This is a genomic window from Butyrivibrio sp. YAB3001, from assembly GCF_900112195.1.
Classification (GTDB): domain Bacteria; phylum Bacillota; class Clostridia; order Lachnospirales; family Lachnospiraceae; genus Butyrivibrio.
This window is the reverse complement of the sequence record NZ_FOKR01000007.1, coordinates 1-55,418: the sequence shown is the minus strand read 5'-3', so window position 1 is coordinate 55,418 and position 55,418 is coordinate 1. Positions and strand designations below refer to the sequence as shown.

Here is a 55,418-nt window from a genome sequence, read left to right as displayed (position 1 = left end):
AGCTATGAATGCAAGGTGGCACCGCGGATAAGATTATTATTCGTCCTTGACAGAAGAAATTCTGTCAGGGACGTTTTTTCGTTTTGAAAAGAGTTCCGCTAATGATGCACATTTGAATGACATTCTGATTTATAACCGGGAGGAAGAAAAGAGCATGAATCTAATACCAAGTCTTGAAGAAGTAAAGAAATATGCTGGTGAGGGCAAATATGATATTATGCCTGTCAGCATTATTGAACTGTCTGATTTTATTACTCCGATCGAAGCAATGAGGAAGCTTAAGAAAGTATCAAATCACTGCTATATGCTTGAATCAGCGCAGGCAAATGAGAAGTGGGGAAGATACACATTTCTTGGCTATGATCCGCTGCTTGAGATAACATGCATAAACGGGCATTTGAAGATTGGGGAAGAGGAAATTGAGACAAATGATCCTTCCGGTCATATCAGAGAATTGATGTCTAGGCATAAAAGCCCAAGAATAAGCGAGTTGCCAACATTTACCGGAGGACTTGTGGGATATTTTTCATACGATTACCTTGGATATAGTGAGCCGTCGGTAAGAGTAGAGACACAGGACATTGAGCAGTTTAAAGATGTTGATATTATGCTCTTTGACAAGGTGATTGCATTTGACAATGTTTGCCAGAAGATTTTTTTCATAAAAAACATAAGACTTGACAATCCGGAAGAAAACTATAAAAAGGCAGCTGAGGAACTTGCTATCATGAAAGTACTGCTACAAAGTGGTTTGAAGGCACAAGAGCCACAGAGCAGGATTCTTGGCGAGATAAAGCCTTTGTTTGACAAAAAAGAATATACAGAAATGGTTCAGAAGGCTAAAAACTATATAAAAGAGGGCGACATATTCCAGATTGTTTTATCTAACTGTCTCAGCGCAGATTATGAGGGCAGTTTGTTTGATACCTATAGGCAGCTAAGGACCATCAATCCGTCCCCGTACATGTTTTATTTTTCAGGAACAGATGTGGAGCTGGCAGGGGCATCTCCTGAAACGCTGGTGAAGCTTGAAGACGGTGTTCTTCACACCTTCCCACTTGCGGGAACAAGGAAAAGAGGTGCTGACGCCGAAGAAGATGAGGCTTTGGAAAAAGAACTTTTAGCAGATGAAAAAGAACTTGCAGAACACAATATGCTCGTTGATCTTGGAAGAAACGATCTTGGAAAAATTAGCGAATTTGGCTCAGTGGTCGTAGAAAAACTGCACTCAATAGAGAGATATTCGCATGTTATGCATATTGGATCAACGGTCAGAGGTCAGATTAGGGAAGATAAAGACGCGCTTGATGCGATTGAAGCAGTTCTTCCAGCAGGTACCTTGTCAGGTGCGCCAAAAATCAGGGCGTGTCAGCTTATAGGCGAGCTTGAGAATAATAAAAGAGGTGTTTATGGCGGCGCAGTAGGCTATATTGACTTTGCCGGAAATATGGATACCTGCATTGCAATACGACTTGTCTATAAAAAGAACGGTAAGGTTTTTGTAAGAAGCGGAGCGGGAATTGTGGCAGATTCTGATCCTGAGAAGGAATATCAGGAGTGCATCAACAAAGCGAAGGCATCCCTTAAAGCTTTGGAAGCAGCGATGGAATAATAAAAAATACATAAACGAGAGGAGTCGTTATGATACTTTTGATTGATAATTATGATAGCTTTTCCTATAATTTGTATCAGATGTTAGGTGAGATAAACCCTGATATCAAGGTAATCCGTAACAATGAACTGACAGTTGAAGAAATAAGAAATCTGCATCCTGAGAAAATTGTTATTTCTCCCGGTCCCGGAAGGCCTGAGAATGCAGGAGTAATTGTTGATGTGATAAAAAAACTTTCAGGAGAAATGCCAATTTTAGGCGTTTGCCTTGGTCATCAGGCGATATGCATGGCTTTTGGCGGAGTAATAACCTATGCCAAAGAACTCATGCACGGAAAACAGTCAGATGTTGATTTTGACATAACATGCGATATCTTTAAAGGGCTTGAAAGAAGAGGGAAAGTAGCCAGGTATCATTCACTTGCGCTTGATGCCGATACTAAACCGGAATGCCTTGATATTATATCTTCTACTGATGAAGGTGAGATAATGGCAGTGAAGCACAAGGATTATCCGGTATATGGACTTCAGTTCCACCCTGAGTCAATAATGACACCTGACGGAAGAACGATGTTAAAGAACTTTATTCTTGCTAAGGCGTGAGTTATAAATTTCAAATCATGCATTCATGGATATGAAATACAAGAATGCATGAAAATAGGCCATTTGGAGGTTACTGCGTCGATGCTGCACGAAAGCCGCAGAAAATGTGCGTTTCTGTGATTTCATTTAAGAACATATAATTATTATAGTTTTATGAAAAAGGAGCAATAGATGATAATCAAAAACGGACTTGTCTTTGGAACCGATTGCAGGTTTCATAGGCAAAATGTGGAAATAAGCGATGGAATAATAACTGATATCTCAGAAGCGGATATCAGCGGCAGCGAGGAATATGATGCTACAGACTGCTATGTTATTCCGGGCCTTGTGGATATTCATCTTCATGCGGCTTTTGGATATGATTTTTGCGATGCAAAGGACAAATCCATCGAGAGCATTGCTCAGTATGAACTTAAAAATGGAATTACTGCAATCTGTCCCACATCCATGACCTTTCCTGAGGATAAGCTTTCAGAGATATTCAGGACAATAGCGGATTTTGGGACCAATACGAGTATGGCAGAAATCGTTGGAATAAATATGGAGGGCCCCTTTATCTCTGAAAAGAAAAAGGGCGCTCAGAATGAGAAGTATATTCAAAGCCCTGACACAGAAATGTTTAGAAGGCTTCAGAAGGTAGCAAGAGACCTTATAAAAATATTGTGCATAGCGCCGGAAATGCCATGTTCCATGGAGGTTATCAGAGAACTTAAGGATGAAGTATGCATTTCACTTGCGCATTCTGATGCTGATTATGATACAGCAATTGAGGCTTTTGAGAACGGTGCATGTCATGTAACACATCTTTTTAACGCAATGAACCCTTTTACCCACAGAAATCCCGGTATAATCGGTGCAGCCTGTGATAAGGAAAATGTTTTTGTTGAACTAATATGTGACGGTGTGCACATTGCTCCTGCAGCCATAAGAGCAACATTTAAGATGTTCGGTGATGACAGGATAGTTATGATCAGTGATTCTATGATGGCTACTGGTCTGAGTGATGGGAAGTACGAGCTTGGAGGACAGGAAGTAATTGTCAACGGCAACAGAGCAACATTGGCAGATGGTACAATTGCAGGTTCTGTGACCAATCTCATGGACTGTGTCAGAAATGTTGTTAGAAATGTAGGAATACCTCTTGAAACCGCTGTCAAATGCGCAACCATCAATCCTTCGAAGTCAATCGGTATTTTTGACAGATATGGCAGCATAGAGGTGGGAAAAGCAGGCAATATCGTAATCTTGGATAAAAATCTTGAGATAAGACATGTAATAAAAGCATAAGTAAAGTACTACCAAAGATTACTAACTCTTTTATAATTCATCAAAATAGTTTACTAAATTTTTCATAAAGATATAAGCCCATGTTTTCGCAAAACTTAAACGTTTTAGTGGAAAATGGGCATTTTTTTGCTTATATTTCCTTAAAACTAATTTACATTTTTCTATAGATATGTTAATATGCACATATGAAAGCGGTTGCATATAGGGTTTAAATACCATAATGCACAAATAAAAGGAGGAAGCTTATGAAGGGTAATAAGATTTTGGCCAAAAAAGTTTTGGGCATTGGCCTCTCATCTGCTATGGTGGTTGCTTCACTTGCTGGTTGTGGAAATACAGCATCTGATAATGGCACACAGGCAGGAAATGACACACAGACTTCACAGACAGAGAAAGAGCAGACAGCTGATACTGCTTCTTCTACAGAAACAGAGAAGACTGAGAAGACAGAGGCTAGTGGAGAACCGGTAGTTATTAAATACGGTACACACTGGGTTGCAGGACTTGATCCTAACCATGTGGACGAGGTTACAGGCGAGTACACAATGGCTGAGTCAGAGAGACAGGCATCACTTGCAGGTCTTCAGGCTATCAAGGATGAGTTAAATGTAGAATTTGAATTTGTAGAATACAGCCAGGATACAAGAGTAGAGCTAATGACAAGCGTTCTTGCCGGAGATCCTGTTTGTGATATTGCTAATATCTGGGGCGGTGCAGAAGGAACAATCCTTGCACAGAACGTATTGCAGGAACTTGATGATTATGCAGATGTTTTTGCAGATGATGAAACAAGCTGGATGTACTATGACAAGTTATATGGACACAATTATCTCCTTAGTTTCACAGAGCGTTTCATCCCAAGATGGCCTCTTATCTACAATGCATCAATGATCGAAGCTGTAGATACACTTAAGGATGAGAACGGCAAGACAGTATATCCTACAGACCTTTGGAAGAAGGGCGAATGGACATGGGATACATTTAAGGATTATCTTTCAAAGATAAATGCATTCTATGCTAACAAGGCTCCATCAGAGGACGGAAACATCTACTCAACAGTTCAGGCATACGAGACAGACCACAGATTTGCAGGACTTTCAGCAATGTATTCAAATGGTGCAGCAATCTACGGATCAGACGGACTTGGAGTTGATACACAGGAAGCTGAAGATGCTCTTGCTTATGTAAAGACACTTATGGATGAAGGCTACATGAGCGATTGCGGATACTATGATGACAATTACACACCTGAATGGTGCAGATCACAGGCTGATTTCTCAAGAGGTGGCACAGTATTTACGGATTGCCCTGACTGGCTTATCAATTCAGCTGGTTCAGCACTTGCAGACAGAGACGAGTCAATGGGTATTGTTCCTTGGCCAAGAGCTGACAGACTTAGCGCAGACAGCGAAGAGTACAAGCAGGTTATTACACTTGGCGATTCAGTTGGTATCCTTAAGGGAATCGATGCTGAGAAGACAAGACTTGCTCTTCAGGCTTACAGATTATACTGGCTTACATATTTCAAGACTCTTGGTGGTGTAGACAACCTTGCAGATTACACATCAGCTATGGCTGCTTCACAGGCTGCAGGATTTGGATTTGATATTTACAACGAGACATATGGTCAGGACGTTCTTGATGCATTTACATACATCTCACAGAACCTTGGAAATGACTATTCAGATCTTCTTAACTTAAGAGTGGCTTGGGATGACATCTTCGGTAAGAGCTTATGCGGAATCGATGGATTCTCAGACAACTACGCAGTAGCTGTTGAAGCTAACAAGTCTGATTTCACAAACCAGATCAGCAACATGGAATCACTTCTTTCTTCAAATGAAGTACATGATAACCAGGCTCCTTCAGTAGAAGCTAAGAACATCATCATTCCTGTTGGAACAGATATCAAGTCAGTTGACCTCAAGGAATACTTCACAGCAAAAGACTCTGTAGATGGCGAACTTGATGTTACTGCAGGTGAGATCACATATTCAGATGATCTTGATACAGCTACAGTTGGCGTATATGAGAAGGCTGTAAAGGTTGCTGTTAAGGATTCTTCAGATAACGAAGGAAGCGCTAAGGCAAAGGTTATCGTATATAACGATGCTAACAAGGAAGCTCCTACAGTAGAGCTTAAGGCAGATCCAGAGAGCGTTGCACTTGATACAGATACATCTTCAATTGATTGGAAGAACTATATTGAGAGCGCTACAGATGCTGATGGTCTTGATGTTTCCGAAAACATTACAGCTGACCTTTCAACACTTGATGCAACAACACCGGGCGATTACACTGTAAAACTTACTGTAACTGATTATGCTGGCAACACAGCTGAGAAGGAAGTAAAGGTAACAGTAAAATAATTAAAAATAAAAGGGGCTTCCCTTAATGGGAAGCCCTGAATTTCAGGTAAAGTAGATGAATAATAAATTAACAGGAATCAACTCAGCAAAAAAATACATAAAACCTTGTTTGATAATACTGATTGTTATTCTGCTTGTGCTGCCGTTTATTTTCGGTAAGGAAAAAAGAGAAGTGACAAGAGCTTTTTCCTCAACAACAGAGAATAAACTGAGCGCTTACGAGAGCAGTTATGAGTCATATCTTGAAGAAAATGGATTTGATGGAAAGCTGGCTTCTTCGGTTATTGAAGTGGATATGAATAATTACAAGACGGAAGGCGAGCTCAGCGCATCAAAAGGAGAGACAGGAATCATAACAGAGGGCGATGGCGCTATAAGTTTTGATTTTACGGCATCAGAAGCAGGATTTTATAATCTTGAGTTAAGATACCTGGCAATACCTGGAACAACTTCCGATATTCAGAGAAGTCTTTTGATAGATGGGAAAATTCCTTACGATGATTGCAGTCAGATAGTTATAAGAAGATGGTGGCAGGACGATGAAATCCAGACTAAAGCCGGAAACGAGCTTAGACCAAATTCTTACGAAGTATTTGCCGGTCAGGACTGGTACGTAGAGGATGCAGACAGAAGATTTGGCGAACCGCTTATGTTCTATCTGGAAAAGGGAAAGCATACAATCTCTTTTAACACAATAAAAGAACCATTAGAGTTTATCGGACTTACATTTAAAGCACAGAATGAACTTCCAGAGTATTCTAATATAGTTACTGATCTTAAAAACAGCTACTCAGTTTATGATGGAAATGCAATAACAATGCAGGCTGAGAGAAAAGATAATACTGTAACACAGATTGCTAAGAGTTCCACTTCTATATCGGTTCAGAAGAATCATTCAGATTCATTGGTAAATCCCTATCATGCATATTACAGCAGATACAATACTATAGGAGCTTCAAGCTGGGAAAACCCTGGAGATGCTATCAGCTGGACAGTAAATGTCCCGGAGGAAGGTCTGTATGAGCTTGCATTTAAGGGAAGACAGAGTACAAATCGAGGCGTTACAAGTTACAGAAGGTTGTATGTAAATGGATCCGTTCCTTATAAAGAAGTAAATGCTGTTGGATTTGATTACAACTCTGATATGACTCAGTATGTTATCTCAGATGCTAACGGGGAAGCAATTCTTTTCCACTTAAACGCAGGTGAGAACACCATTGCTCTTGAAAATGTCATGGGACCGTTTGGCGGCATAGTTACTGAGGTTGAAGAAAGCCTTAAGGTTTTAAACAGCACATACTTGAGCGTTATTCAGCTCACGGGACAGTCACCAAGCAGATATATTGATTATCAGATTGGTTCAAAGATTCCCGGATTTAAGGAAAATATGGCAAGTGAGAGCGAGAGACTATTTAACATCGTTGACGAGATAGTTTCTATCACCGGTGAGAAAGGTGAAAACACAGCTCTTTTGCAGAAAATGGCGATTGAAGCCAAGGGCTTATCAGAAGATCCTGAGAAGGTAATTGAGGAGCTTCCACAGCTCAAGAATAATATTTCTGCTGTGGGTACATGGATAGTTAAGGTTTCTGCGATGCCGCTTGAACTTGATGAAATAACCATTACTAATCCTGAAAAACAAAATGCACTGCCAAATACTGCAGATTCTTTCCTTGCAGGTGTATCAAACGGCATATTAAGATTTTTTGCTTCATTTGTTATAGATACTAGTTCTGTTGGTGAATCAACAGGTGTTACAGAACCACTCACAGTATGGGTTGCTTCATATGGTAAGGAGCAGGCGCAGATAATCCAGACTTTGGTTGATAACACATTTAGTCCCAAGACTGATATACCTGTGAGAATCCAGCTAATTCCTGCGGATGTAGTTTTAAGAGCAGCTCTTGCAGGAACAGGTCCTGATGTGGTTGTTGGTCTTTCTCAGTCCACTCTTCAGGATTTTGCGATGAGAAATGCAACCGTTGATCTGTCAAAGCTTGAAGGATTCAGTGAAGTATCATCAGTATTTGCTGACAGTTGCCTTGAAACAGCATCATTTAATGACGGAGTTTATGGACTTCCTGAGACAGCAAACTTCCTGATGATGTTCTATAGAAAAGATATTTTGGATAGCCTTGAACTTTCAGTTCCTACAACATGGACTGAGTTCATTGAGATGTTGCCAGTTCTTCAGCAGAACAACTATGGTGCATATGTTCCGAATGCTTATTTGAACGATGGCAGCGGAAACCTGAATTTCTATCTTTCACTGGTAAGACAGTATGGCGGTGATCCATATGAAGGAGAAGGAAATGATTACGGAATAAAGTCTGGACTTAGTTCAACAGCGGCTATGGAAGCTTTTAAGGATTATACAGATCTTTATACTAACTATGGTCTTGATAAGCAGATGGATTTCTCCAACAGATTCAGAACAGGTGAGATACCTATTGGCCTTGCTAACTATACTACTTTCTGTCAGCTTGAGATCTTTGCCCCTGAAATAAAGGGAAGCTGGGACTTTGCAGTTGTTCCCGGAACAGCAAAGAGCGATGGAACAGTAGATAATCAGGTACTTGTCGATACAGTCGACACTGTTATCATGAGACAGACAGATACACTTGACGAGGCCTGGGAGTTCCTTAAATGGTGGATGAGCAGCGAAACTCAGTTGCAGTACTGCCAGACAGTTGAATCAGTTATGGGTACAGCAGCAAGAGTGGCAACAGCTAACCTTGAAGTTTTGGAGCAGCTTCCATGGAGCAATGCCGAGCTTAGACAGTTAAACGCACAGCTTGAGCATTCATCAGGAATAAGAGCAGTACCCGGATACTACATGACCAACAGAATGATCTCATATGCTTATTCAGATGTTGTGTCAAATAACAGTAACCCAAGAGAGAGTCTGTATCTAAATGTTGAAACAATAAATAAAGAACTGACCCGTAAAAGGAGTGCATATGTCCCAGAATGATAAATCCTACAGGGAGCCGTTTTCGGTGGTTTGGAAAAAGAATAAGTACAAGTATTTTATGATACTTCCATTTGGACTTATATTTGTTCTTTTTACCGTTTTACCTGTAATTATAGCGATAGCCTTGAGCTTTACAGATTTTGACATGGTTTCAACACCGACATTCATAGGGCTGTCCAATTATATAAGCTTATTTGTAGAAGATGATATCTTCCTTATAGCAGTTAAAAATACTTTGTTTTTTGCCATAGTAACAGGCCCTATAAGTTACATAATGTGTTTTATTTTTGCTTGGCTTGTAAATGAGCTTCCAAGAATACCGAGGGCATTTATGACACTGGTATTCTATGCACCGTCAATATCCGGTAATGCGTATCTTATATGGAAGATTCTTTTCTCATCAGATACCTATGGATGGGCAAATGCTTGGCTCTTAAAACTTGGAATAACAACAGACGCTGTACAGTGGCTTGCAACAGCCGGCTATATTATGCCAATCCTGGTAATTGTCCAGTTGTGGTTGTCACTTGGCGTTAGCTTTTTGACTTTCATAGCAGGTCTTCAGACTGTTGATAAAGCACTTTATGAAGCAGCTGCTGTAGAGGGAATCAGAAACAGATGGCAGGAGCTTTGGTTCATAACCTTCCCATCTATGAAACCTCAGCTTTTGTTTGGCGCTGTTATGCAGATAACAAGCTCACTTTCAGTATCACAGCTTTCTATCGACCTGGTAGGTTTCCCATCAGTAGATTATGCAGGACATACAATTCTTACACATCTTCATGATTACGGAAATATCAGATATCAGATGGGATATGCATGTACAATAGCAGTTGTTTTGTTTTTGATGATGATGCTCATCAATATAATAATCCAGAAATTACTTAGGAAAATTGGAGAGTAAGCCATGAAATCATCCGGCAAGTTTAGGAACGGAAAAGTAGCTAAGGCACTTAGTAAAAGAAAGATAAAAAGACAGAACAGAAGTCTTGGGGGGGATGTTTTTCTCACAATTCTTCTGGCTGCATTTGGTCTGTTTAGCTTATTTCCGCTTTGGTACATTGTGGTTAGTGCTTTTAAGCCTTTCAGTGAGATTTTTATTTTCCCGCCAAGGCTTACAGTAGATAATCCTACATTAAATAACTTTTTTGACCTGAAAAATATTATTGAGGGCTTTGATGTTCCCCTTTCAAGATATGTTTTTAACACATTGTTCATAACATTCCTTGGAACAGGAGGAACAGTTCTTCTCGGTTCTATGGCAGCATTTCCACTTGCTAAATATGTTTTTCCGGGATCTAAGGTAATGAATCAGGTAATAGTATATGCCCTCATGTTCTCATCAACGGTTACAGCTATTCCAAACTACCTTATCATGAGCAAACTGGGACTTATAAATACCTATTGGGCAGTAATTCTTCCTGCGGTTGGCGGCACTCTTGGACTTTTCCTTATGAGAAACTTTATGGTCCAGATTCCTGATGCGCTGCTTGAATCAGCCAAGATTGACGGAGCTAATGAGTTTCAGATTTATTTTAAGATCGTAATGCCTCTTTGTAAGCCTGCATGGATAACACTCATTATTTTATCCTTCCAGCAAATGTGGGGCACAACGGGCGGTGTGTTCATCTATTCTGAAGAACTTAAACCACTTAGTTACGTACTTTCACAGCTTGTTAGCGGCGGTATTTCTCGTACAGGTGTAGCTTCTGCGGTATCACTGATAATAGTAAGCGTTCCTGTCACAGTATTTGTCATTTCACAGAGTAATGTCCTTGAGACAATGGCTACAACAGGTATCAAGGAATAAAGCAGAGGGATTATTTAAATGATTCGACATAAAAATATTTTCAGGAAAATAAAATACAGTCTTGGTGCGCTGGCAAGTGTTTCAATGCTTACGCTGTCAACTTTGGGAGTACAGGCATCAGATGGAACAAGCTATGTCTACGATGGATATATCTACGATACAAATGTAAATGTAGTTGATTCCCCGGCAGCCTTTTCCCTTGAAAAAGTGATAAACAGTGAATCAACAGGCGGAATTACTTTTCAGGGTATAGACGATGTCTGCACCAGCGCAGATGGAAGGATATTCTTAAGTGATAAGAAATCAGGAAGAGTTAATGTTTTTGACTCTGAGGGTAATTACTTACAATCAATCAAGACTATCTGGACAAAAGAAGGCACCATCAAGCTTGATGAATCAGGTAATCAGATCACTTTAAAAGGACCTGAAGGATGCTATGCGCATGATAAAACGGGTGAGTTATATGTGGCAGATGCCCAGGCAGGCTGCGTTATAGTCCTTGACCTTGAGGATTATACATATCTTAGAACCATAACCAAACCTACAAATATGACAGGTTCTACAGAGTTTAAGCCTTCAAAAGTGGCTGTGGATGAGGCAGACAGAATCTTTATTGTTGTGCAGTCCAGCTATGAGGGAATAATCGAGCTTGCAAATGATGGCTCTTTTATCGGATATTACGGAGTTAATGTTCCTTCCGTTAATCTTATCGATTACTTCTGGAAATCACTTGCAACTGATGAACAGAAGGCTCAGATGGGCAAGACACTGGCACCTGCATTTAACAATGTTGCGATTGACGGGGAAGGCTTTGTAATGGCCGTAACTTACGATTCAGCTGCAACAGATATGATCTTCCGACTTAATTCCAAGGGAGAAAATGTAGTCAGAGAAGAGGGAAACACCTATTTAAAGGGTGACGTCAGAGCTATAGAAAATCCCAGTCAGTTTGTTGATCTTGCAGTGACTGATTACGGCGTTTTTGCAGCCCTTGACCAGCAAAGAGGAAGAATCTTCATATATGACTTTGACGGTGAACAGTTAATTGCTTTTGGCTCTCTTGGAAATCTGAAGGGCGAGTTCAAGACTCCCACAGGAATAAGCTGGCTTGGCCAAAAGCTTGTTGTTACTGATTCCACACTTGAATGCGCTTATATCCTTGCTCCTACTTCTTTTGGTAAAGCAATGTTAAGCGGAAGTGAAGAGTACTACCGTGGAAATTGGGATGCAGCTCTTGGATATTTCGAGCAGGCAGTTAAATACAATGCCAATTATGAGGTTGGCTATGTCGGAATCGGCAAGAACTACCTTATGAAGGATGAATATGAAAAGGCACTTTATTACTTCAAACTAGGTGGGGCAAGAAAGTATTATTCCAAGGCTTATTACGGATACAGAGGCTTGTGGCTCAGAGCACACTTTAGAATTATAGCAGTGATCTTTGTGGTACTGATAGGTCTTTTGATCTGGTCTGAGATTAAATATAACAGAGCCCATAAGGTTAAGGCGTAAGGAGATAAGGAAATGAAAGAAAAATTACAATATATGTTTTTTTCTATGACGCATCCTTTTGATGGCTTTTATGAGATAAGATTCAGAGATAAAGGAAGTCTGGTACTTGCCTGGCTGGTACTGATCATATATGGAGTCATGAAGTGCGCAAGGGAACAATATACAGGTTTCATCCTGAATCTCAATGACCTTCGTTCCCTGAACAGTGTATCGGTATTTATGTCAAGCGTGGTCATAGTAATATTATTTTGCATTAGCAACTGGTCAGTGACGACACTATTTGGTGGAAAAGGAAATATGCGAGGCATTTTCACAATTGTCTGCTACAGCCTTATCCCGCTGATCATATCAGATCTTGTGGTTACTTTACTTAGTAACTTTATCATTCTGGATGAGTCGATGCTTTTGTACATGCTTGAAGGAATTGGAATTGTATGGTTTGTATTCCTTATTGTTTCAGGGCTGTGTGTGGCTCATGAGTACGGTCTTTTCCAGAATCTGGCATCAATTTTTGTTACATTCATTGCGGCAATACTGATCGTATTTCTGGTAGTTCTTTTCCTGACATTAGAGGAAAAAATGTTTACATTTATAGTTGATGTGGCAAAAGAGATAACAAGATCGCATTAAAAATAGACTACGGAGCTAATTGTAAATTATGAAAAAGAAAGTAATAATCGGGATTTTGGCTGTGCTTGCACTAGGTGTTGCCATTTACGCAGGCATTCCGGCAATAGCCCTTAAGAAAGAAAACATAAACAGAAATGTGGAGACGGTGCACGCAGATGAGACACAGACTCAGGTTGATATAACCGGAAGTGAGTTTGTGGCTGCTGAGGGCGAGGATGTAAAACTGTACTTTAATCCACAGACTATGGGACTTAGAGTAAGCAATGCCAAGGATGGCACAGAATGGCTTTCATATATTAAGGGAAGCTCTTCAAGCGCCGATAAAGCTCTTTTGAATATTAGCTTCCTTGGTGAAGATAATGCTCTTTATACATGGGATTCCGATACCTATTGCACAGCACTTCAGAGCTATGAAGTGTATAAGATTGACAATGGTATCAAGATTCATATGGACTTAAATCAGGGAGAGTCAAATGTCTTTTATGCATATCTTCCTAAGAAGATGAGCATTGAACGCTTTGAAAATGTCTTCAAGAAAGGTCTTGAGGATGCTAAGAGCGCTGGTACTATTTCTGAAGACGAGTACAACAGATATAACACTACACTTGGACTTGTTTATAAAAAGAGTATCACAGAAGAGTGCTATGCTGTGACTTATACAGGAAATCCTCCTACATCAGCTACAAAGCAGATGATAGCCGTTGCAAATATTGTGGGCTATAACGAGGAAATGCTCACTGAAGATGCTGATACTTTCGGTTTTACTCTTGCTGACAGACAGATTCCTGAGTTTAACTTAAATCTTTACCTTACTCTTGAAGGTGATGAGCTTGTTGCAGAAGTTCCTACTTCAGAGATCGTTACAGGCAATGATTATTTCAAGATGCAGAACATTGAGGTCCTTCCAAATATGGGCGCATCAACTGTTTCTCAGCTTGAAGATGGTTATTTCCTTATTCCTGACGGATGCGGCGCACTTATGGCTGTAAATGGCTATGTTTCAGGTGTTCCTAACTATAAAAGAGCTTTTTACGATAATGATTATTTTTCCGATTACTACTACATGGAAGAATATGGCGAAAAGCTCGGTATGCCTGTTTTTGGTGTGATCTATGGCGCTCTTGATAAAGAAAAGCAGAGTTTTCTGGCAATCATTGAAGAAGGCGCCCAGACTGCAATCATGAATACAGAGCTTGCAAGTACAGGCGAAGACGGAGCAACCAACAATAAGGCTTTTGCTTCATTTGATACTTCACAGTACATGAGAGTAAAGGTTTACGGTCCATATAGCGATAATTCTGCCAATTATCTGGTTTCTACAGATGTGATGAATGTGAACCTTAAGATAAGATACCAGTTCTTTGGTAAGAAGCAGGGATATTATGATATGGCTTCTTCCTATAGAGATTATCTTGCTGATAAATGGGGAAGAGAATTAAGCTACAGAGATTCTGCAGCGGTGCACCTTGACGTCTACGGCGCACTCGATGTTACAGACCATGTACTTGGAATTCCTTATAACAAGACCATTTCCATGACTAAGTATTCTGAACTTGAGGCTATGTTAAAAGAGCTTGAGGGCAAGAATATGTCAGTATCCTACGGGGGAGCTTTAAATGGCGGTGCAAACAATGATCTTAACGATAAGTGCAGCCTTGTATCAGTAAACGGCTCTAAGAAGGAATTTAACAGTCTTAAGGCATATGCTGAGAATAATGGAATTGACTTAAGTCTTAGCGTTTCTCCTGAGAGAATCTATGACAAGAGCCTTTCTTACAGAGCAAATAAGCATAGCGTAAGAGATTACGGAAATCTTGTGGCTACAATCTCAGGATACGATACAGCAAGAGGACTCCTTAGCGGAAGCGTTAATGCACAGGCTACATATTATGAACTTGTTTCACCTAAATATCTAAGTGACGTAGTAAATGGTTTCCTTAAAAAGAGCGGAAATGTTGGTGATCTTTACCTTGGAACCATGGGAAATCAGTATTATGCAGATTACAAGAACTCAGCAATGATAAGCCCATATGACGGAGAAAAGGTTTTACTTGAGAATTTTGAAGCTCTTTCTGAGAACCACGGACTTGTAATAAGTGATCCTTTCTTTGTTTATGCCGGCTACGGAAAAATGCTTACTGATATTTCAAGAGAAAATAGCGGCTATACAACATTTACCTACTCAGTTCCATTTAAGGAGCTGGTTCTTAATGGTCTTGTTGATTACACCTCTAAGCAGGTAAATATGTCTTCCAAGGAAGAGAACTACTTTGTTTTACAGGCCGCAGAGCTTGGCGCTATTCCTAAGTATACCCTTACTTACAAGAGTGAGGATCTGCTCAAGAATTCTGATTATACAAAGCTTTATGCAGTTAAGTTTGATAACCAGAAGGAAAGCATTGATAGAGTATATTCTGAATGCGAAGAGATTTTATCCAGGGTTGGCACAACACATATTACAGGACACAAGGTTCTTGCTGAAAATGTGTATGAGACAACTTATGAAACAGGCGTTGTTGTTAAAACCAATTACAATCTTTACGATGTGACATTGGAAGATGGAACAAAGATTGGCGCATTGGACTATTGTTTCGAGGGGGTTAACTAAGATGAAAAAACTTAAGATGACCAGAAACATGCGCAGAAATATATACGGATTTATATTTTTGTCTCCATTTTTCATTGGTTTTATAATGTTTTTCCTGATTCCGATCGTCAGGACGTTCTTTTACTCATTCCAGAGCGTTTCTGTCGGTTCAAACGGAGGAATGGAATTTACCTATAATGGTTTAAAAAACTATTTTGACCTGTTTAAAACTGAGGTTACAACAGATTCAAAGACATTGACAGAGCTTTTTGCCAATCAGAACATGGACATGCTTACAGCAGTGCCGCTTATCACAGTATTCAGTTTATTTATGGCACTTCTTGCCAACAAGCAGTTCAAGGGAAGAGCGATAGTAAGAATGATCTTCTTTTTACCGATTATCTTAGGTCTTTCGCTTGTTACAGATATGCTTGCCATGACAACTGGTTCTGAGCTTACAGAAACAGGCGGAGGTCTTTTTTCAGAGAGTTTCGTGTCAGTTCTTCTGTTTAACTATACCGGAATACCGCTCAGAATTTTGAATCCTATCATGGGCTATGTTGATAACATTTTTGATCTTATAAGCCATGCAGGTGTTCAGACACTTATATATCTGACAGCGCTGCAGTCAATCTCACCTAGTTTGTACGAGGTTGCAAGGATTGAAGGCGCAACAGCATATGAGACTTTCTGGAAGGTTACAATTCCTTCAATCATGCATATCATCATGTTCGTGGTTGTTTATACTATCGTTGAGCTTTTCCTGGAATCTCAGATAGCAAAAGAAGTTTACAGCTTTGCTTTTGAGCAGAACAAGATTGGAATTGGTTCAGCACTCTCGGTTGTTTATATTTTGAACGTTTTATTGGTGCTTGCAGTTGTGGCGCTGATTTTAGGGAAGGTGGTAAAACGTTATGAGTAATACCTATTTTATTTCACAAAAGGTAAAAAAGATATTGATGAATGTCTTTATCATATTGCTGATAGCGGGCTTGTGTTTTTCAATTCTTTATCCACTGATCAAACTGGTGCCAACAATTTTCTCATCGATTGAAGACTTGGGAAATCCAAATGTTATCTGGCTTCCACAGAAGTTTTCTGTGACAAGTTTTAAGGCTGCGGCAAGATTTGTAATGCCTGCCGGCATCTTTACACTTTTAAAAACAGTTTTGTACGCTGCGGGAATCATGGTGCTTCAGGTTTTCTTCTCAGCAATGGTTGGTTACGCCATGGCGAGAGTAAAATTTGTATTCAGTAAAGTGGCATATTTCCTTGTGATATTGGTATTCCTTGTTCCAAGACAGTCACTTCTTCTTGCACAGTACATTTTCTTTAAGCATTTTGACTTCCTTGGCATAATGAATATCTTCACAAAAGCCGGAGAAGTTGACCTTATAGACAATCCTATCACACTGGTGCTTTTGGCAATTTTTGGATTTGGTGTAAATCAGAGTCTTTTCATATTCCTCTTTGCCCAGTTCTTTAGAAATATTCCAAAAGAACTTGAAGAGGCTGCAGGAATGGATGGCTGCGGATTTTTCAGGACCTATTTCAGGATCATGGTTCCTAATGCAATGCCAATAATATCAACTGTTTCGATATTGTCATTTGTATGGAATTATTCTGATGTTTACTATACTAACTACTTTAGTTCAAATGCAGGTCTTATGAGCACTCTTTTGTCCAAGACATTTGTCAGTGCCAATAAGACATATGTACTGAATGCGGTTCAGGCATGGTTTGGTATACCTACAGTTAACGATTTTGCTTTTGATGCAGTTAAACAGGCGGGGGTTCTAGTTTATCTGATACCGTTACTTATTGTATACCTTATCGGACAGAGAAGGCTTGTTCAAAATATGGAGAATTCCGGATTGGTAGGATAATCTATGGATGAAAAAGGTAAGCTGACTATATATGATATAGCCAAAATGGCGGGGGTTTCCAGCACTACTGTTTCAAGAGCCATGAATGGCTCAGGGTATGTGGCCAAGGAAAAAAAGGACAGAATACTGAAAGTCATAGAGGAAAGCGGTTTTAAGCCCAATGCGTTTGCAAAGGGCTTAACGACAAGAAGAAGTGGCACTATCGGAATGCTGGTTCCTGATGTCATTAACCCTTTTTATGCGACTATGTTCACCATGCTTGAGAGAGAAGCGCTAAAGCATGATTACAACGTAATTCTCTGTAACTATTACAATGATAATTCCTCTTCGGTAAAGCAGATAGCTCTTTTGGAGCAAAAGCAGGTTGACGTTTTACTTCATGTGGGCGGACCTACAGACCTGTACGAGATACCGCAGGATCTGCTGGAAGTCCTTGAAAAGGTTGGAAAAAGCATTCCAATTATCACAAATGGCAATTCAGTGGATGGAAGATTTATTTCTGTCCAGGTAAATGATGATAGCGCGCTTGATTCAATGCTTGTTGAGGCTTACGCGAAGGGTTATCGCAAGTTTGCGATTGTCGGCGGAGATAAAAAATATATCCCAACCTTTAATAAATGGAAGCAGTTTGAGGTTACTCTGCGCAGACTAAATGTGCCTGCTGAAAATCGAAAGATTCTTGAATATGACAACTTTGACAGTTATGGCGGTGAAAAGTGTGTTGAACTGCTGATAGATGAGTATGGTATGGATATTCCAACTTTTATCGTGGGAATAAATGAATCAGTTGCCATCGGAGTCGAGAAAGGCCTTATAAAGCGTGGTTATAAGGTTCCTGAAGATGTTTCCGTGGTGGGATTTGATAATACGTATCTGTCAGAGATGATGTCACCAAGCCTCTCCAGTATTGGCTGCGATTATGACGAGTACGCCAAATATGTCATAAGCATCATACTTGACGTAATTGAGAGTGGTGCCGGAGGTAAGCATGATTCTCAGCTCTATGTTAACAGCAAGTATGTAAAGAGAGAATCGACAGCGATATAAAAGATATACAATCCCCAATGACATTCTTTAGATGCTTTTGGGGATTTTTATATGAAATGAATGTATAATTTTGTTGTGACAATAAATATTCATTAGGAAAGTGAGGTATTTTGATGGAGAGAGTTGAGAAGTTTTTAAAAGAAGCAGGCACTTATTACCTTGCAACCGTTGATGGGGATCAGCCAAAGGTACGTCCTTTCGGAACTGCTCATATTTTCGAAGGAAAATTGTATATTCAGACCGGAAAGGTAAAAGATGTATCCAAACAGATCCATGCTAATCCTAAGGTTGAAATCTGCGCATTTAAGGGTGGAGAATGGCTCCGCGTTGCAGGAACTCTTGTAGAGGATGACAGACTGGAAGCTAAGCAGTCCATGCTTGATGCTTATCCTTCTCTTCAGGGAATGTATAAGGCTGATGACGGAAATACTGAAGTATTCTACATTAAGGACGCTACAGCTACATTCAGTTCTTTTACACATGAACCTGAAGTGGAGAAGTTCTGAGTAGAGAATAATTAAATGATGTAAAGATAAAAAGTGATTCTATAGAATGTGATTCAAGAATCCTGACATCATTAAATTAGTGATTAGTGTAAGATTATATATAGTTTTTTTAATGGGTATTTTAATTAGTATATTAGTATTTCTATGACAGAAAACGAGTAAGATAGCTGTATATGACAGCATCCTACTCGTTTTTTAATATGTCATTTGAATAGTTTTGCTACAGTAATGAATAATTTAGCGCTTCATCAGAAATCAACTTCTGTATCATAGTAGCAGCACTTGAGAAGCTTTTCCATTTCTTCCTGACTAGGCTGACGAGGATTGGAACCTGTACATGCATCAAGAATAGCATTAGCTGCTATATCGTGAAGCCTTTCAAGGAAAATATCCTCGGGAACAAATCCAACTTCAGCTGGAAGTCCATCAGCGCCGTAATGATTGATACTGTGAGGAATATTGAGGTCATCGTTCATCTTGCGCAGATATTCAATGAGAAGTTTAACCTTTTCATCATCATTTGAGCCACCAAGGTGCATGTAATCAGCGATAACGCCATAACGCTGTTTTGCTACAGGATCTTTTGCGTTGAAAGCTACAACCTTTGGCAGGTACATAGCATTTGCAGCACCATGGATGATGTGTGCTCCAAGATCAGCGAAAACAGCACCAGTCTTGTGAGCCATTGAGTGTACAATACCAAGAAGAGCGTTTGAGAATGCCATTCCTGCAAGACACTGAGCGTTGTGCATTGCATCTCTAGCGTCCATATCTTCATTGTAGGATTTAACAAGATTATCCATGATCATCTCTATTGCATGGATTGCAAGAGGATCGGTATAATCGCAGTTAGCTGTTGAAACATACGCCTCTACAGCGTGTGTCATAGCATCCATACCTGTATGAGCTACGAGCTTCTTAGGCATTGTGTGTGCAAGCTCAGGGTCAACAATCGCAACATCAGGTGTGATCTCGAAATCTGCGATAGGATACTTAATACCCTTCTGATAATTAGTGATAATTGAGAAAGCTGTTACCTCAGTAGCTGTGCCGGATGTAGAAGAAATAGCACAGAATTTAGCCTTTGTGCGGAGTTTCGGAAGACCAAATACCTTGCACATATCTTCAAAAGTAGTATCAGGATATTCATACTTGATCCACATAGCCTTAGCTGCGTCTATAGGTGAACCGCCACCGATAGCAACAATCCAGTCAGGCTGGAATTTCTGCATAGCTTCTGCACCCTTCATTACAGTCTCAACTGATGGGTCAGGCTCGATGCCTTCAAACAGTTCAACTTCCATTCCTGCTTCCTTAAGATAATCTTCAACCTTCTGCAGGAATCCTCCCCTTTTCATTGATCCGCCGCCAGTGCAGATCATTGCCCTTTTTCCTTCAAAAGTTTTAAGAGCTTCCAAAGCGCCCTTTCCATGATAGATGTCTCTGGGCAGAGTAAAACGTGCCATACCTAAATACCTCCTATAAAATAATATCTGTTAAAAAAATAACGTAACCACCTGTATATTATTATATAGGCATATTTCACATAAATCAAATCTTGATTTTTTGAAATTTGGTCATATTGACGTAAGGGCTTTGGGAGTCCACTTACTAATAAAGTGATGCAAGAGGCAAATGTAAATATATGAGGTCGACATCATAAAGTTCAATTGATAAAATTGTGACATTACAGTAATATGAAGAAATAGGTGTTTTACAGAATACAAATTAAGGGGTTTGGCGATATGAAGGCATATCAGTTAAAGATAACAATAAAAGGGTCTAAGCCGCCAATATGGAGAAGATGTATTGTTCCTGCAGGGATTAGTTTTTCACAGCTGACAGTTCTTTTCCATAAAATTATTGGCTGGTGGGAAGGACATCTTAGCCAGTATACATTTGAAAGCCTGGGTGTAACTCTTATTGAGAATGCGGGTGATTATATCGGCAGTCGCTGGGATGAAGTGGAGCTTGATTCTTCAGAGCATCTTATTGATGAGTTTTTTGATGAGGCTAAGTCTTTTACCTATTGGTATGACTTTGGTGATGACTGGAAGCATAAAGTTCAGATTGAGAAAGTATTAGAGGACTACGAGTATAATTATCCGATGGTGCTTAAATTTAAGGGTGATACTCCTCCTGAGGACTGTGGCGGCATATGGGGGTATTACCATATGTTGGATGTGCTTGAGCATCCTGACGATCCTGAATATGAGGAAGTCAAGGAATGGTTTGATGAAATAAGTGGTGCTCACTATGATATGGAACTTGTAAATCAGGAGCTTGCCAAGTATAAAAAGACAAAGAAAAAGATCAAACCCATAAAGGAAGTAGATTTACTCTATAAAGAAAACGATATAAGAGCGTCACTTAATCTTGACCAGGTAGTGGTACCATCCGGTAAGGAGAGTGTTCCTGGAAGTAAGAAAAAAGCCGGTAAGAAAGCTAATGATAAAGAGATTAAGGATGCCATAAAAAAGCTTGGCGATACTATTGAAAAATATGTGGATACAAAGCGTCAATTCGATGAAAGCCTGCGGGATACATATGGTGACGACAATGTTGACGATTACTATGAGTTTTTGGAGCATAGTAACAATGGTGAAGCAAAGCTTAAGACTATATTTGATTATAGTAACTGGAAAGATGTTACTGTTGAAAAATCCAGAAATTCCATGCAGGATTTAATGCTGAATCTGCGAGATATTGACATTAAGAATTACATGAAATATTTTCAGATTCCTGATACAAGTGGGACCAAAAAGCTTTCACGAATCAAGAAAATTCTGGAAGTACTTGGTGAAAATCCACAGTATTATCTTTATATGTATGCAAAAGATGAAGTGGAGGTTCTTTTTCAGCTATTTAGTGGTGATATCAGTGATATAGAATTTAGCGAATTTATTCCTGATGAAGTAGAGTTTGCTATTATTGTAAGTCTTCTTATGGGAATAATTGAGGTAAAAGAAAAGGGGACAAAGGTCCAGATAAAATTTGCTGAAGATGCTGACAAGGCTGTTGAAGCCATACGCGAAGTTTACAAGACATCAGGCAAGAAGATTTATAAAGAACTTGAAAAATTTGACCGTCAGATAGGTGGTCTTATGCGTAATTATGGTGTAGTTGAGATTAACAGACTTGCGCCTATTATCAAGGATATATGGGGAAAAGATGTTGATTCTAAGGATACTATAATCAAAACATATCTTCACTGCACCATGCCTAGCAGGTTGTCAACAGCAACAGATTATTTGGCAGGAGAATCATATGTTGTTGCGCCGGGAATAGATGCACAGTCTGTTATGGAATATCGCAAGAATAAGCTTAGCTCTGATGTGGATTACAGGCCATTTACCAAGAACGATCCAAATGTTTCCAGCAGTGATATGTGCGAGAGTTATTTTTGCTGGGAAGATATGGAAGGGCTTTTTGAACAGGAATTACAGCTTGATTCGGATGAAATTGGGCAAAATATGGAATATCTTTTCATGAAGACTCTTGATGGTTGTGATGCGACAGAGTTGTTTGATGTATTGTGTGATATATATCCAACAGATAATCCCTTTATTCTATCCCAGTACTGGATGATAAGTTCAAGTTGTGTGCTTGAGACAGGAATTCCGCATTTGATGGGGCATTCCAGATATGAGTATTTCGAACTGACAGGTCAGAGGCCTCCGGAACTACCTATAACCAAGTTTGGCACAAATGGTAAAAAGAGCAAGGGACCCAAGGCGCATCTTCTTAATTTCCCGGAAGATATCCAGTGGGAGCTGTATGAATTACAGCTTACTGATAAGATGAAGGATAAGAAAGAAGAGTATGCACAGCGCGCAGAGGTCATGCTAAATAAATATCCTGAGAATCTTGAGCTAATGGCTATGATGGTGGATCTTTTCCTTGCATTTGATATGAAGGATAAGAGCAAATTTTTGCTTCATAGGATGAAAAAGTTGGATTCAAGCCTGTCTACAGAAGTAAACCGGATGCTTAAGATGATTGATAAGGGAATTATCCCCAATTATATTGATTCAGAACTCCCATTTCATGATGATGTAAACGATTTTAATCTATGGGGTGAAGATGATTTTGATGTAGTGCAGCAGCCTGTTGTTCGTGAACATCCTAAGATTGGTAGAAATGATCCATGTCCTTGTGGCAGCGGCAAGAAATTCAAGAAATGCTGTATGGGCAAGGAAATATATGATTAGGGATATGGTGGAATGTAATTGAATACATTTGATAAATGCGCGGCTTTTAGTAATTAGACTGAAAGCTGTGTATTTTTATACTATTAAAAAAAGAGCCTGTCCCTAAAAGTGTACTTTTTTGGACAAGCTCGATTTGTATTCTATCCCAAAAACTAAAATAGTGCAATAGTCTATTTTAAAAATAACGATATATTGGAAAAATTGTCTCAATAAGAGGTGGCTTCTATACGAAATATAAAATGTTACTTTAATAAATCTATTTGTAGGCAAGAAACTACGGTGATATTTCCAATAGGAATACATTCTTAAGTCTTTATCAAAGAATGAATACTATTTGTAACAGATTACCGCTGCAGTTTCTTGGGTTGGAGGTACTTATGAGTTCAAGAACAATAGGTTATGCCAGGGTAAGCAGTCGTGATCAGAATGAAAACAGGCAAATTGATTTGTTGTTAAAAATTGGAGTAAAGCCAGACGATATTTTTATTGATAAAGAATCAGGCAAAGATTTTAATCGACCTAAATATAATGAAATGATTGCAAATATTCATGAAAATGATACCCTCTATATTTCAAGCATAGATAGGCTTGGGAGAAATTATGAGGAAATAATAGTTCAATGGAAGAAGATAACTAAGGACATGCATGCGGATATCGTGGTTTTAGATATGCCCCTTTTAGATACAAGAGAGTCAAAAGATTTTATTGGGATTTTTATCAGTGATCTTATCTTGCAGATACAATCATTTGTTGCAGAGAATGAGCGCAATAATATAAGGACAAGGCAAAGAGAAGGAATCATAGCAGCTAAGAACAGAGGCGTAAAATTTGGTAGACCTAAAACAAAATTGCCGCGTGATTTTTCAGAAGTATGTCTTTTACTTAAAAATAATGAATGCTCAATTAGGGAAGGCGCAAAGAAATGTAAGATGAAAAAGTCGACATTTTACAATAAAGTAAAAGAAGCGGGTGTTATTTAATTCCTGTATAATAATTAAGGGGGCAATCATACTGATTGCCCCCTATAGTGCTAGATTTCACCATACTTATCCTTATATTTTTGAAGCAGTAAATTCAAATTTGCCAGGGCAATATCTTGATCAGCAATCGTGGCATCCTTATCAGCAATTATGGCCTCTTGATTAGCAATAGTGGCATTTTGATTCGCCATTATAACCTTATCCTCTTCAATAATAGGCATTAACTGCTCCTCAGCGTCAGTAAACCCAGCGGTGTATTGTGAAGCACTCTGTTCGCGATAGCGGCGCTGTCCTTCAAGAATTTCTCTGGTCTGATCATCTGCATTTATTGTGTACATCAAGTCTCCCACCTCCTCGATAGCATCGTTGCCTTTTGCTAGGGCTTTGAACTCTTCCCATGTAGTGGCATTAAATAACTTTGCCCAATAAACAACATTATTGTTTATATCTTCATCTGTTGCAAGGTCTGTATGGTTCAATTGTAGCACGTTGAGAGCGAAATTTTTAGTATAAGGAATATGATTTTTTGTGTTCATTAACAGGAAATGTGCATAAAATTCCGGATTATCAGGAAAAAGTTCCTGATTCGTTATACAAAAATGAGTTGTAGGCATAAGATGACTGTAATCCTCGCCTTCTTTCAAACTGTCAAAGGCTCTGCATAGGTATAATATGGATCTTAGAATCCAGTATTTATCAGTATACATCTGAAGTTCAATGTTAAGGATCTCTCCATTGTTGAGGAGAAGCTTTAAATCCATGACCGTTTCTTTTTGCAGAGCATTAAGATCAATAGGGTTTTGGACAAGAATATCCTTTACCATACTTGGATCAATTCCTTTAAGAGAGCATACGAGTCCTTTAAGTGCCCGTTTTGACTGCTGCATTACGTAATGAAGCATGATATCACTTGTAAGTGAGAATTCGATTGTTCCTGTTGCATTCTGATAGGAACTGATATTAAGATTGTTACTACTCATTAAAAAATCCTTTCAATAAAAATAAGTTTGGAAAATGCAGCGATATCGCTGACTATGCCACGAATGTGACATTCTGCTCTGAAAAGAGCACAGAAAGAATTTTAACATCAGTTTCCGTGAACATGCAAGAAAAAAATTCTTAATCTTTCTTAATAATTCCACTACATATCCCACATACAAGAACGTTATACCAGACAGTTTTATTGGTGGATAACCAAATCCATCAGAAAGCAGCATATAGACTGCAAAAAACACCTGTTTCAGGTGTCCAAAAAAGTACACCTTTTTGGACACTATGAGGAGCGGGGAAATGCTTGAAAACAGTGTCAAGGGTAAAAAAGTCCTTTTTATTACCACAAAAAATATAGATTACATTCGAAATACACAGGAAATCAGAATTCTTAAGGAAAATGCAGATGAATTAAAGATTATTCATTCTGTTAAGAAAAACTATGCCTTAAGAATTATTGATGTTTGGGGACAAATTCTAAAAAGCAGACGTAAAAGAGCATCTTCTGGATCAACCATCCAAGACTGTGATGTTATTTTTATTGGCTTTGCTCCACAATTAGTCCTTCCATTCTTAGGAAGGAAGTTCAAGGGTAAACAAATCATAATAGATTTCTTTATCTCTGTCTATGACACATTAATTTGCGATAGAAAATTGTTTCGCAAAGGCGGATTTATTGCTTTTCTCAGCCACAAGCTTGATGAAGTAACAATAAGGAAAGCTGATTACATTATTACTGATACCAAAGCGCATGCAAAGTTCTTTGTAGAAGAGTTTGGCGCTGACCAAAGGAAAACAGAAACAATTTATCTGGAAGCTGATCAAAACATATATTATCCACGAGTTACAAAAAACATAAATTATCCAAACGATAAAGTGAAGGTCTTGTACTTTGGAAGCATTCTCCCATTACAAGGGGTGGATATAGTACTGGATGCAATAAGGCTTTTGAAAGATAACGCAAATATCGCTTTCGAAGTAATCGGGCCTATACCTCAGAAATACAATAAACCGATTCAGGATAATGTGAAATACATAGACTGGTTATCCCAAGAAGAACTGGCAAACCACATTGCAGATGCGGATCTCTGCCTTGCAGGTCACTTTAATAAAGAAATTAAAAAGGCTGACAGGACTATCCCAGGTAAAGCATATATATATGAAGCAATGGGAAAAGCAATGATTCTTGGCAACAGTTCCGGAAACAGAGAGCTTTTCCAGGAAGATGAGTCTCATATATTTGTTGAGATGGGAAATGCTATGGATTTGGCAAAGAAGATTAGAAATTGGTCTGTGAATAGAGAAGAAAAGCTTATATCAGCGATTAATTAAGAGGAAAAAGACAATCATAGAAATAAATGTGTTATTTGCACTCTATGAAAAAAGCATATGTGATACATGACTAAACCAGGAAATGAGAAGAATGTATGGGGATTTATAAAACAATTAAAAAAGTATATGCCAGTAATGCGTTTTTTCAAGTGATTGTTTATATATGCTTCTTGGTTTCGGGGGCGCTAACATCATGTGTTTATCTTATTTTGAGGATTTTACCTATAAATAAGAAGAAAATTGTTTTTTGCAACATGAAGGGAAGCCGATATGGTGATAATCCAATGGAGATATCACAGGCATTACATAGAATTAGGCCAGACTTTGAAATTGTTTGGTTGTTAAATGGAAATCAAAATATTGAAGTTCCTAATTATGTAAAGAGAGCAGAACATAGCTATTTTAATCGGGCATTCGAGCTTGTGACAGCAAAAGTGTGGGTAGATTCAAATACAAAAGAGTTTGGAGTACGTAAGAGAAAAGAACAATTGTACTTACAGACTTGGCACGGGAGTTATGGGATAAAAAAGATTGGCTTGGATGTTGATAATAGCTCAGGAATGATTGATAAAGTTCTATTCCCATCTAATTCAAGAATAACAGACGCTATGATTTCAAATAGCAAAATGACTAGTGAGATTTATCGAAGAGCTTTTGGCTTTAAGAATAATATGCTTGAAATCGGTAGCCCGCGAAATGATGTTTTTTTTAATGAAAATCAGAATGAAATTGTTAATAAGGTAAAAGAATTCTTTAATATCGGAAACAAAAAAATACTTTTATATGCGCCAACGTACAGATCAACACTATCTGTTGATTTCTTCACAATAGATCTTCAAGGATTAGAAAAAGTTTTAGAGGAAGTTACAAAAGAAAGCTGGTGCATTTTAGTAAGACTACATCCTCAGAATATCAGTGATGCTAAGAATTTAAAAATAGGTGGAAATATCCTCAATGCTACTGAATATACTGTGATGCAAGATTTGTTGGTAGCATCAGACTGCCTTATCACAGATTATTCAAGCTGTATGTTCGACTTTATAACAAAGCCAAAGCCATGTTTCATCTATGCACCTGATTTGGATGAATTTGAAAATGATAGAGGAAATTATTGGAAGATAAATGATCTTCCTTTCCCGGTTGCAAGAAATAATAAGGAATTATTTGATAATGTTCGGGAATTTGATTTGGATATGTACAAGGAAAATGTTGTAAAACTTCATGAGAAAGTGGGGCTTTGTGAAACGGGCAAGGCATCTGAATTAGCTGTGAACTATATCCTTGATTTTATTGAGAATGGTGGAAAAAGAAAATGAATATTGCAGTAATATTTGCTGGCGGTGTAGGCAGGAGAATGCATACAAAGGATTTGCCTAAGCAATTTCTTGAAGTATATGGAAAGCCAGTAATTATACATACTCTTGAAAAATTTGAAAATCATAGTGAGATAGATGCTATTGTGATTGCTTGTGTTAAAGACTGGATTCCACATATGAATAGTCTTCTTGCTAAATATCACATTACTAAGGTTAAAAGTGTAGTAATGGGTGGAGCAACAGGTCAGGAATCAATATACAACGGGTTAATGGCTGCTAAGGCAATTGCTTATGAGAAAGCTGTTGTCCTTATTCATGATGGAGTAAGACCTTTTATCACGGAAAAACTAATATCAGATAATATTGCTTCGGTGAAAAAACATGGTTCCGCAATTACTACCACCAAAGTAACAGAAACAATATTAGTTGTAAATGAAGATGCACTCATTGAAGAAGTTCCTGAGCGTAGTAATTCTAGGCTGGCAAAGGCACCGCAAAGTTTTTACTTGGATGACATTATGGCTGCGCATGAAAAAGCAAGAGCTGAAAATAGAAATGATTTTATTGATAGTTGCACTTTAATGCAGCATTATGGGGCAAAACTTCATCTAGTTGATGGCCCTATTGAGAATATAAAGGTAACGACTCCACAAGATATATTTACGATGAGATCTGTATTTGAAGCAAATGAAATATTAAAAATGCAGGAGCAGATTGGATGAGTTGAATGATGTGCTTTAATATGCACTCAAATGGGGGAATAAAGTGGATATTATTGGAGATATATCGAAATATAGAAAGCAATTAATGGGATTGGCTACAATTTGGATAATATATTTACATTTTTGTAATTATGGAAACTGGAAATACATTCCATTTGGTTTATTCAATAGCCTATTTGGTTCTGTTGGTGTTTCAATTTTCTGTATATTATCAGGGATGGGTATAGCATTTTCTCTAACTAAAGGAAATGTTTTAGATTATTTTATTAGAAGAATGAGAAGATTGTTTCCGGCTATTATTCTCATTTGTACTCCTTTTTTTGCTTATAGGGATTTTTTTCTCAATGTAGAAGAACATGGTGTATGCCGCTTTTTTCTTGATATTACTGGATTATCATTTTGGATGTTTGGTGATGAAAGATTTTGGTATCTTTACTTTATTATTCTTATGTACCTGCTATCCCCGATATTTAATCATTGCAACTCGAAATGTATGGGAGTAGTTATTGTCTTAGTATCAATCGTATTTCCATTTGTGTTGAATGCTTGTTTTAACACATTTTTCGTCAATGCTCATTTGGCAATACCACGTGTAACTCCATATCTCATCGGTTTTTTCCTTCAAAAATGGGGGGATACGCAGCTAAAGGTGACCAAACGCAGCTTTATTATCATAATACTCACGACATTATTGGCTCAGCCGCTTCGTTTGCTTGGTAATCATATATTAAATCGTTCAGTTCAAGTAATGATTGCAATTGCCATCATTATGATATTTATTCGTATTTATCCTTATATATCGAAAATAGCTTTTATGAATAAACTTTTGATGTTTTTTGGCGAACACTCATTGGAGTTTTATCTTGTTCACGTTGCTCTGATATGGCTGTTCAAAGGACCTTGGGGGCTTGAATTAACTGAACTTATAAATCTTTTGCTTATTTTTATATTAACAATTATGTATGGCACATTTGTACATAAAGTATCTTTGATTGAGAAAGGCAGTGCTTCTAAAAAATGAAAAAAATTCTGCTCATGGGTATAACTGGAATTAATAATTTTGGTGAAGAACTTATTGCTGATTGTACAGAGTATATCGTTAATCATAACGACAAAAAATGTGAGTATGACATTTCCATAGAATCTTTCGAACCCAAAATGTCTTTTCTGAAAAAAATACTATATTACCTTTTTATTGGAATATCTAAGTTTGATAAAAAGTCTACGATATCTGCTTATTGCGTCAAAATTGCTGCATTTCTTAGATGTTTTAATGTTTATTCATCAAAAATTAAGGATTGTGATGCTCTTATATTTGCTTGTGGCAGTATTAAATATGGAACCCAAAAACTATGGGCATATTATTCATTAGCTGTCGATATCGCAAATAAATATGATAAGCCTATTATGTTTAGCGGAAGTAATATACAAAAGTTTGATGCTAATGACTATAGATGCATGTACTTAAGAAAACATATGGTGAGTGAAAATGTTATAAAGATATCTACGCGTGATTTTTGGGGAGGGGTTGAAAAACTTAGAAATGATTATCGGATTCCAGAGAGAATAGAATGTGAGCGAGTTGGTGATTCTGCTTTTTTTATTCCAGAATGCTACGGAGTTAAAAAGAATCCTAAAGAAAAGGTTGGAATAAATGTAATTGTTGGAAGCATTATTTCATTGTATGGAGGAGATATATCTTATAACCAGCTGTTAGATATTTATATTACGCTGATACAAGAATTGGAACGAAATGGTATAGCATGGGAACTTTTTTCAAATGGATTGCCTTTAGATACTCTTTTTGGAAAAAAAGTTTTAATTGGTCTAAAAAAGTCAGAAAAAGAGATACGTATTCCTAAAAATCAGATGGAATTATTAGACATTATTTCTGGTTATAAAGTTATTTTGGGAGCAAGATTGCACGCATGTATATCCGCCTATTCTATGGATATCCCTTTTGCAGGCTTTTTTTGGGATGATAAAATAGTGGATTTCTCAAGAGCTACGGGAACAGAGCAATTGTTTTTTACTGCTGCAGACCTGGATGGTATTAGGATGGCTCAAAAATTGGCATATTTATATTCTAATGGCTATGAATTTGATCAAGATAGAAAAAAACAGTTGAAAAGTGCAACACAAGATGCAATAGACGAGTTTTTATTGGGGCTTAGTAAGGAGAAATCATTTGAAAACTAATATTTTATTTATAACAGCTGGAAATATTGGGAGAGGCGGCATTCAAACTGTCTTGTTGCAATGGCTGAATCAATTGAAGGATGAAGATTTGCACTTTATTTGGTATTCACCAGGAAAGGTTATCGATAAATGTTTTTATGATGAATTTGGAAAATATGATATAGAGATCATTAGTGGAAATCATGCGGATTCCTGGCGGAAGTATTCTGCTATAGTGCAGGATCTAAAGAGGATACTTGCAAATAATAGTATTGATATTGTTCATATAAATACTGGAGCTATTTATTTACACTGTATTGCCATTTATTTTGCAAAGAAAAATAGGATAAAAAGAATTATTTCCCACTCTAGAAATACAGGTCTTGAAAAGAGTTTTATTAGTAAAGGCGTTCACAATATAATGCGGTCATATATATATCATAATGCATCCCAGATAGCAGGGTGTTCTCAAAATGCTATTCGATGGCTGATTGGTTCAGAAAATGCTAAAAGAAGTGGGAAAGTTATTCCCAATGCAATTCCTTTGAATAAATTTGCATTTGATAATGAAATCAGATCTGAGTATCGGATGTCAATGGACAGTATTTCTGATAAAAAAGTGTTAGGTGCTGTTGGAAAATTGAATGAACAAAAGAATTTTGAGTTTTTAATTGATGTAATGAAAGATTTATCTGATGTAGATAATGACTATGCTCTGTTATTGTTTGGTAGTGGAAAAAAAGAAAAAGAACTAAAGGATAGAGTAAAGAGTCTTAATCTTGAAAAAAAAGTGTATTTTATGGGGACGAGTGATCAGATAGATAAATGGTTGCAGGCTATAGATGTATTCCTAATGCCAAGTAAATGGGAAGGGTTTGGAAATGCTGCAATAGAGGCTCAAGCGGCAGGGCTTCCATGTGTATTGTCAGATGTAATGACAGAGGAAGTAAAAATCCTAGACTGTGTTAGTTATTTACCAATTAATAATACAGAAGCATGGTGCTATGAAATTAATTCTCTAATAAAAACAGGACAATCAATATTTGAAAGGAGTAGTAATAGTGCGAAAGGAGTAAATTCAAAATTTAACTCCGAAAATGCTGTAAAAGATTTAAAGGATATCTATGGAATCAAATGAAGATAATAAAAAAAGATGTTTTAAAAAGAATAATTGAATTGTTTTTGATTTTTTTAGTAGTAAGTTCCACAAGAATATATATATCAGCCAATACTATAGGAATTTATACAACAAGTGATGAAGTTTCTGCAATCAGTATTGCTCCCAGAATTGCGGGGTTCGATTGGTCTGATGTTGTATCTCAGGCAGGTTATTATGGAATAGGATATTTGTTTATATATGCGCCATTATTTCGACTAGGTCTTGATTCTCTACTAATCTATAAAATCATGATTTTAGGTTCGGCGATAATACTTGGGTTTTCTTCGATTGTATGCAATAAGATAATTCATGATTTTTTTCCGGAAATAAAATCTACTGAACGAATGCTTTTTTCTATGGTATGTGGATGTATGAGTTTTTGCAGCACGTATCAACCATCCATGCGAAATGAAGAAATGCTGATTCTTGTATGTTGGCTAATTTCTTATTGCCTTTTCGAGATAATAGAACACAATTATTTGAGGTACAGAATAGCTCTTATTATATTATGTTTATATTCCTTGACACTTCATGAAAGAGCCGCTGTTTTTGCTATGAGCTTAATAGCAATATCTATTGTATATTTTCTTATAACTAAGAAAAGGATAGTAAGTATATCGGATGCGGTGCTTCTTATAATTGGAGCTGTTATTATTAAAGCATTTCTTAAAATGTACAGAAACTCAATTTGGAGCGGAACAAGTGTGGTAAGAAATACTTCCGTTACTAATACTGTTGTTATAGGTTTATCAAGAATTGGGGTAGATAAGTATTATTTGAAGTCGATTTTTTCGATTCTATTTGGAGTAAATTATACCACGTGTGCGGTATCGTGTTGTTTGTTTGCAATTGCACTTACAGCGATAATAATTCAATTCGGAAAAAGTATAAAAAAAGATGATGAGGATATTTCATCAGTTTATGTTGTTGGTATATACAGCTTAGTTTGCTACCTTATTATATTAATTGGATTGATTTTAACCTGGGGAGATAATGTATATTATGGTTTCAAATCGGAAACTACTGATTGGTTCTATCATTATAAAGCTTTTACTTATTTGAGATATCCAGGTTTTGCTGTGCCGACTATATCTATGACTGGACTAATCATTTGGCATGAAAATCCCAAGAAACGTAAGGAAATATCTTTGTGGTCAGGGATGTTTATAATGATCATGACCATTCTATGGCATTGGTTGATACTACCTTATATTTCGAACCAAAAAGCATTGATGTTTTTACCTATAACAGCGTTAGATTACAGTATAAAAGTTGATTCAAATAATTGGGTTTTTACCATGCAGATTGTGTTATTGATTGCATTGTTCTGGATACTTGTAGCTAACAAAAAACATTCTACTATTATTATGTCAATATTCCTAATTATATATCTGAGTATGGCTAGAATATATGCTTTTAATAATATTGAATTAAAGGCAGAAGAACGTGTGCTTACAAATGCAGATGCAGGAGTTAGTTTAATTAATTATCTGAAAGAGAATACAGAAAATAAGTTAGAAATTAATTCAATTGATGTTGACCGAGAAAGCGATCATCAAATTTGGTATTTATATCAGTTCTATTGCTATGATGTTCACATCATTCCCAATCTGCCTAATCTTGCAAATGAAGAAATAATAATATTGACTAACGGAATAATACCTGAGTGCGAAGATAATAATGATATTTTGTGTTATCAACTTGACAATAATGAATATATCTATTACAAGGGGGATTCGATTAGTTCATTACTTCAAAACTATTTAAAAAATTAAGGGATTAGTAATATGCGTGCAAAAAAAGCTTTAATCAATACTGTCATGGCAATACTAAGAGAAATAGTTGTTGTCATATGTAATTTTATTTTGCCTCGTTTAATCTTATCACATTATGGTTCTACTTATAATGGTTTAATTTCGTCGATAGAGCAATTTTTGACATATGGAAATCTTATGCAATTTGGTATAGCTGGTGCAACAAGAGCTGCATTATATAAGCCTATCAGCGAAAATAATCTTGACTCTATTAGTACTATTTATATTACTACTAGAAAATTTATGCATAAATTATCGTGCTTTTTTGTACTATTAGTTTTTATTATGATTTGTATTTATCCATATTTATTTATAGATAAATTTGATTGGTTTTTTACAGCATCACTCGTGATGATATTGGGAATAAATGCATTAGCCATAAATTTTCTTGGGATATCTTATAAAGCGATACTTGCTGCAGATCAAAGGCAATATTTAATAACAGGTTCGCAAATAGCGTGTGTAATTATCTCTACAGTCACATCTGTGATGCTCATTGATAATGGCGCGGATATTCGTCTTGTAAAACTTGTTGCTGCTTTATCGTTTTGTTTACAACCTTTTTTACTAAAATATGCAGTTGATAAATCTTTTAAAATTGACTATGCTGCAAAACCTGATAATAAGATAATAGGTCAGCGGTGGGATGCGTTTGCACACCAAATGGCGACATTTGCACACGATAATACAGATGTTGTTATTCTTACGTTATTTTTGGATTTAAAGGAAATTTCAGTATATGCAATATATAGAATGGTAGTAAATGGTGTTAAGGCAATAATAAACAGCTTGGGATCTGGTATAGAAGCAGCTTTTGGAAATATGATTGCGCGTAAGCAGAAAGAATCCTTAAATGCTGCGTTTAAAATGTTTGAGATTACATTATTTTACCTTAGTGGAATAGTTTTTTCATGCGCTATTGTGTTAATTCTTCCTTTTGTTGATGTATATACAAAAGGGGTTACAGATGTCGATTATCAGAGACCTTTATTTGGATTATTGTTTTGTATAGCAGAACTGTTATGGTGCATAAGAATACCATATCAAGTTGTAACGCAGGCAGCGGGCCATTATAAACAAACAAGAAATGGAGCAATTATTGAGCCAATTATTAATATCATTATTTCACTGTGCTTAGTTAATATTATGGGAATGAATGGTGTAATAGTGGGAACTATTATTGCTATGACATATAGGACAATTCAATATTCACTTTATTCAACAGCTCATGTTTTGGAAAGAAAATACAATTTGTTCTTATACAGAATCATTGTATTGATAATGCAGATGTTATTATCTTGTTTTGTTTCTAGATTTTTTGTTTTAGAAGTAAAAAGCTATTTTTCATTCTTTGAATTAGCCTTAGGTAGAGGTGTAATAATTGCTGTGGTTTCTATGTTTGTTGCTGTATTGTTCGATAGAAAGTATTTGAAGTCTGTTCTTGCATATTATCAAAAACGTTAATTTTTAAAATAAGGCACTTTTACGTTTGATTTTGTAATCTTTAGTTGATTAGTAATAAGGAGTATTATCTAACTCATGCAAGTTTTCTGAGTGCTTATGAATGAGAAATTTGACATTAGATAGGAACAAAGTATTGATGAATTATAAGTTAATGGTTGTAGCAACAGGTATATAGGGGGGAGTATGTTATTCAACTCAATTGATTTTTTAATCTTTTTTCCAATAGTTTTATTGGTCTACTATGTGATTCCAGATAAGATTAAATATTTATGGCTTTTAGTAGCAAGTTACTATTTTTACATGTGCTGGAATGCTAAATATGCATTACTTATTCTGACATCAACAGTAATCACATATTTAAGTGGAATATTGATAGATGCAATTAAAAATGGAAAAATATTTGGCTTATGTGATTCGCTTAGCCTTAATGGTGCTTCTGCTGAAAATGCTCAGGATAATCAGGAGGCAGTAGAAGAGGTAAAGACTCATTTAAAGAAAATAGTTGTAGCTATAAGTTTTTTATCAAATATCGGAATTCTATTTTACTTCAAATATACAGGATTTGCATGCAATCTTCTTGCTGATGTTTTTTCAAGGTTCAACGTGCAGCTGAATTTGCCGGAATTCGATATTATTCTTCCTGTTGGAATTTCTTTTTACACGTTTCAGGCGCTTAGTTACACCATGGACGTTTATAGAGGAGAAATATATGCAGAGAAGAATTTCTTCAGATACGCTCTGTTTGTTTCATTTTTCCCACAATTGGTTGCAGGTCCTATTGAAAGATCTAAGAATCTGTTAAAGCAGCTTGCTGTACCGCAGAAATTCAATTATGAAAAAGCAAAAGAAGGACTGATTTTAATGCTCTGGGGATACTTTTTGAAATTGGTTCTTGCTGATAGGATTTCTATTTTTGTAGATACAGTTTATGGCGATACGGAGACATATCCAGGGTATTTTCTACTGTTGGCAACGGTTTTGTTTGCGGTTCAGATTTATTGTGACTTTGCTGGTTATTCTACGATAGCTGTTGGTTCAGCTAAGATACTTGGCGTTGAACTTATGAAGAATTTTAATGCACCATATTTGTCTACTTCTGTTGCAGAATTTTGGAGAAGATGGCATATATCTTTAACTTCATGGTTTAAGGACTATCTCTATATTCCGCTTGGTGGAAGTAGGAAAGGCAAAGTGAGGAAGTATATTAACAAGATAATTGTCTTTCTTGTAAGTGGTCTCTGGCATGGCGCTGATTTATCTTATGTGGTTTGGGGCGGAATAAACGGGGTATATCAGGTTATTGGTGAAATATTGCAGCCATTAAGAAATCGCGGTGTTAAATTATTGGGGCTTAACAGAGAATCTATGGGGCATAAACTGGTTCATATGATAGGGACGTTTGTCTTGATTGATTTTACTTGGATATTCTTTAGAGCAAGTAATATCGGTCAGGCATTGGAAGTTATCAAGTCCATTTTTATTGTTCATAATCCATGGGTTTTGTTTGATGGATCAATTTATGAATGCGGACTTGACATAAAGAATTTTTGGTTGATGTTATATTGCATTTTGATTCTTTTGATTGCTGATTGTTGTAAGAGGAAGAGAGTAGTTATCAGCGATATTATTCTCAAGCAGGATTATTGGTTTAGAATCCTGTTTGTTTCCGGAACAGTACTGTTTATTTTGTTATTTGGAAAATGGGGACCAACATTTGATCAGGCAAGTTTTATTTACTTTCAGTTTTAGGCGTTCGCTGTTTTTATAAGAAAAGAGGAATTGCAATGAAGAAATATATAAAGAGATTGGTATGTGTATTAGCGGTTATTGCAATAATAGTCGTTGGAATCTACAAAATGGGGTGGTTAGTCAGACCAGTTAAGACAGATATTTGTATAAACGCAATCAATACCTTTCATGAAATTCCTGATAACTCAATCGAAGTAATGGGGTATGGTTCAAGTCATATGTGGCGCGGCATGAATCCTATGGAATTGTATTCCAAGTATGGCATTGGCGCATATAATTATGGATGCAACTGGCAGAAACTCAATACAACATTGTTATTTTTCAAGGATTCTCTAAAGACACAGAAGCCAAAAGTTGCACTTATTGAGACCTTCATGGTGGGTGAGTGTCTTGAGGATATTAATGTTAATGGTGAAATTTACTACACTTCTGCTATAGATAATGATGATAACAAGGAGATATATCTTAAACAGTGTCTTGGCGATGATAAGGAAAGGTATCTATCGTACTATATCCCGTTTGTTGCATTTCATGATAACTGGAATGATTTACAGAAGAGCAGCTTTAATCCGATGAATAATTATGATGGAAAAGACTTCAGGAAGACTATGGGCTTTGTCAGCTCAGATACTGCTAAGAAAGCAAAAATCCCTGATTATACGACTTTTGAACAAGAGGAACTGAGTGAAACATCAGTTGCAATATTAGATGACATCATGATGACCTGTAGGGCAAATGATATAAAAGTTGTTTTTTATACTGCACCATATCAGGGAGAGTACAAATATGCAAATGCAATGAAGGATTATGCTGAACAAAATGGATGTGCATATTTTAATTTATTTGAATATGTGGATGAGATTGGGATTGATGGAAAGACGGACTTTTCTGATAAAGGTCATCTGAATACCAGCGGTTCGAATAAGGTTGCGGATTTCTTGGGAAAATATCTCAAAGAAACATTCGAATTGACTGATTTTAGGAATATTAAAGGTAACATGTGGGAAAATGAGCTCTAAAGAGGAGATGTTTTATGCAGAGAAAAACAATCGAACAAAGTGAATTAACCTTGGCTGGTTTGCTTAGGCAGATGCGCAAAGATGCAGGCAAGTACCAGAGTGAGATTGCAGAATTACTCAAAGTTAAGAGTGTGACTTACTCTGCGTATGAAAATGGGAGAATTGTTCCGTCAGCGGACAAGCTATATACGTTAGCTAAGTATTATGGCGTTAGCGCGGAAGTTTTTCTTTCGAAACTAGATCCTGATGCTACCAACGATGCTGTGAAAGGTTCTGAATTGCAAAAGGTTAAAGATGATGCAGGTCAGGTGGATGAACTTGTGTATTATTTTAAGAATCTTACTGATTCTCAGAAAAAGGCGGTTTATGACTTGACCAAGACATTGTATATGGATTGATATTTAAATACCGAAGTGAAATTGCAGATTTTCTGAAGATAAGATTATTTCTAAGATTTGGTATTGGGGAAAACTATGTTTTCTGGAAAGAACATTATGGAAGAAAGAACTACATTAAATAGACAGATTTATCTTGATATAGCTAAAGGAATTGGAATAATAATGGTAGTATGGGCACATGCATATGGGCCCATTACCAGTTTTATTGGATCTTTTCACATGCCTTTTTTCTTTTTTATTTCAGGAATGCTTTATAAGGGATATAAACCGGTAAACACATATATTAAAGGGAAACTGAAAAGTCTTTTGATTCCATTTTGGCTATATAATCTCATGTTTTATCCTGTTTTTTTATTCTTTTTTATTGGAAAAAATGGGATTACAAGGTTTGTATAAGAGAAGTTTTAGAAATAATAAGTACTGTTGGTAAGGTCCCGTTTCTAGGTGCGACGTGGTTTTTGGCGGCTTTATTTTGTGTTAAGTATTTGGAAAAATCAAGTGTAGATATTGGATTCTATATTAGTCTTTCTTCACAATATAAGGATTTGGACAAATCAGTTTAATTCTGCTTGATAAATCCTTATTACAGTCTACGAATATGTTAATAATAACATATTCGTCGCATAAATAAAATATTGTTAAATAAAACATATTTTGTATAATGCCCTCCATTTATGTTATACTTAACATAAATGGAGGGCATTATTATGGGTGAAAACGAAATTGATGCAATATTTGAACAGATAAACAAGCTGAAAAAACCTGCTTCTGGCTCGGAAATAACTTCTGCCAACAATGCTAATAGTGCTTTAGGTGATATGCTAAACGGAGTATCCGCCGAAATACAAAGGGTTTTGGACGATAATAAACTTACACAGGAAGATTTGTGCAAAATAACCGGAATGTCCCAGTCTAATATAAGTAAAATACTAAATGGTAAAGTTGCACCGCGACTTGATACGTTACAGAAAATAGCAGCATCTACAAATACAAAACTTGTTGTTAGCTTCGAAAAAATTGGAGGAGATGAATAATGGGACACATCAATTCAATTGAAATAAATAGATTTAGAGGTATCAAACAGCTAGAGATTACTGATTTTTCAAATATAAACCTCATAGTAGGTGATAATAATAGCGGAAAGACCACTTTTCTAGAAGCTATTCAGTTTTTATTTGCAAAAACACAGATTGGCTCTATAAAAAAGATAATTAATCAACGTTCAGTTCTTAGCCCTGATAGAAACAGCTTTTTCGTTTCATTTATAAAACTGTTCGATATTGATCAGTCGGCTGATCAGTTAGAATTTGACATATATGCAGAAAGCAGCAATGGTACTCTGAGATTTCAGCTTAGCGGACAAGAAAAAAATATTTCTGGTGATGAGGCTTTGCAATTATCTGCGTTATCTCCGCGTGAAAAGCTGCAATATAAAAGATCTTCAGCTTTTTTACCTGAAACCGCCAAAGTTTTTATTGGTAGAATAGCCTCTCAGACAAACAAAAAAATCGCAGAGCAGAATATTAGATGTACATCTATGGACACTGGGTTGCCAGGAGTGGCAATGAAAAAAGAAGTTCAATACATACCCTCTTTTGGGCACATGAGGTATGACCTTTTACAGAACATTGTGGATAATCCGGAATATAAGAAACTTACAATTGATATTCTAAGACAATTTGATAGCGAAATAGCAGATATTTGTTATACCAAGGCAGATGACGGGACATATCTTGAAACCATTATTACCCAAAATGGCTCAAGCATGCCTTTTTCAGTATATGGAGACGGCATCAAGAAGATTCTCTATATTCTTAACAAAATGTTTGCTTCTTCAGATTCAATATTATTAATTGATGAAATTGAAACGGGACTTCACAAAAAGTATTATGATACATTGTTTCCCGTTGTTTTTGCACTGGCAAATAAGTTAAATGTTCAGCTATTTATAGCGACTCATAGTAATGAAGTCATAGATGCCATATTGAAATATGGTGATTATGAAAATGAAACTGAAAAGAAAGATCCTATCAAAGTTATAACTCTAAAGAAAATCAAATCACCGGATAGTAATGCTATCAATGTTGTTGCCAGGAACGTTACAGGCAAATATGTTTATGATAATAAGAAAGTATTTGAATTTGAGGTACGCTTATGATGACAGAATTAGTACTCGTAGAAGGCGTATCTGACGTTCTGCTTATTAGTTACTTTTTACAAAATGTATATGGATGGAAGCACGAAAACAGTAATGTGATAGGCATAACAGAAAATGACGCCTATGAACACATAGAAAGTCTTGCTAAGGAAGATAGTCAGCTTATCTTATGTGGTGTTGGTGGTAACGGGAAATTTGCGTCATTTGTAGAAAAGCATCGAGTAAATACAATGCTCATTGAAAAAGATATTGCATCTTTAATGATTGTAACTGACAGGGATGAAGATACTGACGGCAAGATAGCAAGAAGAATCAAAAAGGCACTGGGTAGTCTTACTATCAGGGGCGGGCAATGGCTTAGCAACGACATTACTGATTCATTTGGACAATCCAAAACCATAAATACATATCTATTGGTTATTCCTGCCGATGAGAATGGTGCGTTGGAGAGAGTTATCATAAATGCACTGAAGGATATTCCTGAGGAAGCGGAATTGATAAAGGAAGTGTCCACCTTTATCAATTCGTTAAAAGCAGAAATAGTCCCAGAACTCTACCAGACAAACAAATCCGATAAGGCAACCATTGGGACTTTTTTCAGTATCAAGAATCCGCAAAATGCAATGCGTTCATTTGTAACATTTATTTCCAAGATTGATTGGTCAAGCTCTGAATCTCTTAGGCAATTGTTTTTACCATTCCAATATCTCGGAGCGGAAAAGCCGGAGGCGGAAGGCATATTGAATGAAAAATGACTTTTGCGTAGAAATTCAAAAACACACCAATCTATGCTACCATATATAAAGCATATTTTTGGAGGAAGATTATGAAAAAAAGAATTTTGGCAATATTATTAGCCGCGGTCTTTGTGCTTGGCGGTTGCGGAAAAGAGGCAGTTGAAGAAGGTGGCGACGCCGGATTGTTTGAGCAGGTTGGTGGCGAGAAAGAAGTTGATAATTCTGCTGGCGCTGAAACCAGTGAGTCTTCTGGTACAGAATCAGGGGCAGAATCCCAATCCCAGGATTATACTGAGCAGATACAAAACGAAATAAACGATATTATTTCCGGCTCTGAAAATCTCTCAGACGAGCTTGTTAAGGTAAATGAACTTTATGATAAATATGAAATGATCAGAATGTCTGCGGAAACTCAGGCTGATATTAATGAATTAAGCCAATGGACAATTTTGGTATGGAAGTTAGAAGATAAAAGCCTTGCAGATAGAATCAATGAAAAAGATCCTGCTAATTCCGGCGAATTTACTTCTGAAAATGAGAGATGGGAAAGCTATGTTCCAGCTGTTGCAGAAAAAATGAGCTATGCTTATGAGGGTGGTTCAATGCAGCCTATGATCATCAACTACAATACAGCTATGCGATACAAGCAGGACGCTTATAGCCTTGCAAGCGTACTTGCTGACTTGAACGGTGAGGTTACTTTTTCTTTCCCTGATTCAACACCTTGCGGCTTTTACGGTGACTATGCCGGTGACTGCTATCTTATAATTACAGAGGGAATGGAGAGCGATTCATATAATGTGCGTGTTCACATCGATGACGAACACGAATTTAGCGGATACGGCTATATCCAGGATTATCCCGGGGACGAAGAAGTCATTCACTTCACCAGCGATGATGATACGATTAAAGGTACCATCGACTACTCTGTACTTGGAGCTACTTTTTATGTATCAGAGACAGATAGCGCTATCGTTGGTCCAGAAGAGGCATATGACTTTACATTCAAGTATTGATCATAATTGAGTGAGTAACAATAACAACACGTTTAGATTAAAGTACAGGCGGACATGCTAACATGTCCGCCTGATGGTTTTTGTATGGTAATTACTTAAATATTGACAAAAATTGTTTCTCGTGTTTGGATTCATAGAATTGAATATTATATATAGATAATGTATTTGGCGGAAGTTGAGTGCGAATCGCAATAATAGTATAAGTGTGATGTTACTAAGCAATAAAAATGTGGAACTGTGCAAAAACAATTGTGCTGTGGTTCCAAACAGTAGGGAGAAGATGGAATGTTAAAGATAGTATTGGGGGATATAGATAACTCTATATATCATCCACCTACATATTTTGATAATGTTTATCTGGATGAGTGGATTACAGATGATTTTTCTGTCAACGTTATCAGAGATATTGATAAATCAGAAGTTATAAGCGCGCGTGTGATAGACAGTCCGTTTTTGGGATCCATTTACAAAACTTCTGATTGCTGAGACAAAGGATACATATCTTCACTATAATAAAAGCCACTTAAATAAAGCGTACTTAAATGACAAAGGGAAGAAAAGGCTTATTGAAGCAATAGATGTTATAGCTAAACGATTAAAACCATTTTAGGGTGAAGATTGGCAAAAGAATTCCAAAGATTAATTTTTTATAATATTTGCTGAAATGTAGTATATTATTTGACGTATTAGTGTATTATTGATGTATAAAAATACTAAGATGATTGATGACTTTTTGAAACTATTTTATTGCTTTTTCAACTGGTTATTGGATTGTGATTTTCATGCATCGATTGTGCTTTACTGAGGACTTCCTATGTGGAATTACAGCTTTGTTTTTCCAAGTTTATTAGTTTTGGGCGTGTTTGTAGGGTATTATTTTTCATTACCCCGCGTTCCGCTTAGGATGAATAGAACATTTATCCACTTGATCATTATTGAATGTTCAGTAATGATTTTGGATATCGTATCCAGTGCGGCGGATTCAAGCCATCAAGATTTTTCGCTATTTACTTTGTATGTGGTTAATAGCGCTTATTTTATTGCGTTTTTTGCAAGAGCCTATTATTTCTTTATTTTTACAGCCTCTGCTCTCAGGCTCAATTTCCTCAACAGTAAAACCAAACGGTATATTATTGCAATGCCGTTTGCTATTTCAATAGTCATAGTGCTCACAACTTCTTTTACCAGATGGTTCTACTACATGGATGAAGAGGGGTATCACAGCGCACCGCTTTACAATCTTTTGTATTTTGTATTCTGGCTTTATCTTTGCCTTAGTTTTTACGGTGTTTTCACGCGTAAAGAGGATCTCAGGATAAAAAGTGAATATCATATACTTTTCTGGTATAACGTCATTTTGCTAGGTGGGACAATTGTAAGGCTGTTGTTCCCTAAGTATCTTTTGATGGATACATTCTGTCTGCTGGCGCTTATAACTATTTACCTTTCCTTTGAAAATCCCGATTTTTATATGGAAGGAAGAACCTGGCTATTCAATAACCGGGCGCTTTTGGAGTATCTGGAAGAGATTAATGACAGGAAGAAATTTACTCTTTTTGCATTTACTATCCATAATTATAACGAGTTAAAAGAACTCTATGGCTCAAGGCAGATGGATATAGGCAACTACAAGATTGGTGAATATCTGCGAAAAGAGTTTAAAAAGAAAAAGATTTTTTATAACCGGGATGGGCGATTTGTAATCCTTTATGAGGAAAAATGTGATAAGGATGAGATAAACAGAAAGTTGCAGGAGAGGTTTAGAAATCCATGGGTTGCGGAAGATGCAGAGTTTTATTTTGATATCGGCTGTGCCTATTTAGATTCGTCTGTTGCCAAGATACCATTTAGTGTTTTGTCGCAATTATTAACTATAGCATCGATTGAGGCTGATAGAGCTGACAGGAATGAGGTAAAAGAAATTGGTGCAGAGCATGCAACCAAAGCCCGTAAGGAGATGGAAGTAAAGAGGGCAATGGCGTATGCGCTGGATCAGAACCTTGTTGAAGTATTCCTTCAGCCGATTATGGATGCCAGGACCGGTAAGCTGGCCGGAGCTGAGGCGCTTGCCAGGATCAGGGACTCTGAGGGGAAAATAATACCTCCGGACCTTTTCATTCCGATAGCTGAGCAAAATGGCCGTATCAATGAGATGGGCCATCAGGTATTTGTCAAGGTTTGCAAGTTTATCAAGGACAATGATCTGGATAAAATGGGAATGTCCTGGATAAACGTTAACCTTTCACCGATTCAGTTTATGCGAGCAGATTTAGGTGAAATACTGATGAAAAGCATGACTGAATATGAAATTGATCCAAAGTACATCCATTTAGAGATAACAGAAGAGCATATGGTAGATGATCAGCTTTTGGTCAATCAGGCAAATACCATAAGGCAGTTGGGATTCCAATTGGTTTTGGATGATTATGGCAAAGGTTATTCTAATATGACAAGGGTAAAACAATGCCCATTTATCTGCATTAAATTGGATATGAGCATAGTCTGGGATTACATCAAAAAGCCAGATGAAATGCTTCCTAGCATGGTTAAGACATTTTCAAGCATGGGATTCGAAATAACGGCTGAAGGAATAGAAGATGAAAATATGGCAAGGCAGATGAGAGAAATAGGATGCAAGTATCTTCAGGGATTTTATTATGCGAGAGCACTTCCGATGGATGAATTCCTGGAAAGATATGTGGTAAAGTAGATAAGTGTATTCCATGCAAACATTGTTGAACGAAATCCGCAAAAAAGGCGTGTTTTTTGCAATTACATTTATGAATACCTACAATCTAGGAGATAGGATCCAAGATTGTAGGTATTATTATGCAAGTCACTTTGCTGTGAGCAGTTCCTTTGCAAAATCAATGTAATCAAGGCAGGTATTGCATTTAGGCGCATAGTCGATAAGAAGTTTCTTATATTCCTGAGCCTCTTTTGTCTTGACACATTCACGTATTATGGTGTTAAAAAGATGAGTACCCATTTTCTGAGCATTTTCTTCTATATTGTCGCGGATTTCTTTTTCCAGATTGGATCTTCCTGAATATTTAACAAGCAAAAGACCTGCGATTGAAAGATCTTTATTCTGTCTGCGCTTAACTGACATAATGGTGTCGTGAAGCTGCCAGATGCCCTGCATTGCGTATGAATCGGCAGTTACAGGGATAATAACCTTGTGAGCTGCTATAAGGCAGTTATATAGTATTATGTTGAGTGATGGCGCAGTATCGATGACAATATAGTCATAACCGGTAAGTTCATCAAGAGCATCCTTAAGTCGATAAAAGCCTTCAATATCACCATCCAGCATCTTTTCTGCCTTAACAAGAAGCGGGTCAGATGCCACGATATCGCCATTTTCAGTATGCTGTATTGCTTCGAAAATGGGAAGCTTATCAGAGTCGATCATTACATCGTAAAGAGTTGGTACATTTTCAATCTTTGCCTCATAGGTGCTGGAACTGTTCCCCTGCGGATCAGCGTCTATGAGAAGCGTTTTGTATTCTTTCCCCAAGATTCCAGCCAGATTTGTCGCAGTAGTGCTTTTTCCGATACCGCCTTTCTGGTTGGCCACAACAAAAACTGTTGCCATAGTTTTTCCTCCTTAGAAGTCAATGCTACCGTTGATGTCTTCATTTACAACATAAAAAACTTTCTGCTCCTCGGGCTTTACATAAACATCAATCTTATCAAAATCAGCTTCGCTTATCCCCTTTGCAAGCGCGTCTGCCTTGATAAGATTTAAGAGCTCATCAGCATTTCGTTCTTTATTGCCATACTGAATTACGATATTCTTCTGGGCTGTGGCAAAACCGCCGGTAACCTTGTTAGCTCGTTCAACACTACTTTTTCTGGCCATACTAAATTCCCCCTTTTCAAGCCTTTTCTATGATTATAAACTCGTTATTTGTTGAATTGCAATGACAATTCAATCAATTTGAATATAATTGCTATAGTCGTCAAGCACTGTAGTTAGTGAAATTAATAGCACTATTACTTCTTCTTCGGAAATTTCCGAAGTTCACGCACTCTTGTACGGAGATTTTCTGTGAGCTCTGTGCGGAAGGGTGATGAATCAAGGCCGGTGCTAAGCTTTGGTGTGAACTTTTTGATACTGATAAGAATTCTCTTCTGGTTGAGGGACAGGCGTGATGCATAGGCTTTTACCAAACGTTCACGTGTGTTCTCGACACTTTCTTTTTCTTCCGCGATAAGCTGTCCTATTATCTTGGGAGCTGATGCAACCTTTTCATAGTTGCTCTGAGCCTTCTCGTTAAATTCATCATGCATCTGCTGAACATTTCCAAGAAGAGCCGATAGGCTTGCCTCTGTAAGCGCATAGTCAGCACCAAAAATCATTGCAATGATGATCGCAAGAACCTCATAAACAAGCGGATTTGTGTAGTTATGCAGATTTTCTACAGTAGGAATCAGGTATTTAACAATAAGAACACCTGCTATGCCAAAGCATATGCTGACAGGAACACAGATTCTTCCCTGAATGTTGAGCGGAAGTTCGCTATAATCCCACCATCTGGCATGAAATCTCTTTTCCAATACCCAGGATGTGCCAAATTCCGCTACGGCGCTGCCAAGGTAACATATGATAAAGATGGCCCAAATAGGAAAATTTGGGTCAGAAAGCGCAGGAAACAAACTAAATACCATGGAAGTTGCAACGACGCAGGAACCATAAATTGGACAGACAGGTCCAAAGAGGAACCCGCGATCCGCCCATTTTTTCTCTTTTATGGTGCAGTAGATTGATTCCCATACCCAGCCTAAGAAACTATAAAAGATAAATTCAACAAAATATTGTGATATTAACATATGAATCTCCTTAATAATGTAGAAACATCATTTATTATAACACGTTCCGGTAACTTATTCGTGTATCTTGCCTTGAATATTGGCAAATCCCAACTTTTATAATATTGTTTTTCGTTTTTGTTTATAATTTCGCTTACTGCTTCATGGTATAATTCTGTTAGAAGTGCCGGTTTTACGAGGATTATTTATCCAAAAACAAAGGATTATGTGGAAAAAAGCCCAGGAAAGATTTAGGACTCGCAGCCTTATAGCAACCATTGTGCTTATGGTGATAGTTCTGATTGCATCACTTCTATATGTGGTTTACGTGTGGAGCTATACGCGCGAGCAAAGTTATTCTAAACTGCAGAGTGCTACTGAAGAAACCATCGAATCCATCGAAGGTGAGTTTCGTGCGGACAGAAATATGCTCCGTATGATCGCCAACATTATTTCTGAATCCAGAGATTCTTTGCATTCCCTGAATGTTACTGCATATTTGAATATTTATTCTGTAAATTCATTGATTTCCGATATTGCCATTCTAACACCACAGAACAAAGTAATCAGAATATCAGGAATGGACCTGGATGCTGCCAAAGTACTTGACTTTGAGAAGGTCAAAGCCCTTGGTGAGCATATCTCCACTCTGGAAAAAGACCTAGAAACTGAGGGTGTCTATGACCTTAGAAGCTTCGTTCCCATAAGAAGAGAGGATGAGACAATTGCTTTTCTATACGGAACGACTACTCCTGAGGGGATTTTGAATGCGTGGATACCAGAAATATATGACGGACATGCAGATGTTACGGTGGTTGACAGGAAAACCGGAGAAATCCTTATCGATAGTCAGGGAAGAACCAGAGAGAACATAAGTGACGTGGATATACTCGTAACACAGATCAGTGTCAATGATACTTTGGCTGATGCGATAAAAAAAGGAAGAAGCGGGTACGCCACTGGAATAGATGCGGAATCTAAGAAAAACATCTATTATTGTTTCCTGCCGATGAACATTGAAGAGTGGGAGATGGTGATAAGTGTTCCTGAAAAATACGTTTATGAACACGTTAGACCGATACAGATCTCAATTTATATTTTACTTTTTGCTGAAGGGATAGCACTTGTTATTTATTTTCTGTACATAATTCATATCACTACGGGCTCTCTTGTGGGAATAGAGAGAAGAGCAAATATGGATGCCCTTACGGGACTGCAGAACAGAAACCGTTACGAGTATTTTTGTCAGCATTTACAGCAGGGGACAGAAGGAATTGCCTGCATATACTTTGATGTAAACGGACTTCATGAACTAAATAACACTCAGGGCCATCTTGCGGGCGACAACATGTTAAAGACCATTGCAAATATCATCAGCACTGAGTTTGGAGAGAACAATACTTATAGAATTGGCGGAGATGAGTTTGTGGCCTTTCGTTATGAGAGAGACGAGGCCCTTGTGAGAAAAGACCTTGCGAAAGTGGAAAAAAAGGTCATAGATAATGGATACCATGTGGCTTGCGGTCTTGCCATGGCAACTCCGGATAAAAAGCTTTTGGCAGTAATTAAACTTGCAGAGGAGGAAATGTACGAAAATAAGCGCAAGTATTATGAATCTATAGGAAAGGAGATGCGAGGATGAAAAATAGCTTCAAAAGAATTTTCACTTTCATTATCTCTTTTTCCATACTATTCACAGGATGCAGTTATAAGCTGCCAGACCTTGAAAATCATACATTGGACGATGCATACAGAGAAGACGCCAAGGTGTACAGAACGCTGTATTCTTCTGAAGTTGTAAACTTAAATTATCTTGTGACCAGTTCTTCTGTTGATACTGCTATCTGCGCAAATGTAATAGATGCTCTTGTGGACTATGATGAATACGGAAACATCATTCCGGGACTTGCGGAGAGCTGGGAGTCCAACGAGGATATGACTAAGTGGATATTTCATTTAAGAGATGATATTTCCTGGGTTGATTATAATGGAAATTTTTATGCAAAGGTCACCGCGGATGACTTTGTTGCAGCGGCAGAATATGTCAATAATGCAGCTAATGAAACGGATTGTCAGTACATGTATTCCACAGGTTCAGTTGTTGTAAAAGCCCAGGAATACTATGAATACACCACTTATCTTCTTAATCCTGAATTGTTTGAAGATCCGCCCGAGGAGGTAAAAGCCTCTGAAATTGGAGTAACTGCGCTGGATGATAAGACGCTGATGTATGAACTTGAAAAGCCATGTCCATTTTTCCTTAGTGTGCTCTCTTATACGACATATCTTCCGATTTGCCGTTCCTACCTGAAAAAAGTGGGAAATATGTTTGCCAGGAATAATAAGAATCTTCTATATAACGGGGCATATATACTACACTATTTTCAGCCATTGGAAAAACAGGTTCTTGTCAAAAATCCAAGTTACTGGGATCGCGATAATGTTCACATTGACAGAGTGGAAAATTACTATGATGTGGATGCTGAAGCCATCAGTGTTGAAAGATATCTTGAAGGAAGTATTGATAAAGCAGTAGTAAAAACCAGCCGTCTTGAGGAATATCTTGAGAATTCTAAGATTGGCGGAGAAATTCACCATTCCAGACAGGATACTTCTTTTTCATATTTTTATTGTTTTAATTTTAATCCGCAATTCGACGAGAAATATGAGCCTGAAAATTGGGCAAAAGCCGTAGCAAACGAGAATTTCAGGAAAGCCATAATGGCATCGATAGACAGAGTAAAGCTCCTTTCAATTTATGAACCCTACTCACCTGAAAGCCTTCTGACTAACACTGTTACGCCTCCGGGAGCTGTTGCTGATAATGGAAAAGATTTTACAGCTTTTAACGGACTTTATAATATTTCACAGACCGATAGCTTTAACCTTACGTTGGTTAAGGCTTATAGACTTACGGCCAAATATGAGTTAATAGAGGCTGGCGTAACTTTTCCAATAAAAATGCTGATGCCATATAATCCGTCAACTCAGGGCTGGAAGGAAGAAGCTCTTTTACTTGAGCAGCAGATAGAAAATGCCCTTGGGAGAAATTTTATCGATGTTATTGTGGCTGCCGGGAGCGACACTGGCGTACTGCTGTCGGTTAGACGAAGCGGCAAATATGCGTTTATGAAATGCCGCTGGGGCGCAGATTATGCTGATCCCCAGACTTGGACAGAGCCTTTTGAGGATGACGGAGAGTACATGTTCTGGCACATGTGTCAGGATGAGAGCGTGAAAAAAACTCATGATGAATGGCGGGAAAAAGTCGATAAAGCAGCTGCCATCACCACGGATAACACCGCAAGATTCCAGGCCTTCGCCGAAGCAGAAGAAGTAGTCATAAGACATGCAATCGTTGTTCCCTTCTCTATAATGCTTGGTGACGGATACGTTATGTCACGTCTGAATGAATTCGAGGGCGAGTATTCGTCCTACGGAATGGCAAGACAGAGATTTAAACGCTATATCCTCCATGATTCCTCCATGAGCATGGAAGAGTATGATAAAGCTTATGAAGAGTGGGCGGAGAAGGTGATGGAATAATGATGTCAGCAACCGCTCAAATGCAATCAAGTGTTTTTAATACTTATTGTGAACTTTTTCAGCAAAGCACATCATATCTTTAACCTGAATTTTTGTTCCGTCGTCCAGAATGGCAGTGCCACTCATTTTTCCAAATACTTGATGCTGATCAGAAGCAATAATTTTATAGTCAAGGCAGGCAGCACGGTCAAGAACTGGAATAAAGTTCATATCAAATCTGCCGTCAGAGGATGTTATTGTCCAAGGCTCCATGTAAGAGTTTTGAGGGATATGGAAGGTTATGTCATCTAGTTTATTGGCTTTATTATTGTAGAAAATGATATTTTCTGTTGCGGCTTTAGTATTACCGAAACCATATCCAATGTTAAATCCAAAAGATTTTCCGTTTATATCGCAATTGCCTGATCCCCAGTACCAGGTATTGTCGTATGTCCAGACGCCTCTTCCCCAATCTAAAGTGCCAAAATCTGAATTTGGGTTAAAAACATATTTTTTTCCATCGTATTGAATATATCCGGATGCGCGCATGCAGTTTATCTTTTGATTATAATAGAAGGCATGTTTTTTATTCCATGGTGTTGCAATAACCATGGTATCCATATCCGGTTGTTCAAGATAAATATCGCAGTCAAAAGGTTTACCTTTATAGTAGTTTTCAAAGTGGCAGGTCAGGTGTCTTCTGTGATCCAATACTTCAAATTTCATCTGAAGGCGTTTGTCTTTATATTCAGTTGTTCCTGATTCGGAGGATGATGGGAGCCCAATTTTTCCAAATGGGAGCGCGTTAAGGACTGTTTCAGTATGTTCCCAAGGATTATCACTAAAATTCAAGAGAGATACAGACTGAAGACCGATATAACCGTCATCCGATATGGTAAAAGCTCCTGCGAATTTATCGGAAAGAACCAGATAGTAATCCCATTCTTTTATGCGCCATGTAGGGGCTTTGATCATTTCTTTATTGTATTCCTGAATAAGACTTCTTGACCATCCGGGTTCACGCAGTTCTCCTTTATTATCTAAAAGAGGTTGTTTTTTAGTAACTTCATGATTTCTTGGCATGGCATTCTCCATTTATCTGTAAAAAAGTTCCACTTTGGATGCAAACTACTGCATATATTATTATACTATAGTGAATATGAGAGTATAGTTCACTTTTAATGAAAAATAACAGAGAAGAAAAATTTCAGCAGTAAAGAAACAGAACGGTCTAATAGGTTCGAGCAGATTTAACCTGCCTATACGTGAACCTTCGTATGGACAGGAGTGGAAAGCGGTTCTGCTCAGCTTTTTTGCGATATAATGCTGCTAAGGATCTTAATATAAGTAAGTGTCAGCTGTGAAGGGCGGATGTCTCCCGGAAGAATATATCCGATTTCCATATAATCATCTACATCAAGCGGCTTGGCTATGATATTAGGACCATTCAGCTCTTCGCTAATAACGCCACTGCAAATAGTATATCCGTTCAGACCTATAAGCATATTGAAAAGTGTGGCGCGATCACAAACAACTATGTTCTTGTCGCAGTCTACAGTGCTTAGTATCTCTTCTGAAAAATAAAAAGAGTTGTGACTTCCTTGTTCGTACGAAAGGCGGGGATAAGGCTTTAAGTCTTTAAGGGACAGTTTTCTTTTTCTGGCAAGTGGATTGTCTTTTCCTATAAATACATGCGGCTTTGCCTTGAATAGGGTGGTAAAAGACAGATTGTTGTCGCGGAGGCTTTTCCTGATAATTGTTTCATTGAAATTATTAAGGTAAAGAACTCCTATATCGCTGCGAAGATGCGCCACATCATCTATTATCTCGTAAGTCTGGGTTTCTCTCATGTGAAATTCATATTTGTTTCCACCATGTTCTTTTAGCAATTTAACGAAAGCTTCCACAACGAATGAATAGTGTTGAGCAGAAACGCAAAAACGCAGCTTCCCTCTTGTTTTACCGGTATATCGTTCGTCTATAAGATTTGCCTGCTCCAAAACCTGTCTGGCATATCCTAAAAATTCATCTCCTTCAGAAGTGAGCTCTATTCCCTTATTAGAACGCGTAAAAATGGTTATTTTATATTCTTTTTCAAGCTCATGAATCGAAGCTGATAGGCTTGGCTGCGCTATAAAAAGTTTTTTGGCTGCTTCAGTCATGTTGCCTGTCTCGGCGATAGTTACAGCATAGAAGAGTTGCTTTAATGTCATACCTAATCTCCTTTGATAGATTTGAGTACAATCATAATATCTATTATAGAAAAAATCTATGGTAAGAAGTCAAAAATATGTATTTTACCGGCAAAAAATGCGGGGATATAATCCAAAACATGATCATACAAATGCTAAGGGAGGAAAGGGATGAGATGAGTAAGGAAAAGAAAATATATCATTATGATTTCGTTGGGAGTTTTTTAAGACCACAGTCATTGAAAGATGCCAAGGCATCCTATCAGGCAGGAAATATCAGCCTTGAAGATTTTGAAAAGGTGGTAGATGACGAAGTCACAAAGGTGGTGGAAAAGCAGAAAGAACTGGGTTTTCATGTGATAACAGATGGGGAATTCAGAAGAACATTCTGGCATCTTGATTTCATGTGGGGATTTGAGGGAATAGACCATAAGGCTAGCGGAAAAGGCGTTCAGTTTAATGATGAACTTGCAGTACTTGACGATACGTATTTAGTAGACAAAATCAAAGCAAAACCTCACCCTTTTGTGGAATATTTCAAATTCCTCAAGCAGTTTGAAGATGAGAATACTATTGCGAAATACACAATACCTGCGCCTGCTCAGATGTTTCAGCAGATGATAGTTCCTTCTAATTATGATACAACCAGGAAGTTTTATCCTACAAATGATGAACTGATTATCGATATAGCGTCTGTATATAGGGATGTGATAAAGCAGTTCTATGATGCGGGCTGCAGGATTCTTCAGCTGGATGATTGCACATGGGGAGCTATTGTGGGGGATGCTGCCAAACAGAGATATAAGTCACTTGGTATTGATCTTGAAGAAGTAAAAGACCAGCTTCTTAAGGTTAATAATCTAGCTCTCGAGGGAAAGCCGGCAGATATGACAATTAATTCTCATATATGCCATGGAAACTATCATTCAACCTATTTTACCAGTGGTGCTTATGATACTGTAGCAGACCATGTTTTTGCAAAAGAAAATGTGGATGCGTTATTCCTTGAGTATGACGATGAAAGGTCCGGCGGATTCGCACCACTGTCGAAAGTTTCTGACGATAAGATAATTGTGCTGGGGCTAATTACTACTAAATCTCCTGTGCTTGAGGATAAAGCCAAAATTATTGAAAGAATACATGAGGCATCTAAATACGTTCCAATTGATCGTTTGTGTTTAAGCCCTCAGTGCGGTTTTGCATCATGCGAAATTGGCAATAAGCTTACAGAGGAAGAGCAGTGGGCAAAGCTTAAGTTGGTAAAAGAAATTGCAGAAGAAGTGTGGTGAGATTGTTTTTTATATATGAAGCTCAAAACAGTTTCTAAATGTAAAAACGGATGTGTCAATAAGGTTAGTTTTCTGACGCTGTTTTGTTCTTTATAGGGGTACCATTTTAATGATTTTCTCTGTGTGACATTTTTGTGATGGTTTATCGTATAATATTATTACAGAAAACAAACAAGGAGATAATTATTATGAAAAAGTCATTTTTGAGAAAAGTAACATCACTGGCACTAATTACTGTAATGAGTGGAGCTGTTTTAGCAGGTTGTGGAAGTGCCCACACAGAAAACAGGAGCGATGATGAAGTTGCTGTTCAGGCAGAAACAGGCGAAGCTGAGAATGCAACTCCTGAAATTGTTGAAACGGAGATTCCTCTTGCTGATGCTCCTTCAAAAGTTCCTGGAGCGCCTTATTTTACAAAGGGAGTTTATGCAAATTATGCTGAGGAATTAGAGAATCCGACAAAGCATTATTTTTATGTATTCAATGAAGAGACTTATGGTTACACAGCAGATGGCGATAATAATGGAATTGGACTTCCATTTGGTGTTGAGCAGACAGACGGTTCAGTAAAGTTCTTCTTTGGTGGTGAAGGCGATGGAGAAGGCAATTTAATCATTACAGCAGTTGATAATGGAGTGGTTCATGGTTATTTCGAAGATATTCCCGAACGTGCACTTGTTTTTGAACCTGTTGCTGGAGCTGATGCGGACTCTTTTAGCGCAGAGAACTATGTAAATGGCGCAGCTGAGAGCGTATATCATAATGCAAATGGCTGGAGTGTTAAGTATGATGCGGATTTATTTGAAATCACCCAGGAAAATAACAAAGTAGCTATCGTATATTCAGGTGAAGGCGCCGGAACAAATATGGTATTTGTTGTGTATGACGTTGATATGAATGGCGAACAGGCAAGAGATGAATTTGCTAAAGGTTACGGTGCAAAGGCAAATACTTATGAACAGAATTTCCCGGGAACAACAGATGTTATTGGATATTGGGCTGAACTTGCTTCCTCCGGAGAAGGATCAGGCTTGTATGAATATGTTGTGACCAGAGACTATATGGGCGGATACCTTGCATTTGAAGTAACAGGTCATGACTGCGGTGACGACACAGTGGATAAGCCAATTCATGATTTACTTACAGCTATTATTGATTCAATCACATTTGAATAAACTAAATTTCGATTTTTTAAAAAAGTTAAAAATAATTGTTGACATGTCAATGGCAGGGTGATATATTTGTATTCGTTGCTGCTGACGCGACAGAAACAAAACGACCGCAAATGCAGTAGTGGAGCGGATTACAAGCTCTAGCACATTGACAAATAAACAGTAATGCAACCCTGAAAAATTCCAAAAAGTATTGAGCAGGGCGGATGATTAAGTTATTCGCAATATCGCTCAATCGAGAATTATTCAGAACAAAAAATAGTAAATAACGGACAGAACAAAAGCCAAGCTTAAGTTCTGACCAGATCAAACTTTTTACAGTGGTTTACTAGATTCGTGGGAAACCTCATCAAGTAAACT

Annotated in this window: 45 protein-coding genes; 38 read left to right on the top strand and 7 right to left on the bottom strand. The window is 37.5% G+C overall.

Features of this window, described 5'->3' with window-relative positions; translation table 11 throughout:
• Positions 1–154 precede the first annotated feature (154 nt).
• From trpE to BM086_RS09195, 14 genes are all read left to right on the top strand, one after another.
• Entirely contained in the window at positions 155–1,612 is a 1,458-nt protein-coding gene (gene trpE, locus BM086_RS09260) for an anthranilate synthase component I (RefSeq protein ID WP_092325745.1), read from the top strand.
• 29 nt (positions 1,613–1,641) lie between these two features.
• A complete protein-coding gene (locus tag BM086_RS09255; RefSeq protein ID WP_092325744.1) occupies positions 1,642–2,214 on the top strand; it encodes an anthranilate synthase component II in 573 nt (190 codons plus the stop codon).
• Between the two features lie 171 nt (positions 2,215–2,385).
• A complete protein-coding gene (gene nagA / locus BM086_RS09250) occupies positions 2,386–3,501 on the top strand; it encodes an N-acetylglucosamine-6-phosphate deacetylase (RefSeq protein WP_092325743.1) in 1,116 nt (371 codons plus the stop codon).
• 245 nt (positions 3,502–3,746) lie between these two features.
• Positions 3,747–5,870, top strand: coding sequence for a hypothetical protein (locus tag BM086_RS09245; RefSeq protein WP_092325742.1), 2,124 nt, complete (start codon positions 3,747–3,749; stop codon positions 5,868–5,870).
• A gap of 55 nt (positions 5,871–5,925) precedes the next feature.
• Positions 5,926–8,844, top strand: a complete 2,919-nt coding sequence (locus tag BM086_RS09240) for an extracellular solute-binding protein (RefSeq protein WP_092325741.1) — start codon at positions 5,926–5,928, stop codon at positions 8,842–8,844.
• Positions 8,831–9,748 (top strand): carbohydrate ABC transporter permease, encoded by a 918-nt coding sequence (locus BM086_RS09235; protein ID WP_092325740.1) that lies wholly within the window; start codon positions 8,831–8,833, stop codon positions 9,746–9,748. The genes BM086_RS09240 and BM086_RS09235 overlap by 14 nt, the downstream gene beginning before the upstream one ends.
• A 3-nt stretch (positions 9,749–9,751) precedes the next feature.
• Complete coding sequence (locus tag BM086_RS09230; protein ID WP_092325739.1) at positions 9,752–10,654, top strand: carbohydrate ABC transporter permease; 903 nt, start codon at positions 9,752–9,754, stop codon at positions 10,652–10,654.
• A gap of 18 nt (positions 10,655–10,672) precedes the next feature.
• Entirely contained in the window at positions 10,673–12,166 is a 1,494-nt protein-coding gene (locus BM086_RS09225; RefSeq protein ID WP_092325738.1) for a hypothetical protein, read from the top strand.
• 12 nt (positions 12,167–12,178) lie between these two features.
• Positions 12,179–12,796, top strand: a complete 618-nt coding sequence (locus BM086_RS09220) for a Yip1 family protein (protein ID WP_092325737.1) — start codon at positions 12,179–12,181, stop codon at positions 12,794–12,796.
• Positions 12,797–12,824: 28 nt separating this feature from the next.
• Entirely contained in the window at positions 12,825–15,404 is a 2,580-nt protein-coding gene (locus tag BM086_RS09215; RefSeq protein WP_092325736.1) for a DUF5696 domain-containing protein, read from the top strand.
• 1 nt (position 15,405) lies between these two features.
• Positions 15,406–16,305 (top strand): carbohydrate ABC transporter permease, encoded by a 900-nt coding sequence (locus BM086_RS09210; RefSeq protein ID WP_092325735.1) that lies wholly within the window; start codon positions 15,406–15,408, stop codon positions 16,303–16,305.
• Positions 16,298–17,269 (top strand): carbohydrate ABC transporter permease, encoded by a 972-nt coding sequence (locus BM086_RS09205; RefSeq protein WP_092325734.1) that lies wholly within the window; start codon positions 16,298–16,300, stop codon positions 17,267–17,269. The genes BM086_RS09210 and BM086_RS09205 overlap by 8 nt, the downstream gene beginning before the upstream one ends.
• 3 nt (positions 17,270–17,272) lie before the next feature.
• Positions 17,273–18,316: a LacI family DNA-binding transcriptional regulator gene (locus BM086_RS09200; protein WP_092325733.1), complete on the top strand. Its 1,044-nt coding sequence runs from the start codon at positions 17,273–17,275 to the stop codon at positions 18,314–18,316.
• Positions 18,317–18,429: 113 nt separating this feature from the next.
• On the top strand, positions 18,430–18,822 hold the full coding sequence (locus tag BM086_RS09195; protein WP_092325732.1) for a pyridoxamine 5'-phosphate oxidase family protein: 393 nt from the start codon (positions 18,430–18,432) through the stop codon (positions 18,820–18,822).
• A 248-nt stretch (positions 18,823–19,070) separates the two neighbouring features.
• On the opposite strand, the gene BM086_RS09190 is transcribed toward BM086_RS09195, so the two are convergent.
• On the bottom strand, positions 19,071–20,288 hold the full coding sequence (locus BM086_RS09190; RefSeq protein WP_092325731.1) for an iron-containing alcohol dehydrogenase: 1,218 nt from the start codon (positions 20,286–20,288) through the stop codon (positions 19,071–19,073).
• Between the two features lie 279 nt (positions 20,289–20,567).
• Between BM086_RS09190 and BM086_RS21710 the strand changes: the two genes are divergently transcribed.
• Both BM086_RS21710 and BM086_RS09180 read left to right on the top strand, forming a co-directional pair.
• Positions 20,568–23,033: an IS1096 element passenger TnpR family protein gene (locus BM086_RS21710; RefSeq protein WP_092325873.1), complete on the top strand. Its 2,466-nt coding sequence runs from the start codon at positions 20,568–20,570 to the stop codon at positions 23,031–23,033.
• A gap of 377 nt (positions 23,034–23,410) precedes the next feature.
• Positions 23,411–24,013 carry a recombinase family protein gene (locus BM086_RS09180; RefSeq protein ID WP_092325730.1) on the top strand — a complete coding sequence of 201 codons (603 nt, stop codon included), beginning with the start codon at positions 23,411–23,413 and terminating at the stop codon, positions 24,011–24,013.
• Between the two features lie 50 nt (positions 24,014–24,063).
• On the opposite strand, the gene BM086_RS09175 is transcribed toward BM086_RS09180, so the two are convergent.
• A complete protein-coding gene (locus BM086_RS09175) occupies positions 24,064–24,993 on the bottom strand; it encodes a PD-(D/E)XK nuclease family transposase (RefSeq protein ID WP_092325729.1) in 930 nt (309 codons plus the stop codon).
• 310 nt (positions 24,994–25,303) lie between these two features.
• Between BM086_RS09175 and BM086_RS09170 the strand changes: the two genes are divergently transcribed.
• The 18 genes from BM086_RS09170 (at position 25,304) to BM086_RS09085 (ending at position 44,775) form a co-directional block, all read left to right on the top strand.
• Entirely contained in the window at positions 25,304–26,335 is a 1,032-nt protein-coding gene (locus tag BM086_RS09170; RefSeq protein ID WP_242952160.1) for a glycosyltransferase family 4 protein, read from the top strand.
• Positions 26,336–26,430: 95 nt separating this feature from the next.
• Positions 26,431–27,651, top strand: a complete 1,221-nt coding sequence (locus tag BM086_RS09165) for a CDP-glycerol glycerophosphotransferase family protein (RefSeq protein ID WP_092325727.1) — start codon at positions 26,431–26,433, stop codon at positions 27,649–27,651.
• Positions 27,648–28,373: an IspD/TarI family cytidylyltransferase gene (locus tag BM086_RS09160; protein WP_092325726.1), complete on the top strand. Its 726-nt coding sequence runs from the start codon at positions 27,648–27,650 to the stop codon at positions 28,371–28,373. The genes BM086_RS09165 and BM086_RS09160 overlap by 4 nt, the downstream gene beginning before the upstream one ends.
• 43 nt (positions 28,374–28,416) lie before the next feature.
• Entirely contained in the window at positions 28,417–29,394 is a 978-nt protein-coding gene (locus tag BM086_RS09155; protein ID WP_092325725.1) for an acyltransferase family protein, read from the top strand.
• Positions 29,391–30,572 carry a polysaccharide pyruvyl transferase family protein gene (locus BM086_RS09150; protein ID WP_092325724.1) on the top strand — a complete coding sequence of 394 codons (1,182 nt, stop codon included), beginning with the start codon at positions 29,391–29,393 and terminating at the stop codon, positions 30,570–30,572. Before BM086_RS09155 ends, BM086_RS09150 begins: the two co-directional genes overlap by 4 nt.
• On the top strand, positions 30,562–31,689 hold the full coding sequence (locus BM086_RS09145) for a glycosyltransferase (protein WP_092325723.1): 1,128 nt from the start codon (positions 30,562–30,564) through the stop codon (positions 31,687–31,689). Before BM086_RS09150 ends, BM086_RS09145 begins: the two co-directional genes overlap by 11 nt.
• Positions 31,686–33,485 (top strand): hypothetical protein, encoded by a 1,800-nt coding sequence (locus BM086_RS09140; protein WP_092325722.1) that lies wholly within the window; start codon positions 31,686–31,688, stop codon positions 33,483–33,485. Before BM086_RS09145 ends, BM086_RS09140 begins: the two co-directional genes overlap by 4 nt.
• Before the next feature lie 12 nt (positions 33,486–33,497).
• Positions 33,498–34,988 carry a lipopolysaccharide biosynthesis protein gene (locus BM086_RS09135; RefSeq protein WP_092325721.1) on the top strand — a complete coding sequence of 497 codons (1,491 nt, stop codon included), beginning with the start codon at positions 33,498–33,500 and terminating at the stop codon, positions 34,986–34,988.
• A gap of 183 nt (positions 34,989–35,171) precedes the next feature.
• Positions 35,172–36,737, top strand: a complete 1,566-nt coding sequence (locus BM086_RS09130) for an MBOAT family O-acyltransferase (protein WP_092325720.1) — start codon at positions 35,172–35,174, stop codon at positions 36,735–36,737.
• Between the two features lie 35 nt (positions 36,738–36,772).
• Positions 36,773–37,756: a hypothetical protein gene (locus BM086_RS09125; RefSeq protein WP_092325719.1), complete on the top strand. Its 984-nt coding sequence runs from the start codon at positions 36,773–36,775 to the stop codon at positions 37,754–37,756.
• 14 nt (positions 37,757–37,770) lie between these two features.
• The gene (locus tag BM086_RS09120; RefSeq protein ID WP_092325718.1) at positions 37,771–38,154 is read left to right on the top strand and encodes a helix-turn-helix domain-containing protein; all 384 of its coding nucleotides are present in this window, start codon (positions 37,771–37,773) and stop codon (positions 38,152–38,154) included.
• A 75-nt stretch (positions 38,155–38,229) separates the two neighbouring features.
• Positions 38,230–38,550: an acyltransferase family protein gene (locus BM086_RS09115; RefSeq protein ID WP_092325717.1), complete on the top strand. Its 321-nt coding sequence runs from the start codon at positions 38,230–38,232 to the stop codon at positions 38,548–38,550.
• Positions 38,551–38,861: 311 nt separating this feature from the next.
• Entirely contained in the window at positions 38,862–39,188 is a 327-nt protein-coding gene (locus BM086_RS09110; protein ID WP_175560182.1) for a helix-turn-helix domain-containing protein, read from the top strand.
• Positions 39,188–40,312 carry an AAA family ATPase gene (locus BM086_RS09105; protein WP_092325715.1) on the top strand — a complete coding sequence of 375 codons (1,125 nt, stop codon included), beginning with the start codon at positions 39,188–39,190 and terminating at the stop codon, positions 40,310–40,312. Before BM086_RS09110 ends, BM086_RS09105 begins: the two co-directional genes overlap by 1 nt.
• Positions 40,309–41,067 carry a DUF3226 domain-containing protein gene (locus BM086_RS09100; RefSeq protein ID WP_092325714.1) on the top strand — a complete coding sequence of 253 codons (759 nt, stop codon included), beginning with the start codon at positions 40,309–40,311 and terminating at the stop codon, positions 41,065–41,067. The genes BM086_RS09105 and BM086_RS09100 overlap by 4 nt, the downstream gene beginning before the upstream one ends.
• A gap of 71 nt (positions 41,068–41,138) precedes the next feature.
• Positions 41,139–42,065: a hypothetical protein gene (locus BM086_RS09095; protein ID WP_092325713.1), complete on the top strand. Its 927-nt coding sequence runs from the start codon at positions 41,139–41,141 to the stop codon at positions 42,063–42,065.
• Positions 42,066–42,350: 285 nt separating this feature from the next.
• Positions 42,351–42,551: a DUF4869 domain-containing protein gene (locus tag BM086_RS09090; protein WP_092325712.1), complete on the top strand. Its 201-nt coding sequence runs from the start codon at positions 42,351–42,353 to the stop codon at positions 42,549–42,551.
• A gap of 328 nt (positions 42,552–42,879) precedes the next feature.
• Positions 42,880–44,775, top strand: a complete 1,896-nt coding sequence (locus BM086_RS09085) for an EAL domain-containing protein (protein ID WP_092325711.1) — start codon at positions 42,880–42,882, stop codon at positions 44,773–44,775.
• 126 nt (positions 44,776–44,901) lie between these two features.
• Here BM086_RS09085 and BM086_RS09080 read toward each other — a convergent pair whose 3' ends face one another.
• From BM086_RS09080 to BM086_RS09070, 3 genes are all read right to left on the bottom strand, one after another.
• Positions 44,902–45,663 carry a ParA family protein gene (locus BM086_RS09080; RefSeq protein WP_092325710.1) on the bottom strand — a complete coding sequence of 254 codons (762 nt, stop codon included), beginning with the start codon at positions 45,661–45,663 and terminating at the stop codon, positions 44,902–44,904.
• Positions 45,664–45,675: 12 nt separating this feature from the next.
• On the bottom strand, positions 45,676–45,930 hold the full coding sequence (locus BM086_RS09075) for a DUF6465 family protein (RefSeq protein ID WP_092325709.1): 255 nt from the start codon (positions 45,928–45,930) through the stop codon (positions 45,676–45,678).
• 134 nt (positions 45,931–46,064) lie between these two features.
• Positions 46,065–46,901 (bottom strand): putative ABC transporter permease, encoded by an 837-nt coding sequence (locus BM086_RS09070; protein WP_092325708.1) that lies wholly within the window; start codon positions 46,899–46,901, stop codon positions 46,065–46,067.
• A 205-nt stretch (positions 46,902–47,106) separates the two neighbouring features.
• Between BM086_RS09070 and BM086_RS09065 the strand changes: the two genes are divergently transcribed.
• Positions 47,107–48,522 carry a GGDEF domain-containing protein gene (locus tag BM086_RS09065; RefSeq protein ID WP_092325707.1) on the top strand — a complete coding sequence of 472 codons (1,416 nt, stop codon included), beginning with the start codon at positions 47,107–47,109 and terminating at the stop codon, positions 48,520–48,522.
• Positions 48,519–50,426 (top strand): peptide ABC transporter substrate-binding protein, encoded by a 1,908-nt coding sequence (locus tag BM086_RS09060; protein ID WP_092325706.1) that lies wholly within the window; start codon positions 48,519–48,521, stop codon positions 50,424–50,426. The genes BM086_RS09065 and BM086_RS09060 overlap by 4 nt, the downstream gene beginning before the upstream one ends.
• Positions 50,427–50,462: 36 nt before the next feature.
• On the opposite strand, the gene BM086_RS09055 is transcribed toward BM086_RS09060, so the two are convergent.
• Together BM086_RS09055 and BM086_RS09050 are read right to left on the bottom strand one after the other, a co-directional pair.
• On the bottom strand, positions 50,463–51,488 hold the full coding sequence (locus BM086_RS09055; protein ID WP_092325705.1) for a DUF2804 domain-containing protein: 1,026 nt from the start codon (positions 51,486–51,488) through the stop codon (positions 50,463–50,465).
• 221 nt (positions 51,489–51,709) lie between these two features.
• Positions 51,710–52,618, bottom strand: coding sequence for a LysR family transcriptional regulator (locus BM086_RS09050; RefSeq protein WP_092325704.1), 909 nt, complete (start codon positions 52,616–52,618; stop codon positions 51,710–51,712).
• 155 nt (positions 52,619–52,773) lie between these two features.
• On the opposite strand from BM086_RS09050, the gene BM086_RS09045 reads away from it, so the two are divergent.
• Entirely contained in the window at positions 52,774–53,886 is a 1,113-nt protein-coding gene (locus BM086_RS09045) for a 5-methyltetrahydropteroyltriglutamate--homocysteine S-methyltransferase (protein WP_092325872.1), read from the top strand.
• A gap of 188 nt (positions 53,887–54,074) precedes the next feature.
• On the top strand, positions 54,075–55,061 hold the full coding sequence (locus tag BM086_RS09040) for a hypothetical protein (RefSeq protein ID WP_092325703.1): 987 nt from the start codon (positions 54,075–54,077) through the stop codon (positions 55,059–55,061).
• Positions 55,062–55,418 lie beyond the last annotated feature (357 nt).

What these genes read in the sequence shown, in the direction of transcription:
- BM086_RS09100 (WP_092325714.1), top strand. Translation starts at nt 40,309, where the DNA reads ATGATGACAGAATTAGTACTCGTAGAAGGCGTATCTGACGTTCTGCTT.
- BM086_RS09110 (WP_175560182.1), top strand. Translation starts at nt 38,862, where the DNA reads ATGGGTGAAAACGAAATTGATGCAATATTTGAACAGATAAACAAGCTG.
- BM086_RS09115 (WP_092325717.1), top strand. Translation starts at nt 38,230, where the DNA reads ATGTTTTCTGGAAAGAACATTATGGAAGAAAGAACTACATTAAATAGA.
- BM086_RS09190 (WP_092325731.1), bottom strand. Translation starts at nt 20,288, where the DNA reads ATGGCACGTTTTACTCTGCCCAGAGACATCTATCATGGAAAGGGCGCT.
- BM086_RS09225 (WP_092325738.1), top strand. Translation starts at nt 10,673, where the DNA reads ATGATTCGACATAAAAATATTTTCAGGAAAATAAAATACAGTCTTGGT.
- trpE (WP_092325745.1), top strand. Translation starts at nt 155, where the DNA reads ATGAATCTAATACCAAGTCTTGAAGAAGTAAAGAAATATGCTGGTGAG.
- BM086_RS09205 (WP_092325734.1), top strand. Translation starts at nt 16,298, where the DNA reads ATGAGTAATACCTATTTTATTTCACAAAAGGTAAAAAAGATATTGATG.
- BM086_RS09175 (WP_092325729.1), bottom strand. Translation starts at nt 24,993, where the DNA reads ATGAGTAGTAACAATCTTAATATCAGTTCCTATCAGAATGCAACAGGA.
- BM086_RS09095 (WP_092325713.1), top strand. Translation starts at nt 41,139, where the DNA reads ATGAAAAAAAGAATTTTGGCAATATTATTAGCCGCGGTCTTTGTGCTT.
- BM086_RS09240 (WP_092325741.1), top strand. Translation starts at nt 5,926, where the DNA reads ATGAATAATAAATTAACAGGAATCAACTCAGCAAAAAAATACATAAAA.
- BM086_RS09105 (WP_092325715.1), top strand. Translation starts at nt 39,188, where the DNA reads ATGGGACACATCAATTCAATTGAAATAAATAGATTTAGAGGTATCAAA.
- BM086_RS09080 (WP_092325710.1), bottom strand. Translation starts at nt 45,663, where the DNA reads ATGGCAACAGTTTTTGTTGTGGCCAACCAGAAAGGCGGTATCGGAAAA.
- BM086_RS09230 (WP_092325739.1), top strand. Translation starts at nt 9,752, where the DNA reads ATGAAATCATCCGGCAAGTTTAGGAACGGAAAAGTAGCTAAGGCACTT.
- BM086_RS09090 (WP_092325712.1), top strand. Translation starts at nt 42,351, where the DNA reads ATGTTAAAGATAGTATTGGGGGATATAGATAACTCTATATATCATCCA.
- BM086_RS09055 (WP_092325705.1), bottom strand. Translation starts at nt 51,488, where the DNA reads ATGCCAAGAAATCATGAAGTTACTAAAAAACAACCTCTTTTAGATAAT.
- BM086_RS09130 (WP_092325720.1), top strand. Translation starts at nt 35,172, where the DNA reads ATGTTATTCAACTCAATTGATTTTTTAATCTTTTTTCCAATAGTTTTA.
- BM086_RS09060 (WP_092325706.1), top strand. Translation starts at nt 48,519, where the DNA reads ATGAAAAATAGCTTCAAAAGAATTTTCACTTTCATTATCTCTTTTTCC.
- BM086_RS09050 (WP_092325704.1), bottom strand. Translation starts at nt 52,618, where the DNA reads ATGACATTAAAGCAACTCTTCTATGCTGTAACTATCGCCGAGACAGGC.
- nagA (WP_092325743.1), top strand. Translation starts at nt 2,386, where the DNA reads ATGATAATCAAAAACGGACTTGTCTTTGGAACCGATTGCAGGTTTCAT.
- BM086_RS09065 (WP_092325707.1), top strand. Translation starts at nt 47,107, where the DNA reads ATGTGGAAAAAAGCCCAGGAAAGATTTAGGACTCGCAGCCTTATAGCA.
- BM086_RS21710 (WP_092325873.1), top strand. Translation starts at nt 20,568, where the DNA reads ATGAAGGCATATCAGTTAAAGATAACAATAAAAGGGTCTAAGCCGCCA.
- BM086_RS09170 (WP_242952160.1), top strand. Translation starts at nt 25,304, where the DNA reads ATGCTTGAAAACAGTGTCAAGGGTAAAAAAGTCCTTTTTATTACCACA.
- BM086_RS09125 (WP_092325719.1), top strand. Translation starts at nt 36,773, where the DNA reads ATGAAGAAATATATAAAGAGATTGGTATGTGTATTAGCGGTTATTGCA.
- BM086_RS09045 (WP_092325872.1), top strand. Translation starts at nt 52,774, where the DNA reads ATGAGTAAGGAAAAGAAAATATATCATTATGATTTCGTTGGGAGTTTT.
- BM086_RS09075 (WP_092325709.1), bottom strand. Translation starts at nt 45,930, where the DNA reads ATGGCCAGAAAAAGTAGTGTTGAACGAGCTAACAAGGTTACCGGCGGT.
- BM086_RS09255 (WP_092325744.1), top strand. Translation starts at nt 1,642, where the DNA reads ATGATACTTTTGATTGATAATTATGATAGCTTTTCCTATAATTTGTAT.
- BM086_RS09150 (WP_092325724.1), top strand. Translation starts at nt 29,391, where the DNA reads ATGAAAAAAATTCTGCTCATGGGTATAACTGGAATTAATAATTTTGGT.
- BM086_RS09220 (WP_092325737.1), top strand. Translation starts at nt 12,179, where the DNA reads ATGAAAGAAAAATTACAATATATGTTTTTTTCTATGACGCATCCTTTT.
- BM086_RS09040 (WP_092325703.1), top strand. Translation starts at nt 54,075, where the DNA reads ATGAAAAAGTCATTTTTGAGAAAAGTAACATCACTGGCACTAATTACT.
- BM086_RS09135 (WP_092325721.1), top strand. Translation starts at nt 33,498, where the DNA reads ATGCGTGCAAAAAAAGCTTTAATCAATACTGTCATGGCAATACTAAGA.
- BM086_RS09070 (WP_092325708.1), bottom strand. Translation starts at nt 46,901, where the DNA reads ATGTTAATATCACAATATTTTGTTGAATTTATCTTTTATAGTTTCTTA.
- BM086_RS09235 (WP_092325740.1), top strand. Translation starts at nt 8,831, where the DNA reads ATGTCCCAGAATGATAAATCCTACAGGGAGCCGTTTTCGGTGGTTTGG.
- BM086_RS09245 (WP_092325742.1), top strand. Translation starts at nt 3,747, where the DNA reads ATGAAGGGTAATAAGATTTTGGCCAAAAAAGTTTTGGGCATTGGCCTC.
- BM086_RS09180 (WP_092325730.1), top strand. Translation starts at nt 23,411, where the DNA reads ATGAGTTCAAGAACAATAGGTTATGCCAGGGTAAGCAGTCGTGATCAG.
- BM086_RS09085 (WP_092325711.1), top strand. Translation starts at nt 42,880, where the DNA reads ATGTGGAATTACAGCTTTGTTTTTCCAAGTTTATTAGTTTTGGGCGTG.
- BM086_RS09120 (WP_092325718.1), top strand. Translation starts at nt 37,771, where the DNA reads ATGCAGAGAAAAACAATCGAACAAAGTGAATTAACCTTGGCTGGTTTG.
- BM086_RS09200 (WP_092325733.1), top strand. Translation starts at nt 17,273, where the DNA reads ATGGATGAAAAAGGTAAGCTGACTATATATGATATAGCCAAAATGGCG.
- BM086_RS09195 (WP_092325732.1), top strand. Translation starts at nt 18,430, where the DNA reads ATGGAGAGAGTTGAGAAGTTTTTAAAAGAAGCAGGCACTTATTACCTT.
- BM086_RS09160 (WP_092325726.1), top strand. Translation starts at nt 27,648, where the DNA reads ATGAATATTGCAGTAATATTTGCTGGCGGTGTAGGCAGGAGAATGCAT.
- BM086_RS09215 (WP_092325736.1), top strand. Translation starts at nt 12,825, where the DNA reads ATGAAAAAGAAAGTAATAATCGGGATTTTGGCTGTGCTTGCACTAGGT.
- BM086_RS09165 (WP_092325727.1), top strand. Translation starts at nt 26,431, where the DNA reads ATGGGGATTTATAAAACAATTAAAAAAGTATATGCCAGTAATGCGTTT.
- BM086_RS09140 (WP_092325722.1), top strand. Translation starts at nt 31,686, where the DNA reads ATGAAGATAATAAAAAAAGATGTTTTAAAAAGAATAATTGAATTGTTT.
- BM086_RS09210 (WP_092325735.1), top strand. Translation starts at nt 15,406, where the DNA reads ATGAAAAAACTTAAGATGACCAGAAACATGCGCAGAAATATATACGGA.